At 35.9% G+C, this 57671-nt stretch carries 53 protein-coding genes, 1 tRNA gene, 1 other RNA gene and 1 other annotated feature (1 of these 56 running past the window's edge); of the genes, 37 read left to right on the top strand and 18 right to left on the bottom strand.

The features are described from left to right. A protein-coding gene (locus KQI76_RS04685) for a hypothetical protein (protein ID WP_216399155.1) crosses the window boundary here: on the bottom strand, positions 1-708 show its 5' portion. Its footprint begins 306 nt before the window's first position; the window shows 708 of its 1014 coding nt (coding positions 1-708); its start codon is at positions 706-708; its stop codon lies beyond the left edge, outside the window. A 79-nt stretch (positions 709-787) separates the two neighbouring features. On the opposite strand from KQI76_RS04685, the gene yyaC reads away from it, so the two are divergent. Further along, positions 788-1372, top strand: a complete 585-nt coding sequence (gene yyaC, locus KQI76_RS04680) for a spore protease YyaC (RefSeq protein WP_216399154.1) — start codon at positions 788-790, stop codon at positions 1370-1372. 497 nt (positions 1373-1869) lie between these two features. Here the strand turns inward: yyaC and KQI76_RS04675 are convergent, their stop codons facing one another. From KQI76_RS04675 to rsmG, 4 genes are all read right to left on the bottom strand, one after another. Next, on the bottom strand, positions 1870-2715 hold the full coding sequence (locus tag KQI76_RS04675; protein ID WP_216399153.1) for a ParB/RepB/Spo0J family partition protein: 846 nt from the start codon (positions 2713-2715) through the stop codon (positions 1870-1872). Further along, on the bottom strand, positions 2696-3469 hold the full coding sequence (locus tag KQI76_RS04670; protein ID WP_216399152.1) for a ParA family protein: 774 nt from the start codon (positions 3467-3469) through the stop codon (positions 2696-2698). The genes KQI76_RS04675 and KQI76_RS04670 overlap by 20 nt, the downstream gene beginning before the upstream one ends. Positions 3470-3646: 177 nt before the next feature. Further along, positions 3647-4507: a nucleoid occlusion protein gene (noc, locus tag KQI76_RS04665; protein WP_216399173.1), complete on the bottom strand. Its 861-nt coding sequence runs from the start codon at positions 4505-4507 to the stop codon at positions 3647-3649. A 387-nt stretch (positions 4508-4894) separates the two neighbouring features. Further along, the gene (gene rsmG / locus KQI76_RS04660; RefSeq protein ID WP_216399151.1) at positions 4895-5611 is read right to left on the bottom strand and encodes a 16S rRNA (guanine(527)-N(7))-methyltransferase RsmG; all 717 of its coding nucleotides are present in this window, start codon (positions 5609-5611) and stop codon (positions 4895-4897) included. Positions 5612-6211: 600 nt separating this feature from the next. Between rsmG and KQI76_RS11950 the strand changes: the two genes are divergently transcribed. Continuing rightward, complete coding sequence (locus KQI76_RS11950; RefSeq protein ID WP_216399150.1) at positions 6212-8698, top strand: phosphatase PAP2 family protein; 2487 nt, start codon at positions 6212-6214, stop codon at positions 8696-8698. A gap of 149 nt (positions 8699-8847) precedes the next feature. Here the strand turns inward: KQI76_RS11950 and mnmG are convergent, their stop codons facing one another. The 6 genes from mnmG to rpmH form a co-directional block, all read right to left on the bottom strand. Continuing rightward, positions 8848-10734, bottom strand: coding sequence for a tRNA uridine-5-carboxymethylaminomethyl(34) synthesis enzyme MnmG (gene mnmG, locus KQI76_RS04650; RefSeq protein WP_216399149.1), 1887 nt, complete (start codon positions 10732-10734; stop codon positions 8848-8850). 73 nt (positions 10735-10807) lie between these two features. Beyond that, complete coding sequence (gene mnmE, locus KQI76_RS04645) at positions 10808-12184, bottom strand: tRNA uridine-5-carboxymethylaminomethyl(34) synthesis GTPase MnmE (RefSeq protein ID WP_216399148.1); 1377 nt, start codon at positions 12182-12184, stop codon at positions 10808-10810. A gap of 430 nt (positions 12185-12614) precedes the next feature. After that, positions 12615-13238, bottom strand: coding sequence for an RNA-binding cell elongation regulator Jag/EloR (jag, locus tag KQI76_RS04640; protein ID WP_216399147.1), 624 nt, complete (start codon positions 13236-13238; stop codon positions 12615-12617). Between the two features lie 2 nt (positions 13239-13240). After that, the gene (gene spoIIIJ / locus KQI76_RS04635) at positions 13241-14020 is read right to left on the bottom strand and encodes a YidC family membrane integrase SpoIIIJ (RefSeq protein WP_216399146.1); all 780 of its coding nucleotides are present in this window, start codon (positions 14018-14020) and stop codon (positions 13241-13243) included. Positions 14021-14141: 121 nt separating this feature from the next. Continuing rightward, positions 14142-14480 carry a ribonuclease P protein component gene (rnpA, locus tag KQI76_RS04630; RefSeq protein ID WP_216399145.1) on the bottom strand — a complete coding sequence of 113 codons (339 nt, stop codon included), beginning with the start codon at positions 14478-14480 and terminating at the stop codon, positions 14142-14144. 73 nt (positions 14481-14553) lie between these two features. Then, a complete protein-coding gene (gene rpmH / locus KQI76_RS04625; RefSeq protein WP_216399144.1) occupies positions 14554-14688 on the bottom strand; it encodes a 50S ribosomal protein L34 in 135 nt (44 codons plus the stop codon). A gap of 912 nt (positions 14689-15600) precedes the next feature. Between rpmH and dnaA the strand changes: the two genes are divergently transcribed. The 13 genes from dnaA (at position 15601) to KQI76_RS04560 (ending at position 32236) form a co-directional block, all read left to right on the top strand. Continuing rightward, positions 15601-16953: a chromosomal replication initiator protein DnaA gene (dnaA, locus tag KQI76_RS04620; RefSeq protein ID WP_216399143.1), complete on the top strand. Its 1353-nt coding sequence runs from the start codon at positions 15601-15603 to the stop codon at positions 16951-16953. Between the two features lie 242 nt (positions 16954-17195). Continuing rightward, positions 17196-18338: a DNA polymerase III subunit beta gene (dnaN, locus tag KQI76_RS04615; protein WP_216399142.1), complete on the top strand. Its 1143-nt coding sequence runs from the start codon at positions 17196-17198 to the stop codon at positions 18336-18338. Between the two features lie 161 nt (positions 18339-18499). Then, entirely contained in the window at positions 18500-18721 is a 222-nt protein-coding gene (gene yaaA / locus KQI76_RS04610) for a S4 domain-containing protein YaaA (RefSeq protein WP_216399141.1), read from the top strand. 46 nt (positions 18722-18767) lie between these two features. Continuing rightward, positions 18768-19892, top strand: coding sequence for a DNA replication/repair protein RecF (gene recF / locus KQI76_RS04605; RefSeq protein WP_216399140.1), 1125 nt, complete (start codon positions 18768-18770; stop codon positions 19890-19892). A 3-nt stretch (positions 19893-19895) separates the two neighbouring features. Further along, positions 19896-20180, top strand: a complete 285-nt coding sequence (remB, locus tag KQI76_RS04600) for an extracellular matrix regulator RemB (protein WP_216399139.1) — start codon at positions 19896-19898, stop codon at positions 20178-20180. A 375-nt stretch (positions 20181-20555) separates the two neighbouring features. Further along, the gene (gene gyrB / locus KQI76_RS04595) at positions 20556-22478 is read left to right on the top strand and encodes a DNA topoisomerase (ATP-hydrolyzing) subunit B (RefSeq protein ID WP_216399138.1); all 1923 of its coding nucleotides are present in this window, start codon (positions 20556-20558) and stop codon (positions 22476-22478) included. A 124-nt stretch (positions 22479-22602) separates the two neighbouring features. Continuing rightward, positions 22603-25077 (top strand): DNA gyrase subunit A, encoded by a 2475-nt coding sequence (gene gyrA / locus KQI76_RS04590; protein ID WP_216399137.1) that lies wholly within the window; start codon positions 22603-22605, stop codon positions 25075-25077. A gap of 315 nt (positions 25078-25392) precedes the next feature. Next, entirely contained in the window at positions 25393-26865 is a 1473-nt protein-coding gene (gene guaB, locus KQI76_RS04585) for an IMP dehydrogenase (protein ID WP_216399136.1), read from the top strand. A 287-nt stretch (positions 26866-27152) separates the two neighbouring features. Next, positions 27153-28484 (top strand): serine hydrolase, encoded by a 1332-nt coding sequence (locus KQI76_RS04580; protein WP_253288806.1) that lies wholly within the window; start codon positions 27153-27155, stop codon positions 28482-28484. Positions 28485-28678: 194 nt separating this feature from the next. Then, entirely contained in the window at positions 28679-29536 is an 858-nt protein-coding gene (gene pdxS, locus KQI76_RS04575) for a pyridoxal 5'-phosphate synthase lyase subunit PdxS (protein WP_216399135.1), read from the top strand. 72 nt (positions 29537-29608) lie between these two features. Further along, positions 29609-29819 (top strand) — a binding site (T-box leader). Positions 29820-29884: 65 nt separating this feature from the next. Next, positions 29885-31159 carry a serine--tRNA ligase gene (serS, locus tag KQI76_RS04570; RefSeq protein ID WP_216399134.1) on the top strand — a complete coding sequence of 425 codons (1275 nt, stop codon included), beginning with the start codon at positions 29885-29887 and terminating at the stop codon, positions 31157-31159. Between the two features lie 383 nt (positions 31160-31542). Next, positions 31543-31635 (top strand) — tRNA-Ser (locus tag KQI76_RS04565). Positions 31636-31717: 82 nt separating this feature from the next. Next, on the top strand, positions 31718-32236 hold the full coding sequence (locus tag KQI76_RS04560) for a GNAT family N-acetyltransferase (protein WP_216399133.1): 519 nt from the start codon (positions 31718-31720) through the stop codon (positions 32234-32236). Positions 32237-32456: 220 nt separating this feature from the next. On the opposite strand, the gene KQI76_RS04555 is transcribed toward KQI76_RS04560, so the two are convergent. The 6 genes from KQI76_RS04555 to KQI76_RS04530 form a co-directional block, all read right to left on the bottom strand. Then, a complete protein-coding gene (locus tag KQI76_RS04555) occupies positions 32457-33116 on the bottom strand; it encodes a deoxynucleoside kinase (protein ID WP_216399132.1) in 660 nt (219 codons plus the stop codon). 2 nt (positions 33117-33118) lie between these two features. Then, positions 33119-33754 (bottom strand): deoxynucleoside kinase, encoded by a 636-nt coding sequence (locus KQI76_RS04550; protein WP_216399131.1) that lies wholly within the window; start codon positions 33752-33754, stop codon positions 33119-33121. Positions 33755-34041: 287 nt separating this feature from the next. Next, on the bottom strand, positions 34042-35289 hold the full coding sequence (locus tag KQI76_RS04545; RefSeq protein WP_253288805.1) for a Ger(x)C family spore germination protein: 1248 nt from the start codon (positions 35287-35289) through the stop codon (positions 34042-34044). A 5-nt stretch (positions 35290-35294) separates the two neighbouring features. Continuing rightward, the gene (locus KQI76_RS04540) at positions 35295-36380 is read right to left on the bottom strand and encodes a GerAB/ArcD/ProY family transporter (RefSeq protein WP_216399130.1); all 1086 of its coding nucleotides are present in this window, start codon (positions 36378-36380) and stop codon (positions 35295-35297) included. A 14-nt stretch (positions 36381-36394) separates the two neighbouring features. After that, entirely contained in the window at positions 36395-37861 is a 1467-nt protein-coding gene (locus KQI76_RS04535) for a spore germination protein (RefSeq protein WP_253288804.1), read from the bottom strand. 445 nt (positions 37862-38306) lie between these two features. Beyond that, positions 38307-39593, bottom strand: coding sequence for a glycosyl hydrolase family 18 protein (locus KQI76_RS04530; protein WP_216399128.1), 1287 nt, complete (start codon positions 39591-39593; stop codon positions 38307-38309). 345 nt (positions 39594-39938) lie between these two features. Here KQI76_RS04530 and tadA point away from each other — a divergent pair, with 345 nt between their 5' ends. The 22 genes from tadA (at position 39939) to rsmI (ending at position 57165) form a co-directional block, all read left to right on the top strand. Further along, complete coding sequence (tadA, locus tag KQI76_RS04525) at positions 39939-40415, top strand: tRNA adenosine(34) deaminase TadA (protein WP_216399127.1); 477 nt, start codon at positions 39939-39941, stop codon at positions 40413-40415. 109 nt (positions 40416-40524) lie between these two features. Next, an RNA gene (gene ffs / locus KQI76_RS04520) (signal recognition particle sRNA large type) lies at positions 40525-40789 on the top strand. 221 nt (positions 40790-41010) lie between these two features. Then, a complete protein-coding gene (dnaX, locus tag KQI76_RS04515; protein ID WP_216399126.1) occupies positions 41011-42705 on the top strand; it encodes a DNA polymerase III subunit gamma/tau in 1695 nt (564 codons plus the stop codon). Positions 42706-42737: 32 nt separating this feature from the next. Beyond that, positions 42738-43064, top strand: coding sequence for a YbaB/EbfC family nucleoid-associated protein (locus KQI76_RS04510; protein WP_216399125.1), 327 nt, complete (start codon positions 42738-42740; stop codon positions 43062-43064). 12 nt (positions 43065-43076) lie between these two features. After that, on the top strand, positions 43077-43673 hold the full coding sequence (gene recR, locus KQI76_RS04505; RefSeq protein WP_216399124.1) for a recombination mediator RecR: 597 nt from the start codon (positions 43077-43079) through the stop codon (positions 43671-43673). Between the two features lie 147 nt (positions 43674-43820). Continuing rightward, entirely contained in the window at positions 43821-44033 is a 213-nt protein-coding gene (locus KQI76_RS04500) for a YaaL family protein (protein WP_216399123.1), read from the top strand. 191 nt (positions 44034-44224) lie between these two features. Then, positions 44225-44476 carry a pro-sigmaK processing inhibitor BofA family protein gene (locus tag KQI76_RS04495; protein ID WP_216399122.1) on the top strand — a complete coding sequence of 84 codons (252 nt, stop codon included), beginning with the start codon at positions 44225-44227 and terminating at the stop codon, positions 44474-44476. A 320-nt stretch (positions 44477-44796) separates the two neighbouring features. Next, complete coding sequence (locus tag KQI76_RS04490) at positions 44797-45810, top strand: ABC transporter ATP-binding protein (RefSeq protein ID WP_305853365.1); 1014 nt, start codon at positions 44797-44799, stop codon at positions 45808-45810. After that, positions 45797-46732, top strand: a complete 936-nt coding sequence (locus KQI76_RS04485) for an ABC transporter ATP-binding protein (RefSeq protein WP_371817649.1) — start codon at positions 45797-45799, stop codon at positions 46730-46732. The genes KQI76_RS04490 and KQI76_RS04485 overlap by 14 nt, the downstream gene beginning before the upstream one ends. 1 nt (position 46733) lies before the next feature. Further along, on the top strand, positions 46734-47696 hold the full coding sequence (gene opp4B, locus KQI76_RS04480) for an oligopeptide ABC transporter permease (protein ID WP_216399119.1): 963 nt from the start codon (positions 46734-46736) through the stop codon (positions 47694-47696). A gap of 20 nt (positions 47697-47716) precedes the next feature. Continuing rightward, positions 47717-48622, top strand: a complete 906-nt coding sequence (locus tag KQI76_RS04475) for an ABC transporter permease (RefSeq protein ID WP_216399118.1) — start codon at positions 47717-47719, stop codon at positions 48620-48622. Positions 48623-48724: 102 nt separating this feature from the next. Next, entirely contained in the window at positions 48725-50551 is a 1827-nt protein-coding gene (gene opp4A / locus KQI76_RS04470; RefSeq protein WP_216399117.1) for an oligopeptide ABC transporter substrate-binding protein, read from the top strand. A 233-nt stretch (positions 50552-50784) separates the two neighbouring features. Next, positions 50785-50958 carry a sigma factor G inhibitor Gin gene (locus KQI76_RS04465; RefSeq protein WP_216399116.1) on the top strand — a complete coding sequence of 58 codons (174 nt, stop codon included), beginning with the start codon at positions 50785-50787 and terminating at the stop codon, positions 50956-50958. 441 nt (positions 50959-51399) lie between these two features. Next, on the top strand, positions 51400-52029 hold the full coding sequence (gene tmk / locus KQI76_RS04460; RefSeq protein WP_216399115.1) for a dTMP kinase: 630 nt from the start codon (positions 51400-51402) through the stop codon (positions 52027-52029). Positions 52030-52055: 26 nt separating this feature from the next. Next, entirely contained in the window at positions 52056-52385 is a 330-nt protein-coding gene (locus KQI76_RS04455; protein WP_216399114.1) for a cyclic-di-AMP receptor, read from the top strand. 25 nt (positions 52386-52410) lie between these two features. Further along, on the top strand, positions 52411-52851 hold the full coding sequence (locus tag KQI76_RS04450; RefSeq protein WP_216399113.1) for a YaaR family protein: 441 nt from the start codon (positions 52411-52413) through the stop codon (positions 52849-52851). Between the two features lie 128 nt (positions 52852-52979). Then, positions 52980-53966: a DNA polymerase III subunit delta' gene (gene holB, locus KQI76_RS04445; RefSeq protein ID WP_216399112.1), complete on the top strand. Its 987-nt coding sequence runs from the start codon at positions 52980-52982 to the stop codon at positions 53964-53966. 6 nt (positions 53967-53972) lie between these two features. Then, positions 53973-54800, top strand: coding sequence for a PSP1 domain-containing protein (locus tag KQI76_RS04440; RefSeq protein ID WP_216399111.1), 828 nt, complete (start codon positions 53973-53975; stop codon positions 54798-54800). Positions 54801-54815: 15 nt separating this feature from the next. Beyond that, complete coding sequence (gene yabA, locus KQI76_RS04435) at positions 54816-55160, top strand: DNA replication initiation control protein YabA (RefSeq protein WP_216399110.1); 345 nt, start codon at positions 54816-54818, stop codon at positions 55158-55160. A gap of 140 nt (positions 55161-55300) precedes the next feature. Beyond that, positions 55301-56038 (top strand): tRNA1(Val) (adenine(37)-N6)-methyltransferase, encoded by a 738-nt coding sequence (locus KQI76_RS04430; protein ID WP_216399109.1) that lies wholly within the window; start codon positions 55301-55303, stop codon positions 56036-56038. Next, on the top strand, positions 56028-56318 hold the full coding sequence (locus KQI76_RS04425; RefSeq protein WP_216399108.1) for a GIY-YIG nuclease family protein: 291 nt from the start codon (positions 56028-56030) through the stop codon (positions 56316-56318). Before KQI76_RS04430 ends, KQI76_RS04425 begins: the two co-directional genes overlap by 11 nt. Then, positions 56293-57165, top strand: coding sequence for a 16S rRNA (cytidine(1402)-2'-O)-methyltransferase (gene rsmI / locus KQI76_RS04420; RefSeq protein WP_216399107.1), 873 nt, complete (start codon positions 56293-56295; stop codon positions 57163-57165). The genes KQI76_RS04425 and rsmI overlap by 26 nt, the downstream gene beginning before the upstream one ends. Positions 57166-57258: 93 nt before the next feature. Here the strand turns inward: rsmI and KQI76_RS04415 are convergent, their stop codons facing one another. Further along, entirely contained in the window at positions 57259-57537 is a 279-nt protein-coding gene (locus tag KQI76_RS04415; protein ID WP_216399106.1) for a transition state genes transcriptional regulator AbrB, read from the bottom strand. Positions 57538-57671: the final 134 nt, after the last annotated feature.

The following is a 57671-nucleotide window of genomic DNA, read 5'->3' as shown; positions in this document are numbered from 1 at the left end:
CATTTCAAATTTATCAATCTCTGTTGCTATCATTGACAAGCTATAATTGTAAACAAAAGATAACAAGCCAAGTATAAGTGCACTAATTATACTTGTTAATACAATTTCAGTTTTTGAATTAATTTTTTTACCGACTGCCCCTATTACTGAAATAATCGGTAAAATATTGACAGAAGTAAAGGCTACTGCTTTTAAATATCTTGGTTTTATCATTTCATCTTGTAAAATTAAAGGTTGTTTTTTTAGAAAAACACCTAATAAAATAAACAATGCAATGAGCAAAACCGGAATAATCACTGTATTGATATTTATCACTTGATCAAGCTTATGGCTAAATGCCCAAATAAGCATAAAAACGATGAATAGAATCCCGATCCACTCCGGCAGCCGATAAGCTTGAAAAGTCACCCCACTGCCTGCAATCATAATCATTGTCGTAAATACTAAGTAGACGATCATCATAAAATCATAGAGATGATAAGCTTTTTTACCAGCCAAAGATTGCAAGACTGGTGTATAATGACTTGTTTGATATCGAAAGCTGATTGACAGAACACTATAGTTGCTGATAGCAAACAAGATTGTAAACAAGACAATAGCTAGTCCACTGTTTGGACCAAAAAAAAGCCATATTTCTCGACCGGAAGCATAGCCTGCTCCGATTACAGCACTTACAATTAGAAAACTCCATTGTATACTCTTTTTCATTAGTCTGCCTCCATCTTTTACGTATAGAAACGAATTATAAGTCGTATACTAATAAAAATATGATGGAGGTATGCAAACTATGAAATTATCTAATCAAGCCCAATCTCGTCCAACGAAATTGAGCTTGTGTTATACAGATCAATTTGTTCATCAAAAAATAGGAGAATTTATTTATCAATGGTTGCCTAAACAACCAACAGACTTTGTCATTGTTTGTATCGGTTCTGACCGGTCAACTGGCGATGCTTTAGGACCGATTACAGGTTCCCTTCTAACCAAAAGGAAGCAATCTAACTACATCGTTTATGGTACACTTCAGAGTCCCATTCATGCCCTCAATTTAAAAAAACAACTAAAACAAATTGATCAACGTCATCCTGATGCATTTGTAATTGGAATTGATGCGTGTTTAGGTAAAGCAAGTTCCATTGGATATATCAATGCAAGTATCGGTGCCCTAAAACCAGGGTTAGCACTTAAAAAGGATCTGCCAGAGGTTGGACACTTCCACTTAACGGGGATTGTGAATGCAACTTCCCCTGTAGATTTTTTAACCTTACAAAATACAAGACTCCATCTTGTTATTCAACAAGCAGAGATCATTTCACGTGCTTTACTTTACTCAGAATATCTCTATTTTAAAGAGGAAACAGCATCACAATAATTGAAGGTTTATTTTCTTTTTAAAAATATACCTTCATCCCACAGTCAGCCTTAGATTGAGATATCAATTTTTTCTAATCCTTGATCTCTCACTTATCCTTCTGGCTTTTCCTTGTGTGACAGAGACCGAATCTTACAATCCGTTAATCAGCGATTTATATTTGTCATTTTCTTGATCAAGGCGGACACTATCACCCATTCTGTAACGATATACTTACTAATCCTACTAGACTTTCCAACCCTAAGCCCCCATTCACAATTTTAATCTTTCCTATTTTTTTCGGGTTTCTTTTATAAGTTAAAGAATTAGAGGCGTTTTGTTCTAATGGTTGATGATTGTTTCACGTGAAACAATCATTAAATGAACTTTTTTCTCAGTGGTTAGCTGACAGTCAGTATGCTAGAAATAAATTGGACTATGCCCTAGCCAACATTATAATTGGTTAAGACATAGTCCAGCAATCTAATCTTCCATTAACTCTCTCAAATATTAAGTACCTATTTTTGAAGTATTTCCAGAATTCGATTAAGATCTTCATTGTTAAAGAAGTCAATTTCAATTTTACCTTTTTTCTTACCTTTGTGAATTTTAACACTTGTGCCTAAATGATCACGCAATTTATTTTCGTATTCTGTTATAAAAATATCTTTCTTTTCTTTGCTTTTTGCCTTTTTAGGTTTGTTATCATTTAATTGCTGAACAAGTGTCTCAACTTGTCTAACATTTAATTTTTCCTGGGTAATTTTTCGAATAACGCTTGCTAGCTTATTTTTATCTTTTAGACCCAACAGTGCTCGGCCGTGGCCCATTGATAATTCTCCATTATTAATCATTGCTGTCACTTGTTCTGGTAACTGTAACAGGCGGACTTGATTAGCGATATGGGGTCTACTCTTTCCAAGTCGTTTTGATAAATCCTCTTGAGTTAAATCATATGATTTCATCAAATTAACGTAAGCTTGCGCCTCTTCAATTGGCGTTAAATTTTCCCTTTGTAAGTTCTCTAAAAGGGCTATTTCCATCATCTTTTGATCATCTAATTCCTTAACAATAACAGGAATTGTTTCTAATCCAGCCTCTTTAGCAGCACGAAACCGACGTTCACCTGCTATAATTTCATAGCCTTTAATTGATTGTCTGACAAGTAAAGGTTGAATAATACCATATTCTAAAATAGAGTTTTTTAATTCTTCAATTGCTTCAACTTGAAAAGACTTTCGGGGTTGATACGGATTTGGACGGCAACTAGCTATATCTAATTCAATTACTTGATCTAAATCCTCTTCCTCTTCAACTAATTCAGGGAAAAAAGCATTAATCCCCTTACCTAACCCTCTCGCCATTGGCAATCACTTCCTTTGCTAACTCAAGATAGACTTCTGCACCTTTTGATTTAGAATCATAAGTAATGATTGGCTGACCATAACTAGGTGCTTCCCCTAATCGAACATTTCTTGGAATGATCGATTTATAAACTTTATCTTGAAAGTACTTTTTGACTTCCTCAATAACTTGTAAGCCTAAATTAGTTCTTGCATCAAGCATTGTCAGTAAGACACCTTCAATCTTTAATTGCTTATTGAGATGTTTTTGTACAAGTCTAACCGTATTTAACAGTTGGCTTAAACCTTCCAACGCATAGTATTCACATTGAACAGGGATAATAACGCTATCTGCTGCGGTTAATGAATTAAGCGTTAGAAGTCCTAGTGATGGTGGACAGTCAATAATGATATAGTCGTAATGATCAATTGAAGGTTCTAATGCCTTTTTCAGACGAACTTCTCTTGAAATCGTTGGCACTAATTCAATTTCTGCTCCAGCCAATTGAATGGTAGCTGGTATAACATCCAAATTAGGAATATCTGTTGCTACGGATACATCCTCTGTTGTTAAATCTTCAACAAGTACATTATAAATACACCGGTCGATATCTGCTTTATTAATACCAATCCCACTTGTTGCGTTACCCTGTGGATCGATATCAACTAGTAATGTCTTATAACCAAAATGAGCTAATCCTGCACTCAAGTTAACTGCTGATGTCGTCTTCCCTACACCGCCCTTTTGATTTGCTACGGCGATTACTTTTCCCATCTTGTCACCTACCTAACTTAAAACTCTTCTTTTTCTATTCTATCACTTTTTTATCAAATAAACATCGTAATAAAATGTAAATCTATGATAATAGTAGAATTAAACGATTAGCTAAGCAAAATCATCTATTAACTGAAAATAAAAACCTATCTTAACAAAAAAAGATAGGTTCAACTCTTATTTCTTTTTATTTTTGGCTATTTTAATTGTAATTTGATAATAATCATCTAGATCTTCTTCTTTTGTTTCCAAATCAACACCGGTATCAGCTACCATATGAAGGGATTGTTTAATCGTATTCATTGCAATTCGGATATCTTTATTAAAACCTTTGAGCTTCGGCTTTTTCTTTTTAGGCTCAACGGATAAAATCTTCTCTATTCTTGCTTCAGTTTGTTTAACATTCAAATGTTTATCTATAATTTCATTTAATAGTGCTGTTTGCTTCTCTTCATCTTTTAAAACAATTAATGCTCGCGCATGTCTTTCTGTTATCGATTTATTTAAAATAGCTGTTTGAACGGTGTCTGGTAACTTTAATAATCTAAGTTTATTTGCAATTGTTGACTGACTTTTCCCTAACCTTTGGGCTAAGGCCTCTTGAGTGAGTTCATGAATATTTAATAATTTTTCATATGCCTTTGCCTCTTCAATCACTGTAAGTTCTTCACGCTGTAAATTCTCTATCAGTGCAACAGATGCAGTTTCTTTATCATTCATCTGTCTTACAATGGCAGGCACTGTTTCCCAGCCTAAGCTTGTCACTGCACGAAATCGACGTTCTCCTGCGATAATTTCATACTTTTGCTCACCATTATCGATTTCCCTTACAACAATTGGTTGAATCATTCCGTGGGTATGTATAGTCTGGGCCAATTCCTCAATTTTCTCTTGATTAAATATTGTACGAGGTTGATATCGATTAGGTGTAATTTCATTAAGAGAAATTTGTACAACTTCATCTTGACTATACACTTCTGCTTCAGCCGCTTCCTCTTTATCACTAATACCAAATATCCGACTAAATGGAGGTAATATAATAAACACCACCCTTTTTCAATTTCCCTATTAAACTTATAAATAGAAGTTGAATGTTTCACGTGAAACATTCAGCTAAACACGTTTCCGTTTATTAAGGGAATATTTATTCATATTGATATACTTCTATTATTCTATCATAAATTCCTTTAATATCATAAAGGATTAACAAAAATTATCGACGTTTTACTAAGCGATAAGACTTATCTGATAGAAATCAAGCAAAGATACTCTTGATCATACACCAGTGAAATTCCTTTTCTTGATTAAACCGAATGTATGTTCTTATTATATCATAAGAAGAAAATTCCCCCAAGATAAATGAATCGAAATTGTTTTTCTAAAAGCCTAAAACCACTCCGAGTAGATTCAGAGTGGGTTAAATAACTAAACTATTGGTGATTTATTTGGTGTCCCTGGTTTTCTTGGGTAAGTCTTTGGTGTTGGTTTAGTTTTATTTACAATAATTATATTCCGCTCCCCCTGATCATCCGGCAGATTTATCGTAAATAAATTTTCCAATTGACCACCTAATAATTTAATTGCCCGATCTGCCTCATTCAATTCCGTTTCAGCATTGGGCCCTTTCAGTGCAATAAATTTACCATTTAATTTGACTAACGGGAGGCATAATTCCGTTAAAACAGACATTTTAGCTACTGCTCTTGCTGTGACAAGATCAAATTGTTGGCGGTAGTTTTTATTTCGTGCAAATAATTCTGCCCGATCATGATAAAAAGTGACATCCGTTAATCCTAATTCACTTGCTAAATGATTTAAAAAGGTAATGCGTTTTTTTAATGAATCAACGATTGTCACCTTTAAATGAGGAAAACAGATTTTCAATGGAATACTAGGAAAACCAGCCCCAGCTCCAACATCACAAATCGTTAGTGGTTTTGTCAAATCTAAATAAAAGCTTGCCGTTATTGAGTCATAAAAGTGTTTTAAATAAACCTCATCCCGCTCTGTAATAGCTGTTAGATTCATTTTTTTATTCCATTCAATTAATGTTTGATAATAAATGTCAAACTGATTAATTTGTTGTTCAGATAGCGCTATCCCATGATCGCTAAGTTTCTCAATAAAGTATTCAAGCTTCATATCGATTTCCTTTCATTCATACATATTTTACCGTAAAAATTAAATCTCTATTGCAATTTGCCCTTGTTCAATATAGTACAAGTTTAACTCTAATTTGTCTATCCATTCATATTTGATTTATTTAGTTCATCCCGTTTTATCTGCTAATTACACCTTAAGACAAATCATGGCAACACAATTAAAAAGTGAAACTTCAATCAATGGGATTTGGTCCTAAAGGGTGTGGTAGATATAGTCTACCTACCCCTATCCCCCACAGACTGGGACTGGGACTGGGACTGGGACTGCGGTTACTCGTCCTATCAAAAAAATTTGTAACTCCCACAAGGGGACCCTTGAACCAACCGGGCCTCACTGTCAGTTGATCTCCCTCTCACAATTCTTACTTTCCTTCGAATGCTTGAAATGGGAGGCCACTGACAGTAACACTGCGATAAGGTTAGGGATAGAGCCCCAAGCAATCATCTTACTTTCGTCCAGTCCTAGTAAAATTCACATGACTTTTACAAATACCTTATACTCGCTTAACATACCATCTTTAGAATAGTAAGTGTTTGGTTTAGTGATTTAAAAATATATAAGGGAAATGGAGAAAAAAGTATGAAACTCACAAAAAAAATATTAATTCTATTCCTTTTTGCATCGCAACTTCTATCATTATCAGGTCCTTCTATTCAGGCCGCTAGCCAAGAGGTTACAAAACCCTCAAAACCACAAGGAACCACTGATGAGTTAAATACAGATGCTCCCGAAGTTGAATATCCTTTACCGGTGGTGGATAATGGTGGGAATGCTAATGACCCTACCTTAATGAATATAGCTGATACAAACCCTTTTATAAAAATATTAGACGGTTTTGATCAAATCTGGTCGATGAATCAACCAACCTGGAGGGACGGAACTGCATTAATTACTCCAGGTATAAATGGTGCTCTAGCTAAATATGGTGATGGACCTACCGTTTATTTTGATGGATATAAAAATGATCAGACTAAAATAGTAGCCGATAAGAAAACATATGCAAATGAAGAAATTAGAAATGCAGAAACCTGGAGAGCGAATATAAAATATGTAGAAGAAGTGACTAAAAATCGAACAGATGAAGAAGCATTAGCAGCTTATTATGATGATCAAAGAGATAAAATCTATAGTATGATGGAGGCTTTTGGACCTTTAGCTAACACTTATGTTGATCGCGTTAAGCCAATCACAAGTGTCATTAGAACGAAGGATGAAATGAATACCCTATTAGAAGAAGCGACTGTCGAAGATGAAGGTCAAGGGATGGGACAATGGGAAGAATCTGAGCTATCAGATGCGATGGATTTGGTTCATTTAATTAGATTTAGAAATCCTTCATCATCAAATCCTTCTAAATACTTTTTCTCTTCTCCAAGGCCCTATAGAATGGATTCAGATGGAGAAGTAAAAGAAATTGTTGATTCAAACGGCTTACCTATTTGGGCAACTATTGGGAGTGGTGAAAGTACTGCAGAAGAATTAGCTTCTGGTGGTAAAAAAGAAACAGGTGAAAGACATTATCAGCAATATGATACAAATGTAGAAGTTATTCCTGCATTAGAATATGTAAAAAGGATTGCAGAAGACGGAAGAGGCAAGGATGGTGCTTTTCCAAGTGGGCACACAAGTGCAGCCTATTTGACAACATTCGGTTTTGCATACGCTACGCCGGAAAGATATGCTGAATTTTTAACAAGAGCAGCCCAAATGGGGGAAAATAGAATAGTGACTGGCATGCATTCCCCACTTGATGTTATAGGAGCAAGAATTCAAGCTACAGCAATGACTGCCTATGCATATAACCTTTCAGAAAATAAAGTGGTCTTGGATAAAGCTTATAAAAATACTGAAAAGGTATTTGGTGAATTAGCAAAATCACAAAATATGAGTTTATATGAATATGCACATACCATAACAGAAGAATATACGTTTGAAAGTGCCTATGATGAAGAAAAATGGGAAGATCATGATGCAAATAAAGCGTTTTACCGTGAAAAGCTAACATATGGTTTACCGCAAAATGGTACAAAAGGTTTAGATCCGATAGTACCTAAAGGGGCAGAAGTTTTATTAGAAACTCGCCAGCCTTATTTGACAGATAAACAGCGTAGAGAAGTATTATATACTACAGAGATTGAATCAGGTTACCCTTTATTAGATGAATCAAATGGTTGGGGAAGGCTTGATTTGGTAACAGCATCTGATGGTTATGGTGCATTTCTAAGTAATGTAACAGTTAAAATGGATGCTTCAAAAGGAAGATTTAATGCCCATGATTGGTGGAGAAACGATATTAGTGGCAGTGGTATGCTTACCAAAGAAGGGACAGGTACACTAACATTGACTGGGAATAACAGCTATTCAGGAGGTACACTACTGAAAGAAGGAACCTTAGAAGCTACCTCCCCGACTTCCTTTGGGCAAGGTGATCTCTATATAGAAGAAGGGACAGTTTTAGTTAATGTAGATGACACCTTGGATGTAAAAGGAGACCTAACAATGGATGCCGGAAACCTGGCGATTGCAATGAATCATGATGGAAGTCAACTAAATGTAGATGGACTGGTATACCTTGATGGTGGAAATCTAGCTTTAGATCTTTCTAATTATCAAATAGACAAGCCAACAAATTTGACTTTAATCACCGCTAATACAGTAAATGGTGAATTCGACCAAGTGACAGCTGATGATTACAAGGTAAGGATGACTTACGAAAAGGATCGGGTACTTGCAGAGATCAGCCCAATTGAAGGTTCTGATTCAGGTTCTGAAGACACCGAAGCTCCTGAGAATCCTGAAAACCCTGATACACCAAAAGAACCTGCGGAAACTGAAAACGTAGGAGATTCTGACAAACCTAATAATCAGGAAAATCCTGATAAGCAAACAGATTCCTTAGATAAGGATAAGGGCTTTGACCAGGAAGCAAAAAAACAAGAACCCCTAACAAGTAGTGGGCAAAAACTACCTGGAACAGCGACACCTATCTTTCAGTATTTGTTAACAGGAGTAATCCTCTCCTTAACCGGAATCATCTTTTTCTTTATGAAAAGAAAAAAAGTCTGATCATTATTTTGCTTGTACAACCAGTAAAAACTAGCAACAAAATAAACTACAAAAAAACCCAAGAATATTGCAACACGCATATTCTTGGGTTTTTATTTCAAATCCTATTAGCAAGGTGGAATAAAACTTTCACTAAAAGCTGAAGGGCTTTACTCTTTTATTCTTGCAATTTGACCATGTTCAATATAAACAAGCAAAATAGAAATATCTGCAGGATTTACCCCTGATATTCGGGAGGCTTGGCCCACTGATAAAGGTTGAACTTTCTTTAATCTTTGCTTAGCCTCCGTTGCTATCCCTGTGATTGCATCATAGTCAATATTTTCAGGGATGGCCTTCGCTTCCATCTTCTTCATTCGTTCTACTTGTTGCATTGACTTTTCAATATAACCTTGGTATTTAGCTTGTATTTCAATTTGCTCAATAACATCAGCAGGTAAGTCAATTGGCGCTGGAATAAACTGATGAATGAATGGATAATCGACTTCTGGTCTTTTCATGAAGTCTAGTGCTTTGATCGGTTCTTTAAGCTGACTGCCACCTGCTTTTGTTAGTGCCTCATTTAAAGCTTCCGTTGGTTTAATGGTTGCTTTTCTTAGTCGCTCCTGCTCATTTTTAATCAGAGCAAGTTTTTCTTGGAAAGTTTGATAACGCGCTTCACTGATTAAGCCGATTTGATGACCGATTTCGGTTAGTCTTAAATCTGCATTATCATGACGAAGTAACAAGCGATACTCTGCACGGGATGTTAATAATCGATAAGGCTCACTTGTTCCTTTTGTCACTAAATCATCAATTAGAACACCTATATAGGCTTGAGACCGATCTAAGACTAAGGTATCAAGTTCTAGAGCATGAGCAGCAGCATTAATTCCCGCCATCAGTCCTTGACCAGCAGCTTCCTCATATCCGGATGTCCCATTAATTTGGCCTGCTGTAAATAAACCACTGATATTTTTTACTTCTAGAGTTGGCCATAATTGATTTGGGACGACTGCATCATATTCAATAGCATAACCAGATCGCATAATTTCAGCATTTTCTAAACCTTCAATCGAGCGAACCATTTTTTCTTGAATAAATTCAGGAAGTGAAGTAGACAGACCTTGAACATATACTTCTTCTGTCCCCCGCCCTTCTGGTTCTAAAAAGATTTGGTGACGTGGCTTATCATGGAAACGAACGACTTTATCCTCAATTGATGGACAGTATCTAGGGCCAGTTCCCTTGATCATACCGGAATACATTGGGGATAGATTTAAATTTTCATCAATTAATTGATGAGTCTGTTCATTTGTATAAGTTAACCAACAAGGTATTTGTTCAATACACTTGTCTATTGTTTCATAAGAAAAATGGCTCGGATGGGCATCACCTGGTTGAATTTCCGTTTTTGAATAATCAATTGATCTTGAATTAACCCTTGGTGGTGTCCCTGTTTTAAAGCGAACAAGCTTAAAGCCTAATTCCTCTAGATTCTCCGATAGTTTAACCGATGGGCGTTGGTTATTTGGACCACTTTGATAAGAGATATCCCCTAAAATCACACGACCACGCATAAAAGTTCCTGTTGTAATAATGACCGACTTCGCATAATAAGCCGCCTTTGTCTCGGTGATAACACCCTTACATACGCCGTCTTCTACGATTAACTTTTCAACCATTGCTTGGCGAATCGTTAAATTGTCCAATAACTCTAGTTGGTGTTTCATTTCTTGAACATATAAGGGCTTATCTGCTTGTGCACGCAAGGCTCTCACTGCTGGTCCTTTTCTTGTGTTTAACATTCGCATCTGAATATAGGTTTTATCGATAACTTTACCCATTAACCCTCCGAGTGCATCAATTTCTCGAACGACAACCCCCTTTGCAGGTCCTCCAATTGATGGGTTACATGGCATAAAGGCGATCATATCTAAATTTAGGGTCAACATTAATGTTTTGGCACCACGCTTTACTGCTGCATTTGCCGCTTCAACACCAGCATGCCCAGAACCAATGACAATAACGTCATAATGACCTGCATCATATATCATTTCTTTTCACTCCTTAAAATTTTTTTTACTGCAATCGGCCAAGAACAATTTTAAAAGATAAAGTGAAACTGCCCTATTTCCCTAAACAGAATTGGGAAAATAGTTGATCAATCAAACTATCCTGAACAGTATCACCAATAATTTCTCCAAGAATTTGCCATGTTCTAGTGACATCGATTTGGACAAGGTCCATTGGCATTCCAGCATCAATCGCTGCTCTTGCATCGTCAAGAGCAATTAATGCTTGCTTCAGCAATTCAATATGGCGAACATTAGAAACATAGGATAAATCATCTGTTTCTAACTGTCCTGATAAAAATAGATTGGCAATCGCTTCTTCTAAATCTTCAATACCTTCCTCTTCAATCAATGAAGTCGAGATAATAGGCTGGCTCCCAGCCAAGCGCTCAACCTCTTCCTGATCAAGCTTAGTCGGGAGATCTGATTTATTAATTAAGACAATGAACTCTAGATCCTTTACTAAGTCAAACAATTGACGATCTTGATCAGACAATGTTTCATGATTATTTAAGACTAATAAGATTAAATCTGCTTCTTTTAAAACTTGACGTGATCGGTCAACACCTATTTTCTCAACAATATCATCCGTTTCCCTGATACCAGCTGTATCAACAAGCCGAAGCGGAATCCCACGAATATTTACATACTCTTCAATTATATCGCGAGTCGTTCCAGGGACATCAGTAACAATGGCTTTATTTTCTTGAACTAAGGTATTCATCAATGATGATTTACCTACGTTCGGTCGACCAATAATGGCAGTTGCAATTCCCTCTCTTAAAATCTTCCCTTGTTTTGCCATAGCTAAGAGCTTTTCAATTTCATGGGAAATGCGAGAGGTTTTTTCTAATAACATGGCGTGGGTCATCTCTTCAACATCATCATATTCTGGATAATCGATATTCACTTCAACATGTGCAACTGTTTCAATTAATTCTTCTCTTAAGCGATGAATTAACTTTGATAACTTGCCATCTAATTGCTTAATCGCTACATCCATTGCTCGATCTGTTTTTGCTCGGATTAAATCCATTACAGCCTCAGCCTGTGATAAATCAATTCTTCCATTTAAAAAGGCACGTTTAGTGAATTCACCTGGCTCGGCCAATCTTGCGCCATATTGTAATACAAGTTCTAATAAACGATTAACTGAAGCCAGTCCACCATGACAATTAATCTCAACAACATCTTCTCGCGTAAAAGTTTTTGGTGCCTTCATCACACTAACCATTACTTCTTCAATCATTTGATTTGTTTGTGGGTCAATGATTCTACCGTAATGAATGGTGTGCGATTGTACTTTTAATAAATCCTGTCCTGAAAAAATCTTATTTGCTATCATTAAAGCTTGGTCACCACTTAACCTGACGATAGCTATAGCTCCTTCTCCAAGCGGTGTAGAAATAGCCGCAATTGTATCAAAATCCATCACCATCACCTCCAATAAAAAGTATTTCTCTATAAAAAACTAAAACTAGTTAGATAATTGATAGTACCAACGTTATAGGATAACATAAATAAATCATAATTGGAATAAATTTTTCCCAGCCAATTTTTTCACCATTCCCCTAGCTTTTATCCACAGATTAAACAATACAGATTATTTTAACACTTTTATTCACATGTTAATTATAATCAAAAAATAAAAAAAGAAAACTTATCCACTTGTAGATAAGTTTTAAATTAATAAAATAAATTGGGATTTGCGTTTATGGCGGTGAATCTGAGGAAGTTTATCGCCAGAAGCAACAATCCAATAATAGAAGAAAGAAAAAATCCAACAAAAAATGGTTTCAAGTAAATTTTAATGCTTGAAACCATTTTTTTGATTAGTTATGTCCCAGCCTCTTTTTAAACAATTATTTTACTATTGGTTTAATGACGACGAAACGATTAGGATCTGAACCGTCAGAATGCGTCTCTACCTTAGAATTATTTTGTAAAACACTATGAATGATTTTTCGTTCATATGATGGCATCGGTTCTAAGGTGACATTTTTCTTAACTTTTATTGCCTTATCAGCTAAACGTTCAGCTAGCTGTTTTAAGGTCTCTTCCCTTCTTTGACGATAGCCCTCTGCATCGACTACGACACGGAAATATTCTGTCGTATGTCGATTTAACATAATCTGCACCAGGTGTTGAATGGCATTTAAAGTTTGACCACGTTTACCGATAATCATTGCAATTTTTTCACCTGATAAATTAAAAGTAACATTATTTTGATCAACCACACTATCAATAACAAGGTCATCCGAAAATGCTCGAACAATTTCATCTAAGTACTTAGTCGCTAGATCAATTGGATTATCCTTTACCGTTACTTTTACAATTGAGCGTTTGGCACCGAAAATACCCAATATCCCTTTTTTACCTTCATCAATAATTTCAATATTGACCCGGTCCTCTGTGGTGTTAAGTTGCTGTAACGCTGATTGGACCGCATCATCTACAGTTTGTCCAGAAGCGGTTACTTGTTTCACAATTATTTTCCTCCCGAAGTTTGTTGAAATTTAAACGGTTTTCTTATGAAAATTGTTTGTAAAACCATAAACACATTACCAACTACCCAATATAATGATAAGGCTGCAGGGAAGAACATTGACATCATCCCGATCATAATCGGCATCATATATAACATCATTGACATTTGAGGGTTTGCTTCTGCTTGGTCTGTCCCCATCATCGATAATTTTTGTTGGAAAAAGGTCGCGGTCGCTGCAATAATTGGCAAAATATAATATGGGTCAGGTTGAGACAACTCAAACCATAAGAAGACACCATCTTGTAACCCTGGTGTTCGCACAATGGATTGGTATAAACCAACCAAGATTGGCATCTGAATAAATATTGGCAAACAACCAGCTAATGGATTTACATTATGCTCTTGGAATAATTTCATTTGTTCTTGTTGTAATTTTTCTTGGGTTTTCGCATCTTTTGAACTATATTTTTCTTGAATTTCTTTTAACTTTGGTTGAATTTCTTGCATTGCTTTTGTACTCTTCAACTGTTTAATATTCAGTGGTACTAAAATTAATCGTATAAGTATTGTTACAATAACTATAGCTAATCCGAAGCTACCATTAAAAAGATTAGCAACCTGAATAATAATCCATGATAATGGATAAACAAAGTAAGAGTCCCAAAAGCCTTCGCTTTCAGCAGTGATTGGCTGTTTAACATCTCCACAACCTGATAGTACTAAGATTAATCCTAGTAAGGCCACGATAATTAAGAATTTTTTGCGCCTATTTTTACGCATAATTTTCCTCCTTAACAAACAATGATACACATTTATGTATAACTCATAAATTATTTTATCATTATCTTAGCATGAATACTAGAAACTAGGTAAGATATTATTAATTATCTCTTTAATCCCCTTACAGTAATAACTTTGACTTTGATAAAACATGAGTTAAACTTCTTTTTATTTGGTGATAATCCATATTTTTTGTTGGATTCCTAGCAATGATAACGAAATCATATGCTTGTTCAATATCTATTTCTAGTTCATGAAAAGCTTGTCTAAGATAACGTTTAACTCGATTTCTGACAACAGCATTACCAATTTTCTTTGAAACAGATAAACCAACCCTAAAATAGGTTTGGTCTTGTTTTGGAAGATAATACAGCACTAATTGCCGATTTGCAAATGATTTGCCGTTTTTAAAAACCTTCTGAAAGTCATCATTTGATTTTAATCGATGTTGCTTACGCATCCTGTATTCCCCCATTGTTTTCATTACTTCTCATCATAAGTGGAAAAAAGACCACTGAAATGTTGTCAGTGGCCTATGCTGATAATACTTTTCTTCCTTTTTTACGTCGACGAGCTAAAACATTACGTCCGTTTTTTGTACTCATACGTGAACGAAATCCGTGAACTTTTTTACGTTGACGGTTTTTCGGCTGAAATGTGCGTTTCATATTATATTACACCCCCTGAGGAATTAAAAATCAACATTAAGTCTGCTTAACCTCATACATTATACGTAATAACTTCTTTGTCTGTCAATAAGAATCTCCTTTATTAAGTAGATATCATTAAATAAGTCGAAAACTTTTTTAAAAACTTCTTATTTTAAATAAACAGACTCTATGCTCCCCGCTTCAATCAAAAAAGGAAAGCTAGCGGATTTAAATTGCTGGATAAAAAAAAGATCCCCCTGATTGAAGATTCATTTTATTACCTTTACCAAAGTTTCATAAAATTATTTTTCAAAAGTACAGTTTTAAAACTCATTTTATCTTCCATGATTTAATGCCTCCGTATTGAACAAATTGTCCACATCTTATTCAAGTCAAATTAAAAGTAAAAAAGATATCCACACAAGATATAGACAATTAAATCACAAATTAACTAGCTGTGGATGATTTTTTTAAACAAGCAAAAAGGTTTGTGGATAAGTGTCGAATCACCTTGCAAATTCTATCGCTTTTTGCTAAAATTATTGTTAATAAATAAGAAAAGAATAATCACAAGTTAATAACTATCCACAGCACGTGGATAACCTGTGGATAGTTATTAACATCAATGTAGATTGAATAACTAACAGGCCTGTGTATAACTGGATAAATATGATCATGTTTTTTAGTCCTTATCAAAACCGTTATACATATAGGCAATCGTAAACCTTTCGATCTATTTTCATTTATGAAATAGATTGCGAGAGGTTTTTTATCTGATTTTTCCTCTTAATCTAAACTCTATGCAGATAAGTAAACTTTATGAAAACAACTTGTTAACTACTCTTTGGTGCACATCTATCGATACTAGTAATTAAGTACGAATCCTTCCACCAATTGAATAGTTTCTATCAAATTGAAAGGGGATTATTGATGGAAAACATTGAAGAATTATGGGCAAGTGTACTTTCACATCTTAAAGATAAAATGGCTGGTGAAAGTTTTGAAACATGGTTTAAAAATACTAAAGCAAATGAAATAATTGATGATACCCTGGTTGTCACTGCCCCAAATGAATTTACCCGTGATTGGTTAGAAAGAAGTTATACGGAACTTGTATCCGATACGATCTTTGCTGTAGCAGGGACAAGATTAAAAACAAGCTTTGTTTTACCAGATGATGAAAAAATAGTAGAAGATAACAAGCATAAATTAAATCGAAAACCACCAATCGTTAACAATGAAAACTATCATCAATCAAAAATGATGTTAAATGATAAATACACTTTTGATACCTTCGTGATTGGCTCTGGTAATCGATTTGCACATGCTGCTTCATTAGCTGTCGCTGAAACACCTGCAAAAGCTTATAACCCACTTTTTATCTATGGTGGGGTTGGATTAGGAAAAACGCACTTAATGCATGCGATTGGTCATTATGTCATAAAGCATAATCCCAATGCTAATGTTGTTTACTTATCATCTGAAAAATTTACAAATGAATTTATCAATTCAATTCGTGATAATAAAGCTGAAAACTTTAGAAATAAATATCGGAATGTCGATATTCTGCTAGTTGATGATATTCAATTTTTAGCAGGGAAAGAACAAACTCAAGAGGAATTTTTCCATACATTTAATACTTTACATGAAGAGAGTAAGCAAATTATTATTTCGAGTGATCGACCACCAAAGGAAATTCCAACACTGGAAGATCGCCTTCGTTCCCGATTTGAATGGGGACTGATTACAGATATTACGCCACCAGATTTGGAAACAAGAATTGCAATTCTGCGTAAGAAGGCTAAGGCTGAAGGACTTGATATTTCTAATGAAGTAATGTTATATATTGCAAATCAAATCGACACAAATATTCGAGAATTAGAGGGTGCATTAATTCGTATTGTTGCCTACTCATCACTAATTAATCAAGATATCGATGCAGCATTAGCAGCTGAAGCACTTAAAGACATTATTCCTAGTTCTAGACCGAAGATGATTACCGTTACAACCATACAAGAGTTAATTGCTGATAAGTACAATATTAAATTAGAGGAATTTGCAGCTAAAAAGAGAACGAGATCCGTTGCTTTTCCAAGACAAATTGCAATGTACTTATCCAGGGAGCTTACCGATTTATCATTACCTAAAATCGGTGATGAATTTGGTGGCCGGGATCATACCACTGTTTTACATGCTCACGAAAAAATTTCACGTTTAATTAGTGAAGATCAATCATTCAATCAAGAGATTGAAGATTTAATCAATCAATTAAAATCTCTATAAGCAATCAAATGAATAAACCTATTTTTTTATTTTACTTTTTATCAGATAGACTATGATGAAAATATCAACATGTGTATAATGTGAATATAGATTCGAATTTATTAACAGACTGTCCACAGGTGGATAACTATTGATTGATTAGGATTTCTTTGTTATCCACATAATCACAGTCCCTATTACTATTATTACTATATTTATATTAATAATTAATATAAATAGACTTTCATTAGGAGGATTTTTTTATGAAATTTACGATTCAGAGGGATTTATTAATTGAAAAAACTCAACATATAATGAAAGCTATCTCTTCTCGGGTAACAATCCCTATTTTAACGGGGATAAAAATTGAAGCATCGAAAGATGGCATTAAACTTACAGGTAGTGATTCAGATATATCAATAGAATCATTTATTCCAGCAGAAGAAGATGGTGTCATCAATGTAGAAGAAATAGAACCTGGAAGTATTGTTGTTCAAGCAAAATATTTCCCGGATATCATTCGTAAACTACCATTAAAAACAGTTGAAATTAAAACATCAGAAGATTTCCAAGTTACAATTACTTCAGGAGGATCGGAATTTCATTTAAATGGTCAAGATGCGATGGAATATCCACAACTTCCTGTATTACATACAGATAACAGTTTTGAATTATCAAATGATTTATTAAAAGAATTGATTAAACAAACTGTTTTTGCTGTATCAACTGTTGAGACGCGCCCGATATTAACTGGTGTTAATATTCAATTAGAAGATAATCAATTAAACTTTGTTGCGACAGATAGTCATCGACTTGCATCTAGAAAGATCCCTATTCAAATAGAAAATGACCAGTTAACTTTTAAAAATGTTGTTATACCAGGAAAAAGCCTAGTTGAATTAAATAAAATTATCGATGATAATGACGAAACAATTACAATTAGCGTCACTGAAAATCAAATTTTATTTCAAACTAAGAATTTATACTTTTTATCCCGTTTACTAGATGGTAACTATCCTGAAACATCGAGGTTAATTCCAGATCAAAGTAAGACGACTATTTTAACTAAAACAAAGAACTTGTTACAAGCAATCGATCGAGCATCATTATTGGCGAAGGAAAATAAAAATAATGTTGTGAAATTGGAAACAAAAAGTAGCAATCAACTAGAGATTAGTAGTCATACGCCAGAGGTTGGACAGGTTATAGAAGAGGTTCATACAGAATCGATTGAAGGTGAAGACTTAAAGATTTCATTTAGTGCAAAATATATGATTGATGCATTGAGAGTTATTGAATCGGAGTACGTAAAGATAGACTTCACTGGGGCAATGCGACCGTTTATTATTAAACCTGATAATGATGAACATATTTTACAACTTATCTTACCAGTTAGAACATTTTAGCGCATAAAATAGAGTGTTATACACACTCTATTTTATTTTTTAATCCAAAGGTCTCGCTCAACTATAGAGGCACTTTGCTAATCTTCTGAGTCTTTAGTAAAATAGAGTAAGGCGTATTTGACTACGGTAAAAAAACAAGAGAGATGAAGGGGCTTTTAATTATGCAAGTTGAAGTAATAAAGATTCATACGGAATATATTCAACTCGGTCAATTTTTAAAATTAGCGGGAATTGTTGATACAGGTGGAAATGTAAAAATCTTTTTAGCAGAAGTTCCAGTTAAAATTAATGGGGACCCCGATCAACGTCGCGGACGGAAATTGTATCCAGGTGATCGAATTGAAATAAAAGATCTAGGGACTTATCGAATTGAAAAAGAGTAGCTATCCTAGTCTTTTTTATGAATTGGTAAAGGTAGATGTGATCTAAATGTATATTAATCATGTAAAATTATCGCATTATCGGAATTATGATCAGGTTGACTTGTCATTTGATAATCGAATCAATGTCATTATCGGTGAAAATGCACAAGGAAAGACAAACTTAATGGAAGCCATCTATGTGTTAGCCTTTACAAAGTCTTATCGTACCTCAAAAGATAAAGAACTTATTCAATGGGATCAAAACTATGCTAAAATAGAAGGTAGGGTTATTAAGCGAAACAATCAATTTCCGCTTGAAATGCAATTTTCGGCAAAAGGTAAAAAGGCAAAACTCAATCACTTAGAACAAAGACGTCTTAGTGATTATATCGGGTCATTAAACGTTGTTATGTTTGCTCCTGAAGATCTAAATCTAGTTAAGGGTAGCCCGCAAATTAGAAGACGTTTTATTGACATGGAAATTGGACAAATTCAACCGATCTATATTTACCATTTAGGGCAATACCAAAAGATATTAAAGCAACGAAATCATTTACTTAAAGATTTACAACGCAGGAAAACAGATAACCTGACAATGTTAGAAGTATTAACAGATCAATTAATCGAGCATGCAAGTGTCATTATTGAAAAACGGTTTTTATTTTTACAATGGCTCAGACGCTGGGCGATTCCAATCCATAAAAGAATCAGTCAAGAGAAAGAAGACTTAGTCATTTCATACGATCCTACGATCGATGTATTAGAAAGTGATAATAAGGAAAAAATAACTAATATCTATCAAGACAAGTTTATTGAAAACCGTTCAAAGGAAATTGAACGTGGTAGTACTTTATACGGTCCTCATCGAGATGATTTGTTATTCTCCGTCAATGGTCGTGATGTTCAAAAATTTGGCTCACAGGGTCAGCAACGGACAACCGCATTATCATTGAAATTAGCAGAAATTGAATTAATTAAACATGAGGTTGGGGAATATCCTGTTCTATTATTAGATGATGTCTTAAGTGAACTCGATCAGTATCGCCAATCTCATTTACTTGATACAATCCAAGATAAAGTGCAAACCTTTGTTTCAACAACAAGCGTCAAGGATATTCAACATGATACAATAAAAAAAGCTGATCTATTTTATGTTAAGAACGGGCACATTACTAAGCAGGGAAGAGGCTGAACCATGTTTATTCATGTAGGTGATGATCAATTCATTAAATCTGAAGATGTTATTGTGATGATCGACCAACAATATGTTGAATCATCATCGATAAATGGAGAAATGATTGAATATCAACAAGAGCAAGAAAGTACTCCAAATATAACAGAAGAGACAAAAACGATTATAGTAACAAAAGATTCTGTCTACTACAGTCCTCTTTCCATCCAAACGCTGAAAAAACGATCGAGTATTAGGATGATGTTAGATCATTTAGATGATTATACAGATAGTGATACATTTGACTAGTTTTTCTCTACTAGAGAAATAGAATTATGTTGTGCGTTCAAATCGGAAGATAAAAGTGCAAAAAATTGAGAGGGTGAAGCTACCTAGGATTGCTGTTTTAAATTGTCGGAATGTGGTGAATTCAACATTTAACACAAAGGTTTTTTAGTGGCGGAAGGGTAATTAGCATAAATCTATAGTAGACTGGAAAAATTACTCTTTAAGTGGAGTAATTGTAAGATCTAGTCCCAATGATAAAAAACCGGTAGCTAGTTGAATGTCATCTATTCTCAATCTGCTATCTCTTCGATCTTTAAGAACAAACGCTTAGTCTAAAATATCAAACCTATGATAGTCAGTAGGTTTAAATGAAAAGTGTAGGTGAATCAATTGGTAATGGGAGAAAATTTAAAGAATGAACAACAATATGATGAGAATCAAATCCAAGTATTAGAAGGTCTTGAAGCGGTTCGGAAACGACCGAGTATGTATATTGGTTCAACAAGCGAGAAAGGACTTCATCACTTAGTCTGGGAAATTGTTGATAATAGTATTGATGAAGCATTGGCTGGTTATTGTGACCATATTCAAGTCATCATTGAACAGGACAACAGTATTACAGTGATTGATAATGGTCGGGGAATCCCAGTAGGAATACACGAAAAGATGGGTCGTCCAGCAGTTGAAGTCATTATGACTGTATTGCATGCTGGTGGTAAGTTTGACGGCTCGGGTTATAAGGTATCTGGAGGATTACATGGTGTGGGTGCTTCAGTCGTTAATGCCTTATCAACAAGCCTAGAAGTCTATGTTCATCGTGATGGGAAGATTTATTATTTAGATTTTAAACGTGGTGTCCTACATACTGAGATTAAAGTAATTGGTGAGACAGATATGACGGGAACACGAGTACATTTTAATCCTGATCCAGAAATCTTTACTGAAACGGTAGAATTTGATTATAATACATTAGTTTATCGTATTCGTGAGCTTGCATTTTTAAACAAAGGTTTAAAAATGAGTATTGAAGATAAACGGATCGGTCAAGAGAAAAAAGAAGACTTCCATTATGAAGGTGGAATTAAAGAATACGTTGAATACTTAAACCATTCAAAGGAAACCCTACATCCCCCATTCTTTGCGGAAAAAGAAGAAGATGGGATTATGGTGGAAGTAGCGATTCAATATAACGATGGATTTTCAAATAATATTTATTCCTTTGCGAATAATATTCATACTTATGAGGGAGGCATGCATGAATCTGGTTTTAAAACGGGTTTAACCCGAGTGATTAATGACTATGCCCGAAAGAAAAACTTATTTAAAGAAAGTGATCCGAATTTGTCTGGTGACGATGTTCGGGAAGGTTTAACAGCAATTGTTTCAATTAAACACCCTGATCCACAATTTGAGGGACAAACGAAAACCAAACTCGGTAATAGTGAAGCACGTACAATTACAGATTCAGCATTTAGTGAGTTATTCTCCAAATTTTTACTTGAAAATCCTGATACGGCAAGAATTATTGTTGATAAAGGATTAATGGCATCTCGTGCAAGAATGGCGGCAAAAAAAGCACGTGAATTAACAAGAAGAAAAGGTGCATTAGAGATTTCAAATTTACCAGGTAAGCTTGCCGATTGTTCATCTCGTGATGCATCACTCAGTGAGCTTTATATTGTTGAGGGTGATTCTGCAGGTGGATCAGCAAAACAAGGACGTGATCGCCATTTCCAAGCGATTTTACCTCTAAGAGGGAAAATCCTTAATGTAGAAAAGGCGCGTCTTGATCGAATTTTGTCAAATAATGAAATTCGCTCGATGATCACTGCGATGGGGACAGGGATTGGTGAAGATTTTGATATCTCTAAGGCTAGATATCATAAGGTTGTTATTATGACAGATGCGGACGTTGACGGTGCACATATTCGTACCTTGTTATTAACCTTTTTCTACCGATTTATGCGCCCATTAATCGATCATGGCTATATTTATATTGCCCAGCCCCCACTTTATAAAGTACAACAAGGTAAGGCTGTTCACTATGCCTATGATGATAATGAATTACAAGTTATCCTTGATCAGTTACCAAAACAGCCAAAACCAGGCTTGCAACGCTACAAAGGGCTAGGTGAAATGAATGCTGAGCAACTTTGGGAAACGACAATGGATCCAAATAATCGGACATTACTACAAGTTCAACTCAATGATGCTATTGAAGCTGACCAAATATTTGATATGTTGATGGGCGATCGAGTTGAACCACGACGTGAATTTATTCAAGAAAACGCAATTTACGTGAAGAACTTAGATATTTAAAGTGAAAAATGTTGCCAGTGAAAGTTTGCTGAAAACTCAAACGATAATTGCGTGACTTTAACTCATTTTTTAATCACATTTATATAAATATATTAGTTTCCTCAGTTTGATAGGAGGTATTTGGATGGTGGATAATCAACGTCCCCAAGTACAAGAAATAAATATTGGAAAAGAAATGCGAACATCCTTTTTGGACTATGCCATGAGTGTTATTGTCTCAAGAGCTATTCCAGATGTTCGTGACGGCTTAAAACCAGTACAGAGACGAATTTTATATTCAATGAATGATCTAGGTATGCATGCTGATAAAGCCTATAAAAAATCTGCTCGTATTGTTGGTGATGTTATTGGTAAATATCACCCACATGGTGATTCTCCTGTGTATGAGGCGATGGTTAGAATGGCACAGGACTTTAGCTATCGCTATATGTTAGCAGACGGACACGGTAACTTCGGTTCGGTTGACGGGGATCCGCCAGCTGCTATGCGTTATACAGAAGCGAGAATGTCAAAGATATCAATGGAGTTATTACGTGATATCAATAAAGATACGATTGACTATGTTGATAATTATGATGGATCTGAACGGGAGCCACAGGTGTTACCAGCTCGCTTCCCTAATCTATTGGTTAACGGAACATCAGGTATTGCCGTGGGAATGGCAACAAATATCCCACCACATCAATTAGGTGAAACAATCGATGCCTTATTGGCGATTAGTAAAAACCCTGATATTACAATTGATGAATTAATGGATAATTATATTTTTGGACCTGATTTCCCAACGGGGGCGACGATTATAGGTCGATCCGGAATTAGACGTGCTTTTGAAACAGGTCGAGGATCGATAACGATTCGTGCCAAAGCCGAGATTGAGGAACAGGCAAATGGTAAATCTCGTATTTTAGTAACAGAATTACCTTATCAAGTTAATAAAGCAAGACTCATTGAAAAGATTGCAGAGTTAGCTCGTGATAAGAAAATTGAAGGGATTACTGACTTACGTGATGAATCAGACCGTAATGGGATGAGAATTGTTATTGAACTTCGTCGGGACGCAAATCCGAATGTGGTATTAAATAATTTGTACAAGCAAACAGCACTACAATCATCCTTTGGGATCAATATGTTAGCCTTAGTCGATGGTCAACCTAAGGTGCTTAATTTAAAGCAAAACCTTGTTTACTATTTAGAACATCAAAAGGATGTTATTCGACGCAGAACGCAATATGAATTGAATAAGGCAGAAGCAAGAGCACATATTTTAGAAGGTTTGCGAATTGCATTAGATCATATTGATGAGATTATTGCTTTAATTCGTGCCTCGAATACGACTGAGATTGCCAGACAAGGTTTAATATCCAATTTTAAATTAACGGAAAAACAAGCACAAGCAATTTTAGATATGCGCCTCCAACGTTTAACAGGCTTAGAGCGTCAAAAAATAGAAGAAGAATATGAAGAATTATTAAAGTTAATTACTGAACTAAAAACGGTATTAGCTGATGAAGAAAAATTACTTGACATTATTCGTGAGGAATTACTTGATATTAAAACACGCTATAATGACGTTCGACGAACTGAGATTGTTTCAGGTGGGGCAGATTTCTTTGAGGATGAAGATTTAATCCCTGAAGAAGATATTGTTGTTAGCTTAACACACCGTGGCTATATTAAGCGTCTGCCTTCTTCAACATACCGTACCCAACATCGTGGAGGGCGTGGCGTGCAAGGAATGGATACAAACGAAGATGACTTTGTAGAGCACCTTGTCTCAACATCAACCCATGATACAATTCTATTCTTTACTAACAAGGGGAAAGTTTATCGACTAAAAGGCTATCAAATACCTGAATACGGTCGAACAGCTAAAGGTCTCCCGATTATTAATATCTTAGAAATAGAAAAAGATGAATGGATTAATACCGTTATTTCAGTTCCTGAATTTGATGCTGAGAAATATCTATTCTTCACAACTAAACATGGTATTTCAAAACGAACATCGCTAAGTCAATTTGCTAATATCCGTCGAAATGGATTAATTGCTATCAATCTCCGTGACGATGATGAGCTTATCTCTGTTCAATTAACAGATGGAACGAAAGATATTATGATTGCAACAAGAAATGGATCATTAATTCGATTTGATGAAAGCCAAATTCGTTCAATGGGTCGTACCGCAACGGGAGTTAAAGGAATTTCGTTACGAAAAGGTGATCAAGTTGTTTCAATGGAAATTATTGAAGAAGATGACTTTATTTTAAACGTAACGGAAAATGGTTATGGAAAACGAACAGAAGAAAAAGAATATCGGGTGATTAATCGTGGTGGTAAAGGGGTATTTACCGCTAATATCACTGAAAAGACTGGGAATGTTGTTGCTGTAAAAACAGTTAAAGGTGATGAGGACTTAATGATTATGACAGTCTCAGGTGTCTTAATTAGAACACCAATCGATAAGATCTCGATTACAGGACGAAATACACAGGGAGTTCGTTTGATTCGTTTACAGGATGGAGAAAAAGTAGCCACCGTTGCTTATATTAAACAAGAAGACGAATCAGATGATCCGGAAGAGGAAGAAATTAATGAAGAATAGGATAATCTATTTTTGGAAATGCATCTTAGAGTATCCGTATACTTTATGTAAAAGCTAGAGAATGAAGTATAGTTAAGAGGAATGAGGAGCTGTCGTGTTGTACAGCTCTATTTTTTCACTTAGATATGAAATATTTCACAAAGATATCTCTTTTCACCATCTAAATGATTGGGAATTCTTAAAAAGTTGAGTGAAAAAGTTTAAATTACCTCTAATAAAGGCTTGAAATTAAGCAGTCTTTATCGTATTGTATTTAACAATAAGTATTGCTAGAGCATGGTGATGTAGATAAAAAATGAAGGAGGAGTCATGAAGATGAGGGAGGACAAGTTTGTTAAAGAAGGGTTAACGTTTGATGATGTTTTATTAATTCCAGCTGAATCCGATGTATTGCCAAGAGATGTTTCTATTAAAGCAGGATTGACTGAAAGATTAAAGTTAAATATCCCATTATTAAGTGCAGGTATGGATACTGTTACTGAAGCGGAAATGGCTATTGCGATGGCAAGACAAGGTGGATTAGGGATTATCCATAAAAACATGTCCATCGAGGATCAGGCAGAGTTAATTGACCGGGTCAAACGTTCAGAAAGTGGTGTCATTACAAATCCATTTTTCTTAACGCCAGACAATCAAGTGTTTGATGCTGAACATTTAATGGGTAAATATCGAATTTCCGGTGTTCCAATTGTTAACAATCCAGAAGACAAAATCTTAGTTGGCATTTTGACCAATCGTGATCTTCGTTTTATTGAAGATTATTCGATTAAAATTTCTGAAGTGATGACGAGTGAAGATTTAGTGACTGCCTCGGTAGGAACGACACTTGATGAAGCAAGTAAAATCTTACAAAAACATCGTATTGAGAAACTACCTTTAATTGATCAACAAGGTGTCTTAAAAGGCCTGATCACAATTAAAGATATTGAAAAAGTAATTGAATTTCCTAATTCCGCTAAGGATAGTCAAGGCCGTTTACTTTGCGGGGCTGCTGTTGGCGTAACAGCTGATTCAATGCTTCGAATTGATAAATTAGTTGAAGTTGGTGTTGACTGCATTGTAATTGACACAGCACATGGTCATTCAAAAGGTGTTATTGAACAGGTTAAGCGTGTTCGGGATAAATACCCTGATTTAGATATTATTGCTGGAAATGTCGCGACTGCAGATGCAACTCGGGCACTAATTGAAGCAGGTGCTTCTGTCATTAAAGTAGGAATTGGCCCTGGTTCAATTTGTACAACACGTGTTGTCGCTGGTGTTGGTGTCCCACAAATAACAGCTGTCTATGATTGTGCCAAAGTGGCCGATGAATATAATGTTCCGGTTATTGCTGATGGTGGGATTAAATATTCTGGTGATATTGCTAAAGCGATCGCAGCTGGAGCGAAGGCTGTTATGCTTGGTAGTTTATTCGCAGGTGTCACAGAAAGCCCGGGCGAAACTGAAATATTCCAAGGACGCCGTTATAAAGTTTATCGTGGAATGGGCTCTGTCTCTGCAATGAAATCAGGTTCAAAAGATCGCTATTTCCAAGATACGAACGATACGAAGAAACTTGTTCCTGAGGGAATTGAAGGTCGTGTTGCCTATAAAGGCCCTCTTGCTGATACGGTTCACCAATTACTTGGTGGCTTGCGTGCAAGTATGGGTTACTGTGGTGTGAAGGATATCGAGACATTCCGTCAAGAAGGCCAATTCATTCGAATGACAGGTGCTGGTTTACGAGAATCTCATCCACATGATGTTCAAATTACGAAGGAAGCTCCGAATTATTCAGTTCAATAAGAAAATTTCGATCATTTTAACGATTGTGCTGTTAAATAAAAAAACCAGCCCTTATTCAAGTGGACTTTTACTAGGAAATTAGTGATATTTTAAACATTTACTCGTAAATGCCTAAGGGTTTTAACCAGCTATATTGATGATCCTTAATCATGGATTATCTTTTAATCCGAAAACGATCGAGTCTATGGGAATAAAAAATTGGAAACAAATTTAGTCAAAAGATTATATCGAAAAAAAATAGAATATGGTAAACTGTCATAGTGAGAGATTTTTTGGAGGTAAATCAATTGAAAAAATTTAAAAAAGTATTTGTTAGTTTCGTAACTATGACAATTTTAATAACGCTCTTTCAAAGCAATGCCATTTTGGTAAATGCAAAATCTTTTAATATAGAAGCTGAATCAGCTATATTAGTCGATGCGAATACAGGGGATATTCTTTTTGCTAAAAATGCTGATCTTAAACTACCACCTGCAAGTATGACGAAGATGATGACGGAATACTTAGTTTTAGAGGCGATTAATGAAGGTAAAATCAGTTGGGAAGATACAACTTGGATTAGTGATTATTCTTATTCAATTTCAGCAAATACCTCCTTTTCCGGGATTGGTTTGAAACAAAATCAGGACTATACTGTCCGTCAGCTATATGAAGCAATGGCGATTATTTCAGATAATGCGGCAACAATTGCATTAACTGAACTTGTTGCAGGGTCCGAGAGTGAATTTGTTAAACAAATGAATGCCAAAGGGGAAGAACTTGGTTTAAAAGATTTTGAATTTGTTAATTCAACAGGTTTACCTAATGCAAGTTTAGGTGAGAATTATCCAGAAGGAACGGATCCAGATGGAGATAATTTAATTTCTGCTCGTTCTGCTGCACTTCTAGCTTATCATTTAATTAATGATTACCCAGAAGTTTTAGAATTCTCTAGTACTATTGAATCAGAGTTAGATGATGAACCACTAGAAAATTTAAATTGGATGCTACCATGGAATAATACAAACTTCGCCCAATACTATGTTGAAGGAGTAGACGGTTTAAAAACAGGTTACACAGATGTAGCTGGTTACTGTTTTACCGGTACAGCAATCCGTAATGGCCAACGTTTAATCACCGTTGTTATGCGAACAGATAGTTATGGTGCTCGTTTTGAAGAGACAGCCAAGTTACTAAACTATGGTTATAGTGAGTTTGCTCCAGTAGAACTATTTACAACTGACCACCAACAAGCAGATTATGAAACGATTGAAGTTGTAAAAGGGAAGGAAAATCAAGTAGGAATAGAGTTAGCTGAATCGGTAACGGCACTTATTCGTACAGGAGAAGAAGATGCTTATTCATTAGAATATGTATTGGATGAGGACAAGTTAACTGAAGATGGAAAGCTTGTCGCCCCTATTGAAAAAGGTGAAAAGGTTGGGGAAGCACACTTAATTCATCAAGATAATGAGGATTATGGAAATATCCTATCTGATCAGAGTTATCAAGTTGTCGATCTTATTACAACAACAAGTGTTGAAAAAGATAACTGGTTTATGTTATCCATGGGTGCAATCGGAGAATTCTTTAGCCAATTATTTTCAACTGTTGTTGATACAGTCACAGGTTGGTTTTAAATAATCATATGGGAGGTTCAAGCAATAATAGGCTTGAACCTCTTTTTTTTGGATAAATTTTTAAAAAACCTTGCATTTGAGTAAAAAGAAGGCTAAAATATGAGCTAATTAAAAGATGGAAATTCTATATAATTAGTCGGGTTAATAGTAAGGAGAAGTAGTTCTTATATAAAATTAATCAGGGGGAATGGAAAATGGTCAATCATGTAGACTTTCGAAATGGTGGCGTCATAATGGATGTGGTTAATGGGGAACAGGCGAAAATTGCTGAACAAGCAGGAGCAATAGCTGTCATGGCACTTGAACGTGTTCCTTCAGATATTCGTGCAGCTGGTGGTGTAGCACGGATGGCTGATCCAGCAATTATTGAAGAGGTTGTAAATGCAGTATCGATTCCAGTTATGGCAAAGGCAAGAATTGGCCATATTGTTGAAGCACGTGTGCTAGAAGCATTAGGTATTGATTATATTGACGAGAGTGAAGTTTTAACTCCTGCTGATGAGGTATTCCATTTGAATAAAAAGGAGTATGATGTACCATTTGTTTGCGGCTGTCGTGATCTAGGTGAAGCTGCCCGTCGAATTGGTGAAGGGACTTCAATGCTTCGGACAAAAGGTGAACCAGGTACTGGAAATATTGTTGAAGCAGTTCGTCATATGCGTCAGGTTAATGGAGATGTTCGGAAGTTGATCAATTTGTCAATTGATGAAGTCATGACTTTTGCTAAGGAACTTGGGGCTCCATATGAAGTTTTATTGAAGATTAGAGAAGAAGGGCGATTACCTGTAGCTAACTTTGCAGCAGGTGGTGTCGCCACTCCAGCTGATGCTGCTTTAATGATGGAATTGGGGGCAGATGGAGTGTTTGTAGGCTCTGGGATTTTCAAGTCAGAACAACCAGAGAAATTTGCTCGAGCAATTGTACAAGCAACAGAAAACTATCAAGATTATGACCTAATCGGACAGATTTCTAAAGGACTTGGAGGAGCAATGAAGGGGATTGAAATTAGTAAACTTACAGCAGAGGAACGGATGCAAGATAGAGGTTGGTAATCAAATCGATTTGTTTTAACACCACTTGCAAAAAAGGTGTCTTTTCGTTATGATAATAAAAAACATGATATTGATAATACGTTGAGAGGAACAAGTAGCTATAATTTCTCATGAAGAGAGCTGATGGCCGGTGAGAATCAGTGTGAAAGAATAGTGAATCCATCCTTGAGTGATATGTGGTTAACAAACATATCCGGTGTCGTAACCGTTATGCTAAAAAGAAGCCGGGAGATTCAGAATCTCCAATCGGGGTGGTATCGCGGGAGTAACTCTCGTCCCTTTAGTTTATTTGGGGACGGGAGTTTTTTGCTTAATTTTTTAATGATAAGAACAAGGAGGAAAAAACAGATGTTAGATATTAAAGTATTACGACAAGATTTTCAAGGGGTTAAAGAAAAATTAAAGTATCGTGGAGAGGATCTTTCAGATTTAGATCAATTTGAAGCGCTTGATCAAAAGAGAAGACAACATATTGCAAAGACTGAAGAGTTAAAGGCAAGACGAAATGAAGTGTCTAAAGAGATTGCTCAGTTAAAAAAGGATAAAAAAGACGCGGATTCAATGATTAGAGAAATGCGTTTGGTTGGTGATCAGATCAAAGAAATTGATGATGAAATAAGAGAGATTGAGGATAAACTAAATCATATTATGTTATCAATTCCGAATATCCCTCATGAATCAACACCAGTTGGTGAAACAGAAGACGACAACGTAGAAGTGAGAAATTGGGGGGAAGTAGTGGCTCCCGATTTTGAACAAAAGCCACATTGGGAAATTGGTACGAATTTAGGTTTATTAGATTTTGAACGGGCAGCTAAGGCTACAGGAAGTCGATTTGTATTTTATAAAGGGTTAGGTGCCCGATTAGAACGTGCCTTATTGAATTTTATGATGGATTTACATGCAGAACAACATGGTTATCAGGAAATGTTACCACCTTACATGGTTAATCGAACAAGTATGACAGGTACGGGTCAATTACCTAAATTTGAAGAAGATGCTTTTAAGATCGAAGACTGGGAATACTTTTTAGTACCGACTGCTGAGGTTCCAGTAACTAACTATTATCGTGACGAAATTTTATCAGTCGATGATTTACCACAAAAGTTTGTTGCTTATAGTGCCTCATTTCGATCTGAAGCAGGTTCTGCTGGTCGGGATACACGTGGTTTAATTCGCCAACACCAATTTAATAAGGTTGAGCTTGTACAATTTGTTAAACCGGAGGATTCTTATCAAGTGCTGGAAGAGTTAACGGGTCATGCAGAAAAGGTCTTACAACTATTAGAACTTCCTTATCGAGTCTTAAGTATGTGTACGGGTGATTTAGGCTTTACTGCAGCGAAGAAGTATGATATCGAAGTTTGGATGCCAAGTAATAACACATACCGTGAAATCTCTTCTTGTTCAAATTTTGAGGATTTCCAAGCACGTCGAGCAGGCATTCGTTTTCGCCGGAATGATAAAGCAAAACCAGAGTTTGTTCATACTTTAAATGGATCTGGTCTTGCGATTGGTCGAACAGTCGCTGCTATTTTAGAGAATTACCAAAATGCTGATGGTACGGTTACTGTGCCAACAGTATTGCAGCCTTATATGGATGGTAAAAAGCTAATTAAGTAAAATATTATTAAATAGGCCTTAAAAAGCCATAAAGTGAACTTTCCCTTAGTGGGGAAGTTCGCCCTACTGATTGAAGTTTCACTTTATGGACAAGAAAGATTAGAGAAAAACTTTTTGGAAATAATCGAGCTGAAGCCATCTATTCGTGAAAAGCTGATGATTCAAACAAAGCGTGGGTTTCGTAAAAACTTCTTCAATTTTTTGAAGGCAGTTTAAAACGTTTAAAGATCGATTATATTGATATTTTAACTGAAGCAAAGTTTAGCTAAGGAAACGATGGTTAGATAATGATGCTCAAAAAAGGATAAAAACGATAGATAGGCAAAAAAAATTGTTGACAGGTATAATAAGAACTGATATGATAATTCTTGTCGTCAGTTCATGGAGGAATACCCAAGTCCGGCTGAAGGGATCGGTCTTGAAAACCGACAGGGGCTTCACGGCCCGCGGGGGTTCGAATCCCTCTTCCTCCGCCATAATTATACGACGATATATGGAACTTAGCTGACTAGTCTTAGCTAAGTTTTTTTATTTTATCATAAATGAAGGTGAAAATTGATGAAAGAGAAACTTCGACTTCGTCCAGTTGAAAAAGATGATTTAGCATTTATTTATCAGATGCAAATAAATCCAGATGTATCAAATTATTGGTGTGAAGAGCCTTACACAACAATGGAAAAGTTAACAAAGTCATATGAAACGAGCCAAGACAATAATTTTCATCGGCAATTTATTTTAATGTCTGGTGAAGAAAGAATTGGTTTCCTGGCCCTCTATGGGATTGAATCCCGTCATCGAAACGCTGAATTTGCAATTATGATTGACCCGGGCCAACAAGGAAAGGGCTATGCTACCGAGGCGACGCGATTGCTTGTTGACTATGGATTTTACCAACTGAATTTACATAAATTATATTTGTATGTTGTTAAACATAACGAAAAGGCAATCCATATTTATCAAAAGGTTGGTTTCCAAACTGAAGGTGAGTTAAAGAAACATTACTTTATCGACGGCCAATATTATGATGGCTATATAATGGGATTATTACGAGAAGATTATTCGGAAAGTCATCAATAGATACTTTATCACAGGGATTATTCAATCAAGAGAAGCCTTTGCCTTGTTAGAAAGCGTCCACCCAGAGTGTTAATCCCTGTGTAACAGCTCTAAACCATTTAAGTCGTGATGAATCTATTTAAATGATCATAATCTCAAAAAGGGATCCAGTGTCTACTGAATCCCTTTTTTATTTTTAGCCGGGCTTTGTCCCGGCTTTTTTAACTATTTTTTTATAAAATTAATGGCGGGAATGATTAATAAAATGGCCAACTTTTTCTAGAATGGATTCAATCGAGTCCTCATTATTCATTAAATCATAATCAGAAATATTAATTCTTAATATTGGACAAGCATTGAAACTATTAATCCAATCTTGATAGCGTTTATGCATTTCCTCCCAATAGGAAAGAGGTGTCTGTTGTTCCATCTCGCGACCGCGTAATTTAATCCGCTTGATCACTTCTTCTAATGACCCTTCTAAATAAATTAGGAGATCTGGATGGGGAAAGTATGGTGTCATCACCATTGCATCGAACAGATTTCGATAAGTATTGTAATCTTCAGTAGTCATTGTACCATTATCATAATGCATTTTAGCAAAGATACCAGTGTCTTCATAAATGGAACGGTCTTGAATAAAGCCACCACCATATTCGAAAATCCGTTTTTGTTCTTTAAAACGTTCAGCCAAGAAGTAAATTTGTAAATGGAAACTCCAGCGTTCAAAGTCAGCATAAAATTTATCTAAGTAAGGATTTGTATCTACCTTTTCTAGGGATGTATGAAAATTCAATGCTTTTGCAAGTGCATGTGTCATTGTTGATTTTCCAATGCCAACTGTCCCAGCAATCGTAATCACACTATCATTTGGAATATTATATTTTTCTCTTAAATTCATTATCATTGAGCTCCTTTGTTAAGTTGAAGTTTGATTTCTGTAAAGATTTTTTCAAGATCAGCTTGGCACTTGATAAAGTCTGTTTGATCGCCATTAATTCTAATGATTGGAGTATTTGGATGCTTGCGTTCAAATGTATCCATATAAGCTTGATAGTCAAAGCGCAATTGTTCTAAATAGGATGATTGGATTTTTTCTTCAACGCTTCGGCCCCTTTGATCAATTCGTTGAAGCAATGTGTCGAGACTAGCATCTAAGTAAATTAATAAATTTGGTCGAGGACGATCTTCAACTAAGATTTGATAAATTTGTTCATATTTATCAAATTGTCGCTCTGATAAGGTTCTTTTAGCAAAAATCATATTTTTCATAATATGATAATCTGCGACGACTGGTTTTTTCTGCTTAAGATATTGATACTCAACATCCTCCAGTTGCTTATAACGATTACATAAAAAGAACATTTCTGTTTGAAAGCTCCATGCTTCAATATCATCATAAAATTTATCTAAGAAAGGATTTTCCTCAACGATTTCTTTCAGTAAATGAAAATTAAATTGACTTGCAATTTTTTTGGCTAGAGATGTTTTACCAACACCAATTGGCCCTTCAACTGCAATAAAGGGAATATCGCCCATTGTCTTTTCTTCCTCCTTAAAAACTGTTTGTAACAAAATAAGACAAAGCCTATTTTAACATAATTATAATCGATTAGGTCAATTTGCTAACAAAAATACCTCCCTTTTTAGGGAGGTATTAATATTGAGCGATAAGTAAAAAAATTGTAAAGAAGATCATGCTAATGTTTAGCATGATTACAGCGATAAGCCCGAGATAATTTTTCCCTTTCTTTAGGTGGGAACAAAAATGTAGACAATAGTAGGTTAAATACAGACAGGTTATCGTAAATAAAAAAATAATCATCTTAATCTCTCACTTCACTAAGATTTGTATCACTCATCGTCTTACCAAATTGTAATCTTTTCAACTCATACTTAATATTTACTTCTGCATTTGGATAGATATTGTTATGCCAATCAGCTTTTTCATAGCTTGGAACATCTTTAAAGTATTTACGGATATAAAGTGACCAATAAAAGGGATCTGAACGATATTCCTCCTGTGTTTTTTCAATGAACTTCTTTGCTAATTGGGTATTCGTTTCGACTAAATGTTTCTCTAAAATTTCCTTGTGTTCATTATTTTCTGCGTAACTAATTAAACTAGGAATAGCCAAGATTTCAAATTCAAAAAGAACCGTTACATCTATAGTCGCATGATTGGCTTTAGCATCATAATCAATCTTGATATCAGGGTTTTTCGTTTGAATGTAATTTCCTGAGATATAGAATTCGGGTTTAATCGGATCTGTATAAGTGACCAAGATATTATTTAATGGAACTGTCCTATCTAGTAGGTTCGCGATTCTTGTTTCTTGCGCCGTTAATAAATCAATCATCTTGCCATTCTTAAAAACAGCAGACCCCATAAACTGGGTTTTATCGCCGCCCTTTTGTAGTAGCTCCCCTGCTAGATATTGATCTTCACTCTTTTCAATTTCTTCTTCATCATGGATGGTTGTGGCATATATAGCTAAAAAGAGGTCGGCATCTCCTTCAGTAATTTGAAGTAATCGATGTAAATCTGCATATGGAATAATACCTGTTTCCTTGGTTTGGGTAATTTTATATTGGAAATATTTATATGGTTTTTGTTCAAAGATAGGATTATTGTTATTTAAAAAAGTCTCTGCTTTTTCTTTAGAAACGATAATTTGGATATCATGGCGCATGTGACTTGTTCGTGTTCCCGGTTGAATGACACGCAAAAGGTCCCCTGATCTTGCCAGTTCTTCTGAAATAACAAAGATAGCTGTATGGTCTAATGAAATTCTTTTCGTAACGATTGCATCTGCCTTATCTTTTGCAGTCATAATATCTGCCCCAAGTACGGTCAGGATTTCATCAGGTGCACCATTTGGATCTGCAGTCATTGGACTCGCTATATTTGGATTAGCAATTTGGAAAGTAAACTCATAAATCCCCTCTTGGTCAGTTACATCCATTCCAATCGCTATGACAAATGATTCCTTTTCAACTTCAATCATGTCTTGACAGCTAGATAGAATAATCAACAAGACGATAAGAACTGTTGATTTAATCCATTTATCCATTTCATTCACACCTTCTTTCGTTTGAAAAAGTGACAAATCAGTAAGATGACTGGAACAATGAATAAAAAGATGGTGTTTAAATTTAGGAGATGATTTCGATAAACAAATTCATTGACAATAATATTATCGGGAATCAGACCAATCACCATTATTAAAAACCCCATAGGTAAAATCAGCAGTTCAAAATTGTCAATATCAAAAGTGGCTCCGAATAACCAGGTATTTAAGTATAGGAGTAGGATAAAGCGAATAAAAACAGCAAATAACCAAAAGGTCATAAAAAAGGTTTCTATATTTGTAAAGAAACTTCCCAAGTCGATATAGAGTGCGACGTCATGAAAGGGATAGGGAACTCTTTCAATGGATTTATAATCAAAAAAAGTTGCATAAATTAAAAATAGAAAAACAATTTGCAGGACAGAAATAATCAGCCCCATAATGGTTCCTTTATAAAAGTTTTCAGGTTTTCTCGCAACGGGCAATATCATCATTAGTAAAATAAAGCTAGAAAAAAAGGAACCTTTAAATATTCCTTCATACATGACATTTGATAGACCGCTACCGAAAATGGGGTAGATACGTTCGAAAACTAGAGATGGATAGACAAGTATAATTAATAAAACAAGTGAAAACTGAAATAAGGGAAAGAAAACCCTCGCTGTATATCCGATCACCTTAATGCCTCTTATTGCTCCAAAAATACTGATAAAAATAAGTAGGGCAAAAATAATGGTGATGGATGATTTATCAAAGTACAACAATTTAATCTGATTAACGTAACTTCTAAAGTCAAAAGCACTTAGAAAAAAACTGAAGATAAAAATAAAAAAGGCTAATGCTTTCCCTAAGGTTTTACCTAGTAAAATCTGTAAAAGATCAACAAGGTGATCAGCCTTATATTTGTTCAATAAATATAAGGTAATCAGAAAAAAAGGGAACATAACGATAAAGGAGATTAAAGGTATATACCAAAAGGCATTTTGTGTACTATTAGATAGTAAGGTAGGTGTTGTATCCGTAAGTTTGATTCCAATAAAAATAATGGTTAGGGCACATATTTCATAAGTTGTAAGTTTTGTGTTGATCCTCATGTTTTATCTCTCCGTTATTTTTTCAACATTTTCATATCTTTAGGTAATAAATATTTGGGACGCCATTTCTCATTTCTTAATGGCTTTCTAAAGTAGATATTTTTGTTGGACTGATAGCTTGGAGCTAAAGGAGCAAAATAAGGTACCCCAAATGATTTGAGTGAGATTGCATACATCAACCACATGACAAAGCAGATTATCAAGCTATAGATACCAAAAAGACTTGCCGCAAAAATAAAAATAAACCGTGTAATCCTAACTGTAAAGTTAAAGCTTGGGTCACTGATAACAAAGGATGTTAGTCCAGATAGGGCGGAAATAATAACGATAATTGGACTAATGATATTTGCTTCTACGGCAGCTTGACCAAGGATTAAAGCACCAACAATCCCAATCGTCGGACCTAATGGATTGGGAATTCGGATCCCTGCTTCGCGAATAAGCTCAAATGCCACCTCCATTAAAAGGACTTCCAAGAGCAATGGGAATGGAACGCGATCTCTTGCAGAAGCAATTGCTAATAATAAATCAAGTGGGATCATTTCGGTATGGAAATTGGCTAATGCAACATAAAGAGCAGATACCATTGTTGTTAAAAATAAAGCTAGGAATCGGATTGCTCTAGCAAAGTTACTAAACATTACACGAGAATATCGATCTTCAATGTTATGAAAGAATGCCCAAAAATTAATGGGGACGATTAAACAAGCAGCTGAACTTTCCATTAGTAAGACAACATGTCCACGATTGATATAGGTACATGCATTATCAGGTCTTTCTGTATATAAGATGGTTGGAAAGATTGAGAGTGGTCTTTCCTCAATATACTGTTCTAACAACTCAACGTTTTGAACAGAATCAGCAGTTATCGCGTTAATTCTTGAACGAATATTTTCTAGTAATTGGTCATTGGCGATATTTTCAATATAGAGTAATTGAACATCTTGCTTAGAACGTTTACCAACATGTAATACCTCTGAAACGAGATGTTGATTACGAATTCGCTTTCGGATGAGTGAAATATTGACATGGATTGATTCTGTAAAGGCTTCTTTTGGTCCACGTACAACACTTTCGTTTTCGGATTGGCTCACTTCTCTGTGTTCAAATTGTGAGACATCGATTGAATATGCTTGGGAGTGATCCTCCATAAATAAAATAACTTTACCACTCGTCACATTTTGATTGATTTCGTCACAATCAGTTAGCACTTTAACGGATTCGACAGTAACGATATTGGCGATTGATTCCCCATCTTGTTCAAGTAAAGGTTTGATAATGGATTGCTCAATTTTATCGCTATTAACAAGTGAGGCATAATAGCATAGACAAATATCTTTTTGATTAAATTTAGCTGTTAACATTCGGAATGAAAAATCATTATTGATTTGATAAGAAAAATCATTTTTAATCTTATCTATATTTTCAACTAGATTAGAGCTAATCTGGTTATGATTATTTTTAGTTTGTTTTTTTCTCAACAAGAGATTCACCTCAATTTCACATTTAGTTTGAGTGATTTTAACGATTCTATACATAAATGAATGACTTATTTTACGAATATAAGGTGTAGCTTATCCTAAATTGAGTGAATTTTATTCATCTAATTACTATTAAAAAAATGTTCTTATAGACAATTAAGGAAGCTTTCAGAAGGTGAAACTTACGGTCAAGGTAAAATTGATGTGAGCCATTCTTTTGGTTTTTGAAGGCTAGTTTGGGTTATCTTTAAGGGGTAAATCAAAAGTACCCGATGAAAGAGGATTTGCGCTAATTGCGATGATTTTTTAGGAAGTTCACCGCCATCAACAAGCCTAAACTGGGCATTGAAATATATCGAATAGGAAAAGGTGGTTCTAATTACAACTTCCATGTAATCAGAACCCTTTTTCATGATTAGAGACTAGTTTTGTCTCAGCCCCTTATCTAATGTTTTTTAATTGTAAATTGGTCAGTTAAGAGTAACCAATTTTGCGGAAAGGCTAAGCCGAGCTTCCAGTAGCTAATCCCCCTTAACTCCTTTTCCTTAATTAGATCAAATTTTGCTTGGATAGAGCGGGCATCTTCAAACCAGACTTCATGTTGATTTCCTTCTGAATCAACATATTGGAAGAAAGGTGCTTGAGCTGTTTGATCATAAGAAATTGCTTGATTATGCTCACGTGCAAGTTGAATCGCTTGCTGTGGGCTCAAAGCACGTGCAAATTCGCCCCCAGGTTCAAAGGGTAAAGTCCAATCGTAACCATATAAATTTTGTCCAAGCATTATTTTTTCAGCTGGTATGACTGTTAAGGCATAGTTAACGACACGGCTTACTTGGTCAATTGGTGAAACAGCCATAGGTGGTCCACCACTATAACCCCATTCATAAGTCATTAAGACAACAAAATCGGCAATTTCACCATGGGCTTGATAATCATGTGCCTCGTACCATTGCCCTTGTTGACTTGCACTTGTTTTGGGCGCTAAAGCCGTTGACATTAACAAGTTCTCCTGACTTAATCTTGTTTTAGCTCGACGTAAAAATTGATTGTAGGCTTCACGATCAGTTGGGGGGAGAAATTCAAAGTCAAAATGGACATCTCGAAAACCAACCTCTTTTGCTGTAGCAATAATATGATCAAGTAAGCTGTCTTGAATGGTTTGATCACTGACAATCAGATGGCCCAATTCCTCATTAAAAGCACCTTCCTCTAAATTTGTGATAACTAGCATTAGGGCGGTTTGATGATCTGTAGCAATTTTAGGGAAATCATTTAGTGGTGGTGCCGTAAGACTACCATCTCGATTTACTTGATAACTAAAAGGGGCTAGATATGTTAATTGCTCTGCATGCTTTTCTGCGGCATTAATTAATGTACTCGAAACAGTGTCACCAATTGGTTCAACATAGGCATTAGATTCAATTGTTGTTTTTGGCTGTTCAGGAATATATAATCTAAAATTAATGGGGAGCGGTTGCTCTGGGTCAATTGCATTGATTTCAGCGAGTTCTGTAACAGTTGGTTGAAACTTTTGGCTAATGGAATATAGACTATCACCGGGGCGGACAAAGTAGAATTGCCCAACAATTGGGATGACTAATGCTTGACCGACGACAAGGGCATCAGGGGTTTCTAATTCATTCGCTTGAACAATATCTTCTACCGTAGACCCAAAGGTATTAGCGATACTGTAGATAGAATCTCCCTGTTTAACAATATAAATTTGCACAATAAATCCTCCTAACTAAGTACTTGTGTTATCCTATGCTGTATGGTTTAGGCAGGTGACATTAAGTAAGGTTGATTGGCCATTAACTGATCTTAAGACATGAAGGTTCTCTTTACTTTCGAGGATAATATGGCGTAAACTTTAAAGACATAAAGGGTAAATTAAGTTGATTCTAGATGATTAATTAACTGAAACGAAGCGGTGGTAAAATTGTATACGATTCAAGTGACCTGCATTCTTCGTGAACGATTTTAAATCTTTCTTGGCCTATTAAGGCTTGAAGGATTATAATAGGTTGAAATTTGTTATACTTTGATTAGATAATAAGTTCGAGGAGAGCTTGATATGACTGATGAAGATTATATGGAATTGGCATTAGCAGAAGCAATGAAAGCTGAACAATTGGGAGAAGTGCCGATTGGCGCAATCCTTGTATATCAAGATCAAGTGGTTGCACGGGCTTTTAATTTACGTGAAACACTTCAAACGACAGCTTCCCATGCTGAAATGCTTGTGATTGATAAAGGAAATGAGAAAATAAGTAGTTGGCGACTAGAAAACTGTACATTATACGTGACATTAGAACCTTGTCCAATGTGTGCTGGGGCTATTTTACAAGCTCGGATACCACGTGTGGTTTTTGGGGCATATGATCCCAAGTCGGGTTGTGCGGGATCAATTATTAACATATTGGAGAACCATCATTTTAACCATCAAGTTGATTTAAGGGGTGGGGTATTAAATGAAGCATGTTCTCAATTGTTAAAAGGTTTTTTTAAAAAGCTTCGTGAGGAAAAGAAGTTATCCAAGTCATCTCATTAACAAATGATTAGGGAAAAAGTAACAATGGCTAAACGTTGCAATTTTGATGAAAACAGACTATACTAGTAAGTGCGCCAATTGGTGCAGATAAATGTTGTTAGCAATCTTGCCGTGCTAGGTGGGGAGGTAGCGGTGCCCTGTACTCGCAATCCGCTATAGCGAGGCTGAATTCCTATTTGAGGTGCATTGCTATAAGGTCTGCCATAAAGAATTGATGTTGATGTTCTGGTCCTGCGCAACGTGAACCCGTGAACCCTGTCAGGTTCGGAAGAAAGCAGCAGTAAGCGGTCATTCGCGTGTGCCGCGGGGAAGCCTGGGCTGAGTCATGAATTTATGTAACGCTTAGGGCTGTGTGATCGATGGTAGGTGCACGGCGTTATAATAAAAATTAAAATTCTCTTGCCGTGTTGGTAAGAGATTTTTTTATACTTAGTAAATGTCGATAGGATTTCCTATTTAGTGAGATAAATTACTAAGCATATAGTGAAAATTGGTTGGTGACCACTTTACATAAATCATCTTGGATGCACTCACATTTCAAGTGAATTTCAGTTATAATAGAAGGGAATTCCAAGTAGGAAGGAAGAAGCGAAAAATGAGCTATCAGGCCCTTTATCGTGTATGGAGACCACAGAAGTTTAGTGATGTTGTAGGACAATCCCATATTACTCGTACTTTACAAAATGCCATTTTCCAAAATAAATTCTCACATGCTTACTTATTTTCGGGTCCACGGGGAACTGGAAAAACAAGTGCTGCTAAAATTTTTGCTAAAGCAGTTAATTGCCAGTCAACACCTGTACGAGAACCTTGTGGAGAGTGTGATGCCTGTATTGGCATTCAAAATGGTAGCATTTCAGATATCATTGAAATCGATGCGGCCTCAAATAATGGTGTCGAACAGATCCGTGATATTCGGGATAAAGTGAAATATGCGCCAAGTTCAGTTGCCTATAAGGTCTATATTATTGATGAGGTTCATATGCTTTCAATTGGTGCTTTTAATGCCCTTTTAAAAACATTAGAAGAACCGCCGCAACATGTGATATTTATCCTAGCTACAACTGAGCCACATAAAATCCCGTTAACGATCATTTCAAGATGTCAACGTTTTGATTTCAAAAGAATTACACATCCATTCTTAATCAGTCGGATGAAAGAGATTTTAGGTCAAGAAGAGTTAGAAGTAACGGATGAGGCCCTTCACGCAATTGCATTAGCAGCCGAAGGGGGTATGCGTGATGCATTGAGTTTGTTGGATCAGGCGATTTCATACAGTGATCAGAAGGTAGAGCTTGAAGATGTTCTGATGATAACAGGTTCAGTTTCTCAGGGTAAATTAACAGAATTAATTGATGCACTGTATCGTCAAGATACAAAGTCGGCTTTAAACCTAGTTGATCTTTTTATCCAAGAAGGAAAGGACCCAGTCAGATTAGTTTACGATTTAATTTATTTCTTGCGTGATCTCCTTCTTTATCAAAGTGCATCGGATTTTGATGATTTATTGGAAAGGGCCATTGTTGATCAAGCCTTTATCGATTTACAGGAAGAAGTATCGGCTGAATGGATTCAAAGAGCAATTACCGAATTAAATCAATGCCAGCAAGAAATGAAGTGGACGAATACACCTAAAGTTTTTATTGAAATTACGATGTTAAAATTGACGGAGGCACAAGCAGAAGATCGAGTTTCAAAACAAGAAGTAAAACAAATTTTGCAGTTATCAGAAAAGCTTGATAAACTAGAAAAGGAATTACATGAAGTTAAAAATAATAAAGTCCCAACAAATGCCTCCGCTCCAAAAGCTACACAAAAGCGGTCATCACCGACTAAGAATAAGTATCGGATTCCTTATGAGCGCATTCGCCAGGTATTAGGTGAGGCAGAGAAGAAATATTTACAAGCGATTCAAGCGAAATGGGCGATATTTTTACAAAGCCTTAAGCAACAAAGTGCACCAGCATATGCAGTGTTACAGGATGCAAGGCCAAGTGCTGCATCTGAAGATAAGCTTGTGATCTCATTTAAATATGATATCCATTGTTCACTCGCTCTTGATCATCAACAGATGATTGAAGCGCTTTTGCTCGAAGTTTTCGGGAAAAATATGCACTATATTCCAATCCCAGAAGACAATTGGTTGGAATTACGTCAGGACTATATTGAGAAACAACGCCAACAAACGAAAGATGAAAATGAAGAGTCACAAGAAAAGGACCAAGAAGACCCCATTGTAGCGGAAGCAAGAAAGCTTGTTGGTGATGATTTATTAGAAATTCATGAATAATAAGAAGATAGTAAATTTCAGGAGGGAAAAACATGCGTGGAAATATGGGTAATATGAATAAGATGATGAAGCAAATGCAGAAAATGCAAAAAGATATGGTGAAAGCTCAAGATGAACTTATGGAAATGACTTTTGAAGCCACGTCAGGTGGTGGGATGGTTAAAGTAACTGCCAATGGAAAAAAGGAAATTCTTGATGTGGAAATTAGTGAAGATGTTGTAGATCCTGATGATATTGAAATGTTACAAGACTTAATCATTGCTGCAACAAATGAGGTATTAACGAAAATAGAAGAAACGACAAATGAGAGAATGGGTAAATTTACTCAAGGCCTTAATTTGCCTGGAGGGATGTTCTAGGAGGGTTAATCAGTGTATTATCCAGAACCAATTTCAAAGCTAATTGATAGCTTTACTAAATTGCCAGGGATAGGACCCAAAACAGCGGTTCGACTGGCTTTTTTTGTATTAAATATGAAGGAAGACGATGTTTTAGATTTTGCTAAGGCGCTTGTAAGTGCGAAAAGAGAGCTAACTCACTGTAGTATATGTGGAAATATAACTGATCAAGATCCTTGCTCAATTTGTCAAGATCAATCTAGGGATCGGTCTGTTATTTGTGTTGTTCAAGATCCTAAAGATGTAATCGCAATGGAAAAAATGCGTGAGTATAATGGCCAATATCATATTCTAAATGGAGCAATATCTCCAATTGATGGGATTGGGCCAGAAGATATTAATGTTCCATCCCTACTTGATCGCTTAAAGGATGAGAAGGTAACAGAACTTATTCTAGCTACAAATCCTAATGTCGAGGGAGAGGCTACTGCTATGTATATTTCACGATTAGTCAAACCTGCTGGCATTAAAATCACTCGGATTGCCCATGGCCTTCCTATGGGAGGAGACTTAGAGTATGCAGATGAGGTAACACTTTCCAAAGCATTAGAAGGAAGACGCGAATTATAAATTTAATTATTTTTTAGGTTAGTTTTCTACAAAAAACGGGTAATGTCTATTAGAACATGATGATTGGCTGGACCTTATTTTAATTATGTTTTTATTAAGGTAGGGAGTTGTCGACCGTTATTTGTGATAGAAGGAAGTGAAGCGACCATGTTAAGTAAACGAAAGCGTCAAAGAGAAGAAGCACAATTGTTACAGGATACTTTACAAATGCAAAACGAATGGACACGATTAATGAAGATCATGGATCAAAGTATAGAGCCAAGTGAATCTGGACGTTTTGAACTAATGGTTGCTGAAGCAAAATATTTTTATTTATTAAAAGAAGTAAGACACTATCATTTGAATATGAAAGTTAAATAACATTAATTATAGAAGATTAAAGAAGAGGCTGGGGCAAAACTCAGCTAAAATGAAAAAGGTTCTATTTACGAAAAAACCGTAAATAGAACCTTTTTTACTCAGTGAGACTAGTTATGTCTCAGCCTCGTTCTTTTTTTTAGTTGATCACATATATATGGAACAAGGAGCCGTTTAGACAAGGGGTGATTATAGTGAATCCGTATATGATCGTTGGTATTGTCTGTCTTGTACTTATGATGTTATTTAATTTGAAATCAATCAAATGGTTACCCAAACTAATCACAAAAGTAGCGATTGGTGCGTTATTGTTGTTCTTTTTAAATATATTAAGTGGCTCATTTGGTTTACATGTACCGATCAATTTGTTTACGGCAACAACTGTTGGCTTTTTAGGGATACCTGGTATGATAGCCTTAAGCTCCATCCATTTATTTGTTATTTAGCCAATGGAAATAGAATGGTGATTCAGAAATATACAATGAACTTTTCATTGTATATTTTTTTATGGATTGTTACAAAACGGGTTGTTTTTTATATAATTGAGTTGGAGTTTTTTAGTTAGCTCAACTGCAAAAAGTCATTATAATCATGGCATTACTACTGATTAGCAAGTTATAACATTGCTTTTTCAAACAATTTTCTTTATAATGTTTTTAACATCTTTATACAATGTATGGATGAAGGGGAGAAAACAAGCGATTATTCAGTTTTCAGAATAATTCTTTAATTTAGATAGATTTTATAGATGTTGAGGAGGATGAAGTTGGAAAATAAATTGCTAGAAATCAATCATTTATATACCTCCTTTCGTATTCGAGATGATTATTATGCGGCTGTTGACGATGTTTCATTAACCGTTAATAAAAATGAAGTCTTAGCAATTGTAGGTGAATCTGGATCAGGGAAAAGTGCTTTAGCTTTTTCGATCATGCGCCTGCATAATCGTGCGAAAACAGAAGGAGAAATATTATTCAAAGGAGAGAATGTAATCGGCATGTCTGACTCACGGCTTAATCAAGTCAGAGGGAAAGATATGGCGATGATTTTTCAGGACCCTTTAACCGCATTAAATCCGCTGATGACAGTTGGAGAACAAATCGGTGAAGCCTTATTTTTACACAATAAAAAGCTTGATAAACAGGCAAGACGTACAAAAGTCATTGACCTGTTGAATCAGGTAGGGATCCCCCGTCCAGAATATGTTGTTGATCAATATCCACATGAGCTGTCAGGAGGAATGCGTCAGCGTGTGATGATCGCTATTGCGATTTCAAATGATCCTGAATTGTTAATTGCGGATGAGCCCACGACAGCCTTAGATGTCACGATTCAAGCTCAGATTCTAGACTTGATTCGTCAGTTAAAACAAAAGATGAATGCAGGGATTATTTTAATTACCCATGATTTAGGGGTGGTTGCAGAAATGGCTGATCGCGTCGCCGTGATGTATGCGGGGGAAATTGTCGAATTAGCAGATGTTGAAACTTTATTTGAGAACCCTCAACATCCTTATACGCGTTCATTATTAAATTCAGTTCCAAATGTTAATCAACAACAAGATAAACTGCATGTGATCCAAGGAATAGTTCCTTCCTTGGCTCTTTTACCACGGAAAGGCTGTCGCTTTAAAGACCGAATTCCTTGGTTAGATGAATCTACTCATGAAGCAGATCCGGTCTTACGTGAAATTAAACCAGGACATTTCGTTCGTTGTACATGTTATCAACATTTCCATTTTCCAAAAGAAGAGGAGGTCGATCAAAGTGACCTTTCTTGAGATTAATGATTTAAAGGTGCATTTCCCTATTCGAGGGGGGATTTTTAATCGAAAGATTGATTCGATTCGAGCGGTCGATGGCATCTCTTTTCAAATTGAAGCAGGTCAAACTTATGGTATTGTCGGTGAATCTGGTTCAGGTAAAACGACGACAGGTCGAGCGATTATCGGTTTAAATCAGATCACATCTGGCCAAATTATTTTTCAAGGGATCGATTTGGCTGATAAGAAGAATAAGAAAATCGACTTTAGAAAAGATATTCAAATGATTTTCCAAGATCCATACTCTTCATTGAATCCAAAGAAAAGAGTTTTGGATATCGTAGCTGAACCGTTACGAAACTATGAAAAACTTACAAAGAAAGAAGAAATATATCGTGTGGCTGAACTACTTGAAAAGGTTGGATTATCTGAAGAAAGCATTTATAAATATCCACATCAATTCTCAGGTGGTCAACGTCAACGTATTGGTATTGCTCGGGCGATTGCTTTAAAACCTAAATTGATTATCGCCGATGAGCCTGTATCGGCGCTAGATGTGTCCGTGCAAGCTCAAGTATTAAATTTTATGCGTGATATTCAAGAAGAATTAAATTTAACTTATTTATTCATTAGCCATGACTTGGGAATCGTAAAACATATGAGTGATAGAATTGGCATTATGTATAAAGGGCGTTATGTTGAGGAAGGGTCGACTGATGACATTTTTACAAATCCTCAACATATTTATACTAAGCGCTTAGTCGCAGCGATTCCTGATATTAATCCAAAAAATAGAGCAAAGCAAAAGACCTTCAGGGAAGAAGTTCAAAAAGAATATGAGCAGGCTTATCATGATTATTTCGACGAAGAGGGCTTAGCCTATGATTTACGTCGTCAATCAGAAACCCATCTCGTTGCTTTGCCAGAGAGGGTGAACTGATATGTGGAAGTTTATTACGAGACGTTTGTTGATTACCTTACCTCAAATTATTTTACTGAGTGTTTTGGTTTTCATAATGGCACAAATGATGCCAGGAGATGCTTTAACAGGATTGGTGGATCCCAATTTGGATCCAGCAACGATTGCTGAACAACGCGAGCGATTGGGTCTGAATGATCCATGGCATATCCAGTATGTGAATTGGGTCGGTAATGCTCTACAAGGAGATCTAGGCCAATCATTCCGGTTTAAAATAGATGTAACAGATTTAATTGGACAACGGCTTAATAATACGATTTGGTTATCTTTATTGACACTCATCTTTACTTATATAATCGCTATTCCATTAGGGATTACGAGTGGACGATACAATGATACACTACGTGATCAAATGATAACAGGCTATACCTATATTGGTTTTGCAACACCACTCTTTATCTTTGCCCTTGTCTTGTTGTGGATCTTTGGTTTTCAACTAGGATGGTTTCCTACGGGGTCAAGTGTTGCACCAGGTTTAACCAGGGGGACATTTGAATATTACGTAAGTCGACTCCATCATTTAATGTTGCCAGCTTTATCGATGGCTTTAATTACGACGGTGAATACGGTTCAATATTTGCGTAATGAAATTATCGATACGAAACAGAAGGATTTTATCTTAACAGCACGAGCCAAAGGGGCTTCGGAGTCCCGTGTTTATAATCGCCATGTCTTTAGAAACTCACTTTTACCGATTGCTGCTTTATTTGGATTTGAGATTACTGGCTTAATTGGGGGAACTGTTTTTATTGAAACGATCTACAGTTACCCAGGGATGGGACTTCTCTTTATGGAGTCGATCACTCAGCGGGATTACAGTGTGGTCACCGCGGTCGTTTTATTATTTGGTATCGCATCGATTTTAGGTGCGTTACTCTCCGATATTATACTAAGCCTAGTAGATCCGAGAATTCGGATTAAGTAATCGAGAAAGGAGTGAGGGCAATGGTAAAAGTCGATGTCGATGTAAAGGAAGAAAAGAAAGCACACAAAAGCCAAAGTAGTTTAAATATCTTATGGCGTGAGATTGTTCGTGATAAATTAGCACTTGTCTCGTTAATCTTTTTTGTTTCCATAACGGTTGTTGTTTTTACGGTTTCTGCCGTATTAGATTTGGATCAAATTGTTAAAGTTGATTTATTTTCGATTCACCAAGCACCAAACCAAGAGTTCTGGTTAGGGACAGATTATGGTGGACGTGATGTCTTTGGCCAATTAATTATTGGAACACGGAACTCCTTGTGGATTGGTTTTATTGTCACCTTTTTAACGGGGATAATAGGGGTTACCTTTGGGTTAGTCGCAGGGTATTTTGGAGGGCATGTCGATAACGTAATGATGCGTATCCTTGACTTCTTCCAAATACTACCTTTCCTTATGATCGTTATTGTATTTGTTGCGATTGTCCCAAGCTATAGTACTCTTGCCTTTTCCTTAATTATGACGGCCTTTTTATGGATGGGGATTGCTCGCTTGGTTCGATCAAAGGCTTTGCAGGAGCGGGAATTGGACTACGCCCAAGCATCAAAAACTTTAGGGACACCCCAGTGGAAGATTATGTTTGGTCAAGTCCTGCCAAATTTAAGTTCGTTAATCATCGTGACGATGACATTGAATTTGGCAGCTAATATTGGATTAGAGTCTGGCTTATCGTTTCTTGGCTTTGGCTTTCCAGAGTCAACACCAAGTTTAGGAACCTTATTGAGCTATGCTAGAAATCCACAAACATTAGAATATCGTTGGTGGATTTGGTTACCAGCTGCGATTCTAATTTTCCTACTTATGCTTAGCGTTCGTAACGTTGGAGAAGCGCTAAAACGGGCTACTGATGCTCGCCAACGTCGGGGCTAGCGGTCATATGAATTGTGATACCTACATCTGAAGCAGATGTTAAGTATAAATCGTCAACATGCGTTGTTGACAAGAATATAAAAAATGGGGAGGTTATTTATGATGACAAGAAGAAGCATACCAAAAGCTTTTCTTGCGCTTATGTTAATGCTAGTTCTAGTATTAGCAGGTTGTAATGATGAAAAAGAAGGAGACTCAGCTGCTGAGGATGAGTTAATTTCGATCGAGGATTTTAACCAGGTCAAAACAAACGAAGGGGAAGCGATAGAAGGAGGAACCTTGAACTTTGGTCTCGTATCAGACACAGCGTTTGAAGGAACATTAAACTATAACTTCTATTCTGGTAACCCAGACGTTCAAATTATTGATTGGTTTAGTGAATCACTTCTTACCATGGATGAGAACTATGCCTATACACAAGATGGCGCAGCGACATTCGAGGTAGATGAAGATAATCATTCAATTACTTTCACAATTAACGAGAATCTAAACTGGCATGATGGAGAGCCCGTAACAGCTGAGGATTGGGCTTATGCTTATGAAGTTGTTGGTCATCCAGACTATGATGGTGTTCGTTACACACAATCTTTGAGTAGTGTTGAAGGTATGCCAGAATATCATAAAGGTGAAACAGATGAGATATCAGGGATTGAGATTATTGATGAGAAGACAATTAAAATAACTTATCATGAATTTACCCCTTCCCTATTAGCAGGTGGTATTTGGGCCTATCCATTAGCAAAACATATTTTCGAAGATATTCCAATTGAAGATATGGCTTCATCTGATGCTGTGCGTACAGAACCAATCGGTTATGGTCCATTTAAAGTGGAATCGATTGTGCCAGGTGAATCTGTCACAATGGTCAAAAATGAAGATTATTGGAGAGGCGAACCAAAACTTGACGGTGTAACGGTTCGTGTTATTAATCCAAATGTCGTTGTTCAATCATTACAAACGGGTGATATAGATGCAGTTAGTACATTCCCGACTGAACAATATAAAGATAATCAAGATATGTCCAATGTGGAGTTTCTAGGTGGGATCGATACTGCCTATACCTATATTGGTTTTAAACTTGGTAAGATAGAAGATGGTGAGGTTGTACCAGATCCTGATGCAAAAATGGCTGATGTAAATCTACGTCGAGCAATGTGGTATGCAGTGGATAACGACGCAGTAGGTACTAAATTCTATGATGGATTGCGTTGGAATGCAACAACATTGACACCACCTTCTCATCCAGATTATCATGATGCTACAATTGAGGCACCAACATATGATCCTAAACAAGCAAATGAGATTTTAGATGAAGCTGGTTATATCGATGTTGACGAAGATGGTTTCCGTGAAGACCAAGATGGAAACGAACTGGTTATCAACTTCGCTTCCATGTCAGGTGGGGATACTGCTGAACCTATCGCCCAATATTATATGCAAGCATGGAAAGAGGTCGGCTTAAATGTTCAATTATTAGATGGTCGCTTACAAGAATTCAATACATTCTATGACCGTGTTGAGGCAGATGACCCAGAAATTGATATTTACCAAGGAGCTTGGGGAGTAGGAGCTGACGTTGATCCATCTGGTTTATATGGCCGAACAGCTGCTTTCAACTATCCACGTTATGCGAGTGAAGAAAATGACCGATTACTAAAAGAAGGTTTATCTGAAGAAGCCTTTGATCAAGAATATCGTCAAGAGGTCTATAGTGAATGGCAACAACTGATGGTTGATGAAATTCCTGTTTTCCCAACTGTATATCGTGCGATACTTATACCTGTTAATAATCGTGTTCAAAACTATGCTTATAACTTCACTACAACAGGAGTTTATCGCTATGAAATTGCTGTGACTCAAGAAGAACCATTTGAAGCAGACGAAATTACACCAGTTGAAGAAGAGACAGGGGAAGAAGCTGCAGAGTAGGAGACTTCTCATGTATTAAGGGAGATACTCCGTAGGAATGGTTTGAACTGTGAGGGATCACTTTGTATGAACTCTGTTTATTTACTGGATAAAAAGTGAGATTATAGTCAATCGTTCTAGATAGAAAAATAATAAAAAGCAGAAATCTTGTTAGATCATTCTAGCAGATTTCTGCTTTTTTAATGTATAGAATCTATTTTATTCGGTGAAACTAGTAAACGGAGGTGGAGCTGATGCATCAATGTCAGATATGTGACACAAATCAAGAAGAGGGGATATTTATCTATCATTTATACATTTGTGAAAGTTGCCAAGCAAAGATTGTAGCAACTGATCCCGAAGATCCAGACTATCGCTTTTTTGTTCATAAATTAAGACGTATCCAACAATCACCGTTAAATAGTTAATGTTAAAGTCTCATATTCTTTCAGTTGAAAGAGTGTGAGACTTTATTATCCTATCTTTTAATTAAGTGAATCTTCGTTCCCTCACTGTGTGTTAGATGAAGGATTCGGGTTTTTACCGCCTCTTGATTCCCTTAATAGCCCTTTGTTTATTGAATTAGAAGTTTTACAGTTAGTTAATCCGTGATTAAAAGTATTTATGAAGAGTTATATTCATATTTTTAGATAATAGCTATTGTAGCAGGCAAATGGATTGTGGTCATCATCCCCAATCATTTGAATGCCAGCTAATAATTATCTGAAAATCGTTAATTTTTTGGGATAAACATGCTACAATAATAGAAAGAGTAAGGTTAAAGTGAATCTTTAACCAGTGATAACCTGTGTGTAGGTCCATCTTAATTAATGGAAGGCTCACCTCAGGCTTTTAAAGGAGAATAGATGGTGAGAGGATATTTTATTACATTTGAAGGTGGCGAAGGGGCTGGAAAGACATCAGCATTAACCGGTGTTGCTGATCGATTAGAGAGGCAAGGTTATTCTGTGGTGACAACCCGTGAACCCGGTGGAATAAAAATTTCTGAACAGATTCGGAACATTTTATTAGATCAATCAAATACAGAAATGGATGCTCGAACAGAAGCATTGCTTTACGCTGCAGCAAGACGTCAACACCTTGTTGAAAAGGTTAAGCCTGCATTAGAAGCGGGGAAAATTGTCTTATGTGATCGATTCATCGATAGTAGTTTAGCTTATCAAGGTTATGCAAGAAATTTGGGGATTGACCAGATTTACCAAATTAATCAATTTGCGATTGACCAATTCATGCCAGATTTAACCTTGTTTTTCGATATTGAACCTCAAAATGGATTAGCAAGAATTCGATCTAATCAAGCGCGTGAACTCAATCGCTTGGATGTTGAGGCTCTCTCCTTTCATCAAAAGGTATATGAGGGCTATCAAATACTAAGGCAACGCTTTCCCTCTCGTATTGAAGCGATTGATGCTGAGCAATCATTAGTAAATGTCATTCAGCTAGCGTATGAAAAGATTATCTTGCATATAAATGAGTAGTAATCATATTCAGGAGGCGACTTTAAATGAAATTAATTTTAGCTGTTGTTGAGGACAAGGATAGTAGCCGTTTAATTGATGCTCTAAGTAAAAGTGATTTTAAAACAACTAAGCTTTCTTCGACAGGTGGTTTTCTAAAAGAAGGAAATACAACATTGATGATTGGTTGTCAAGATGATTATGTTGACCAAGCTCTTGAGATTATTAAGAAAAACTCAAGTCAACGAGAACAAATGGTAGCACCTATTTCACCAATGGGTGGGAATACCGATTCCTATATCCCACAGCCAATCAATATTGAAGTTGGTGGAGCCATTGTCTTTGTTTTACCCGTTGATCAATTTCATCAATTTTAAAATAATTTAAGGGACGTTTAATACTGTGAAAATTAATAAAGAAATTCGTTCGCAAGTTGATACAACACAACTTAATCAACCGATACCAAAAGCAAAAGGTTTATCCTTCGATGCAATGGTTATGACACAGGCTGAGAAATTACATGGCTACGAATTAGAGCACCTAATGAAGGAAATTACTAGCCAGGGTGAGAAACTTGCCCGTTATCGTACACTTCGGGAATTAGCTAAGTACAAACGTTTTGTCAAAGGTTTTATTAAGGAAGCTGTTAATTTTGGATTAGATATCTCTCAATCACATACATTTAACTTAAATGGCAATAGCCGTCAACTATTAATTGTTAAACAAATTGATGAAAAGCTTATTGCCTTAACTGAAGCCATTGTTGAACAAGAGAAGCGATCGATTGACTTACTAGATATGATTGGAGAAATTAAAGGTTTGTTAATTAATTTGTATTCTTAAATAAAGCAATACTCGTATGATCTATGATAAAATGAAAGCAACAACGAGAGGGTGAAATCAAGACGTTGATTTCATTCTTTTTTTTGAATAAAGAAATGATTCACTATATAAATGTGGTGGTGTCAATAATGGAAAATTGGGCTGAATTAGAGAAGCGGCAACCGGTAGCAATGAAGATGTTACGGCAAATGATTATTCGGGAACGGGTAGCACATGCCTATTTAATACAAGGTGATGTAGGAACAGGAAAAGAAGCAATTGGTTACTTCTTAGCAAAAAGCCTATTTTGCAAACAAATGAGTGCGGGTGAACCTTGTCATCGATGTAATGAATGTTTGCGAATTGATTCAGGTAATCACCCAGATGTTCATTGGATTCGACCAGATGGTGCTTCAATTAAGAAAGAGCAAATTGCTCATTTACAAAAAGAGTTTACTTATACAGGTTTAGAATCAAATCAAAAAGTTTACCTTATTTCACATGCTGATTTAATGACAACAAATGCGGCAAATCGATTATTGAAATTTTTAGAAGAGCCCAGTAAAAAAACAACGGCTATTTTAATGACAGAAAATAGCCAGGCGATTCTTGATACAGTAAAATCCAGATGTCAAATCATCTCATTAATGCCGTTATCCTCGCAATCAATTGAAGAGCTTTTACTAAAGGAAGGTATCATGCCGGAAAACGCTCGGCTATTTTCTGCTATCATGCCAAATCTCGAGCAGGCACGAGCATTAGATCAAGATGAGTGGTTTGCACAGGCACGAAAATTAGTGGTACAATTAATGGGTATACTCCAGTCTAAACAGGATGAAGCATTATTATTTATTCAGAGACAATGGATGGAACATTTTTCGGATCGGGAAAAGCTTAACTTTGGTCTTGATCTACTTATGTACTGGTTTAAAGATATTATCTATTTACAGATTGATCAAAAAGAGACAATTATTTTTCAAAGTTATTTAAAAGAACTCGAAAAATGTACCTGGCATTGGTCTAAGAATGACACAACACAAATTTTATATTCTATTTTAGAAGCAAAACGACATGTGACTCAAAATATTCATCCAATGTTAGTCATGGAAAAATTAACACTGCAAATGCAGAGGTGATGATAGATGATCGAAGTGATCGGTGTACGCTTTAAGAAAGCGGGTAAAATATATTATTTTGATCCTGATCAGCTTACTATTGAACAGGATCAATATGTGATTGTAGAAACGTCACGGGGAATTGAATTTGGCAAGGTTGTCATTGCGAATAAATCTGTTGATGAGGAAGACGTTGTCTTGCCATTAAAGAAGGTGATTCGTTTAGCGACAAAGAAAGATAAGTATGCAGTCATAGAAAATAAGGAAAGTGCAAAAGAAGCTTATCAGGTATGTTTTAATAAAATCAATGAACATCAACTGGATATGAATCTTGTTGATGTTGAATATACATTTGATCGCAATAAAGTTATTTTTTATTTTACTGCTGACGGTCGAATTGACTTCAGAAATTTAGTGAAGGATTTAGCTGCGATTTTTAAAACAAGGATAGAGTTACGGCAAATCGGGGTAAGGGATGAAGCTAAACTGTTAGGCGGTATTGGACCGTGTGGCCGGATGCTCTGTTGCTCTACTTTTCTAGGTGACTTTGAGCCGGTTTCGATAAAAATGGCAAAGGATCAAAATTTATCATTAAATCCTGCTAAAATATCTGGATTGTGTGGTCGCTTAATGTGCTGTTTGAAATATGAAAATGATGATTATGAAGAAGCAAAAAAACAACTTCCTGACTTAGGTGAAAAGATTTTAACTCCTATTGGTGAAGGGAAGGTTGTTGGTATAAATATATTAGAACGCATAATTCAAATTGAATTAATCGAGAAAGAGCGTATGATTGAATACACATTAGATGAATTGATTGAACAGGGTGTTGTTGATTTAATGACCATGGAATGATGAGGTGGTAGTGCCGTGAACAAAAAGGAAGTGTTCGAGCAAGTATCAGATATGGAAGAACAGATTGGTCAACTTTACCAGCAGTTAGGTGATTTAAAAGGGCATTTAAAAGAGCTTTTAGAAGAAAATCACCGAATGACAATTGAGAATCATCATTTGCGCCAACGTTTAGATAGAGAACTTGAAGTTAAAGAAAAGGAAGATCGTCAACAAGATAATTATACTAACGTTATTGGTGAGGGCTATGATAATTTAGCACGACTTTATGAAGAAGGCTTCCATATTTGTAATGTTCATTTTGGAAGTCCTAGACAAAATGAAGATTGTTTATTCTGTTTACAGTTTTTAAATAAAAAGTAGACTTTCTAATAAAATAAAAAGGCTGGGTTTAGGGATCTCTATTTAGTATAAGATTTTTCTCTAACTAAATGAGAGTTAGTTTTGTTCTCAAAACCAGTCTTTTTCATTGATTAAATTAAAATATCGTATGGAGGTTAAGGATGGTAGATTTACTAGGCGATGAGCGTTTAGATTATCTATTTATGGATCAATCGATGCAAATCATTCAAAGTCCAACAGTTTTCTCATATTCAATTGACGCCGTTTTACTAGCTAATTTTGCATCCCTACCCTTAAAAAGAGGGAAGATAATAGATCTTTGCACAGGGAATGGGGTTATCCCGCTCTTGATGAGTAAATTCACAAATGTGCCGATTACAGGTGTCGAAATTCAGGAGCGTTTGTATGGAATGGCACGACGTAGCGTTCAATATAACAATAAAACAGATCAAATTGAACTGATTCATGGTGATCTAAACGATATGCCAAGTTTTTTTGGTAATGATAAGTTTGATCTTGTTACAGTTAATCCACCCTACTTTAAAACAGAACATCCAAATCAAATGAATAAAAATGACTATCTAACCATTGCCAGACATGAGATCTTAGTAAACTTGGAACAGGTGATTCAAACATCGAGTCGATTGGTAAAACCAGGTGGAAAAGTGGCTATGGTCCATCGGCCGGGTCGTCTCGTTGATATTATTAATTTAATGCGGAAATATAAGCTTGAACCTAAGAGACTACAGTTTGTTTACCCTAAAGAAGGGAAAGAGGCGAATATCTTATTAATCGAGTCCATTCGTGATGGGAAAGTTGATTTAAAGCTGTTACCTCCCCTCTATGTTTTTAATCAAGAAGGTAGTTATACAAAGGAGTTGCATGACTTTGTCTATTGAACATAGTGTTTATATCATTGAGTGTAAGGATGGGTCATTATATACAGGCTATACAAATGATTTAGCACATCGATTACGAATGCATGAATCGGGAAAAGGCGCGAAGTACACAAGAGGAAGAGGGCCATTTAAATTACGCTACTATCAAATATTTGAGACAAAAGAAGCGGCTATGCAAATGGAGTACCGAATAAAAAGACTATCTCGTTCTCAAAAGAAACAAATCATTCAAGAGCAAAAAGTAGGTGAGCAGATTGAAAATACAAAAGAGCTATCATGATAATGGACGGACAGGTATTTTGTATATTGTGCCTACTCCGATTGGAAACCTAGATGATCTTACAATTAGAGCTTTAAATACTTTAAGGCAAGTTCATTTAATTGCAGCAGAAGATACACGTAATACAAAAAAGTTACTGTCACATTTTGATATTCATTGCCCGCTGACTAGTTATCATGAACATAGTCAACAGTCGAAACAGGAGTATCTATTGAATGTATTGAAAAAAGGTCAGCATCTTGCCTTGGTGTCTGATGCGGGAATGCCAGGTATTTCAGATCCAGGGACATTACTCATTCAATCTGCAATAGAGGAAGAGATTCCAGTTGTTGTATTACCGGGGGCGAATGCAGCCCTATGTGGCTTGGTTGGTTCAGGCTTACCAACAGATCAATTTTATTTCTATGGTTTTTTACCTAAAAAGAATAAAGAAAGAAAAAAAGCATGGCAGATTCTAAAAGCACAACAAGCAACACTGATTCTATATGAATCGCCATATCGACTAAAAGATACTTTAATGGACATAAAAGAGAATTTAGGTAATCGTAAAATAGCACTTGCCCGTGAATTAACAAAGAAATTTGAAGAGTATGTGCGTGGAACAGTTGAGGAACTCATAGAATGGTCGGAGAGTGGGATGGTGAAAGGCGAATTTTGTATTATTATTGAAGGGAGTCTAGCCCAGGTTGACGAGAATCAGTCATGGTGGGAGGAGCTAACTATTATTGAACATGTCGATTATTATATCGAAACAGATCAGCTAACGAGTAAAGAGGCGATAAGGAAGGTAGCGCAGGATCGAGAATTAAAAAAACGAGATATTTATCAACAATACCATGTTGACTAACATAAAAGAGAGAGCTTCAGGAACGATCCAAATAGTTTAGGGAAAGCTAAAATTTGAATGGTTCAGTATTGAAAGCTCTCTTTCTAGTTAAAACTATTTGTCTAAATAACGATTAATTTCATCAACCAATGATCTAGCACCTTCAGGACTTAAAATAAGTTTTCCATCAGCAAGGGATAGGTTATCATCAGAAATTTCACCAGTAATTTGGCAAGTCATGTTTGGTTTGTATTTTTGTAGAATGATACGCTCATCATCCACATAAATTTCTAAAGCATCTTTCTCTGCAATACCCAATGTCCGTCGTAATTCAATAGGTATAACCACACGACCTAACTCATCAACCTTGCGTACAATACCTGTAGATTTCATCATTTTCTCCCCTCGTATAATATGTTTAAGCCTTGTTTTAGGCTTATGTTTTCATTGATACAAAACTTGCTTGTAACTTCGTTACCTTTCATTCCAGGCGGACGCTTTCCGTGGGCACGGCTCAAGCCTCCTCG

The sequence above is a fragment of the Amphibacillus sp. MSJ-3 genome (genome assembly GCF_018919165.1).
Taxonomy (GTDB): domain Bacteria; phylum Bacillota; class Bacilli; order Bacillales; family Amphibacillaceae; genus Amphibacillus.
The sequence above is the reverse complement of the archived record's forward strand: the minus strand, read 5'-3'. Positions and strand labels throughout refer to the sequence as shown.

Coding starts and splice junctions, on each gene's coding strand:
- yyaC (WP_216399154.1), top strand. CDS start 788: ATGAAATTATCTAATCAAGCCCAATCTCGTCCAACGAAATTGAGCTTG.
- KQI76_RS04675 (WP_216399153.1), bottom strand. CDS start 2,715: ATGGCGAGAGGGTTAGGTAAGGGGATTAATGCTTTTTTCCCTGAATTA.
- KQI76_RS04670 (WP_216399152.1), bottom strand. CDS start 3,469: ATGGGAAAAGTAATCGCCGTAGCAAATCAAAAGGGCGGTGTAGGGAAG.
- rsmG (WP_216399151.1), bottom strand. CDS start 5,611: ATGAAGCTTGAATACTTTATTGAGAAACTTAGCGATCATGGGATAGCG.
- KQI76_RS11950 (WP_216399150.1), top strand. CDS start 6,212: ATGAAACTCACAAAAAAAATATTAATTCTATTCCTTTTTGCATCGCAA.
- mnmG (WP_216399149.1), bottom strand. CDS start 10,734: ATGATATATGATGCAGGTCATTATGACGTTATTGTCATTGGTTCTGGG.
- mnmE (WP_216399148.1), bottom strand. CDS start 12,184: ATGGATTTTGATACAATTGCGGCTATTTCTACACCGCTTGGAGAAGGA.
- spoIIIJ (WP_216399146.1), bottom strand. CDS start 14,020: ATGCGTAAAAATAGGCGCAAAAAATTCTTAATTATCGTGGCCTTACTA.
- rnpA (WP_216399145.1), bottom strand. CDS start 14,480: ATGCGTAAGCAACATCGATTAAAATCAAATGATGACTTTCAGAAGGTT.
- rpmH (WP_216399144.1), bottom strand. CDS start 14,688: ATGAAACGCACATTTCAGCCGAAAAACCGTCAACGTAAAAAAGTTCAC.
- dnaA (WP_216399143.1), top strand. CDS start 15,601: ATGGAAAACATTGAAGAATTATGGGCAAGTGTACTTTCACATCTTAAA.
- dnaN (WP_216399142.1), top strand. CDS start 17,196: ATGAAATTTACGATTCAGAGGGATTTATTAATTGAAAAAACTCAACAT.
- yaaA (WP_216399141.1), top strand. CDS start 18,500: ATGCAAGTTGAAGTAATAAAGATTCATACGGAATATATTCAACTCGGT.
- recF (WP_216399140.1), top strand. CDS start 18,768: ATGTATATTAATCATGTAAAATTATCGCATTATCGGAATTATGATCAG.
- remB (WP_216399139.1), top strand. CDS start 19,896: ATGTTTATTCATGTAGGTGATGATCAATTCATTAAATCTGAAGATGTT.
- gyrB (WP_216399138.1), top strand. CDS start 20,556: ATGGGAGAAAATTTAAAGAATGAACAACAATATGATGAGAATCAAATC.
- gyrA (WP_216399137.1), top strand. CDS start 22,603: ATGGTGGATAATCAACGTCCCCAAGTACAAGAAATAAATATTGGAAAA.
- guaB (WP_216399136.1), top strand. CDS start 25,393: ATGAGGGAGGACAAGTTTGTTAAAGAAGGGTTAACGTTTGATGATGTT.
- pdxS (WP_216399135.1), top strand. CDS start 28,679: ATGGTCAATCATGTAGACTTTCGAAATGGTGGCGTCATAATGGATGTG.
- serS (WP_216399134.1), top strand. CDS start 29,885: ATGTTAGATATTAAAGTATTACGACAAGATTTTCAAGGGGTTAAAGAA.
- KQI76_RS04560 (WP_216399133.1), top strand. CDS start 31,718: ATGAAAGAGAAACTTCGACTTCGTCCAGTTGAAAAAGATGATTTAGCA.
- KQI76_RS04555 (WP_216399132.1), bottom strand. CDS start 33,116: ATGAATTTAAGAGAAAAATATAATATTCCAAATGATAGTGTGATTACG.
- KQI76_RS04550 (WP_216399131.1), bottom strand. CDS start 33,754: ATGGGCGATATTCCCTTTATTGCAGTTGAAGGGCCAATTGGTGTTGGT.
- KQI76_RS04545 (WP_253288805.1), bottom strand. CDS start 35,289: ATGGATAAATGGATTAAATCAACAGTTCTTATCGTCTTGTTGATTATT.
- KQI76_RS04540 (WP_216399130.1), bottom strand. CDS start 36,380: ATGAGGATCAACACAAAACTTACAACTTATGAAATATGTGCCCTAACC.
- tadA (WP_216399127.1), top strand. CDS start 39,939: ATGACTGATGAAGATTATATGGAATTGGCATTAGCAGAAGCAATGAAA.
- dnaX (WP_216399126.1), top strand. CDS start 41,011: ATGAGCTATCAGGCCCTTTATCGTGTATGGAGACCACAGAAGTTTAGT.
- KQI76_RS04510 (WP_216399125.1), top strand. CDS start 42,738: ATGCGTGGAAATATGGGTAATATGAATAAGATGATGAAGCAAATGCAG.
- KQI76_RS04500 (WP_216399123.1), top strand. CDS start 43,821: ATGTTAAGTAAACGAAAGCGTCAAAGAGAAGAAGCACAATTGTTACAG.
- opp4B (WP_216399119.1), top strand. CDS start 46,734: ATGTGGAAGTTTATTACGAGACGTTTGTTGATTACCTTACCTCAAATT.
- KQI76_RS04475 (WP_216399118.1), top strand. CDS start 47,717: ATGGTAAAAGTCGATGTCGATGTAAAGGAAGAAAAGAAAGCACACAAA.
- opp4A (WP_216399117.1), top strand. CDS start 48,725: ATGACAAGAAGAAGCATACCAAAAGCTTTTCTTGCGCTTATGTTAATG.
- KQI76_RS04465 (WP_216399116.1), top strand. CDS start 50,785: ATGCATCAATGTCAGATATGTGACACAAATCAAGAAGAGGGGATATTT.
- KQI76_RS04455 (WP_216399114.1), top strand. CDS start 52,056: ATGAAATTAATTTTAGCTGTTGTTGAGGACAAGGATAGTAGCCGTTTA.
- holB (WP_216399112.1), top strand. CDS start 52,980: ATGGAAAATTGGGCTGAATTAGAGAAGCGGCAACCGGTAGCAATGAAG.
- KQI76_RS04440 (WP_216399111.1), top strand. CDS start 53,973: ATGATCGAAGTGATCGGTGTACGCTTTAAGAAAGCGGGTAAAATATAT.
- KQI76_RS04430 (WP_216399109.1), top strand. CDS start 55,301: ATGGTAGATTTACTAGGCGATGAGCGTTTAGATTATCTATTTATGGAT.
- KQI76_RS04415 (WP_216399106.1), bottom strand. CDS start 57,537: ATGAAATCTACAGGTATTGTACGCAAGGTTGATGAGTTAGGTCGTGTG.